Source organism: Psychrobacter sp. DAB_AL32B (genome assembly GCF_002224105.1).
Lineage (GTDB): Bacteria > Pseudomonadota > Gammaproteobacteria > Pseudomonadales > Moraxellaceae > Psychrobacter.
This window is the reverse complement of record NZ_NEXU01000083.1, coordinates 1-57671: the sequence shown is the minus strand read 5'-3', so window position 1 is coordinate 57671 and position 57671 is coordinate 1. Positions and strand designations below refer to the sequence as shown.

At 42.6% G+C, this 57671-nt stretch carries 45 protein-coding genes and 1 other RNA gene (1 of these 46 running past the window's edge); 16 read left to right on the top strand and 30 right to left on the bottom strand.

Going from position 1 to position 57671, the window contains the following annotated elements; translation table 11 throughout:
• Window positions 1-931 carry the 3' portion of an aminotransferase class I/II-fold pyridoxal phosphate-dependent enzyme gene (locus tag CAN34_RS10260; protein WP_089555577.1) on the top strand. It extends 707 nt beyond the left edge of the window, so 931 of the gene's 1638 nt are visible here — the last part of the coding sequence; the start codon falls outside the window, past its left edge; it ends in the stop codon at window positions 929-931.
• A gap of 120 nt (window positions 932-1051) precedes the next feature.
• On the opposite strand, the gene CAN34_RS10255 is transcribed toward CAN34_RS10260, so the two are convergent.
• Both CAN34_RS10255 and CAN34_RS10245 read right to left on the bottom strand, forming a co-directional pair.
• Window positions 1052-2659 (bottom strand): inorganic phosphate transporter, encoded by a 1608-nt coding sequence (locus CAN34_RS10255; protein ID WP_089555576.1) that lies wholly within the window; start codon window positions 2657-2659, stop codon window positions 1052-1054.
• A gap of 665 nt (window positions 2660-3324) precedes the next feature.
• On the bottom strand, window positions 3325-5004 hold the full coding sequence (locus CAN34_RS10245) for an ATPase (protein WP_089555574.1): 1680 nt from the start codon (window positions 5002-5004) through the stop codon (window positions 3325-3327).
• A gap of 307 nt (window positions 5005-5311) precedes the next feature.
• Here CAN34_RS10245 and CAN34_RS10240 point away from each other — a divergent pair, with 307 nt between their 5' ends.
• The 5 genes from CAN34_RS10240 (at window position 5312) to CAN34_RS10220 (ending at window position 11552) form a co-directional block, all read left to right on the top strand.
• Window positions 5312-6022, top strand: coding sequence for a hypothetical protein (locus tag CAN34_RS10240; protein WP_089555573.1), 711 nt, complete (start codon window positions 5312-5314; stop codon window positions 6020-6022).
• A 91-nt stretch (window positions 6023-6113) separates the two neighbouring features.
• A complete protein-coding gene (ubiE, locus tag CAN34_RS10235; protein ID WP_089555572.1) occupies window positions 6114-7241 on the top strand; it encodes a bifunctional demethylmenaquinone methyltransferase/2-methoxy-6-polyprenyl-1,4-benzoquinol methylase UbiE in 1128 nt (375 codons plus the stop codon).
• 156 nt (window positions 7242-7397) lie between these two features.
• A complete protein-coding gene (locus CAN34_RS10230; protein ID WP_089555571.1) occupies window positions 7398-8105 on the top strand; it encodes an SCP2 domain-containing protein in 708 nt (235 codons plus the stop codon).
• 165 nt (window positions 8106-8270) lie between these two features.
• A complete protein-coding gene (locus CAN34_RS10225; RefSeq protein ID WP_089555570.1) occupies window positions 8271-9932 on the top strand; it encodes an AarF/ABC1/UbiB kinase family protein in 1662 nt (553 codons plus the stop codon).
• A 189-nt stretch (window positions 9933-10121) separates the two neighbouring features.
• Window positions 10122-11552: an FAD-binding oxidoreductase gene (locus CAN34_RS10220; protein ID WP_089555569.1), complete on the top strand. Its 1431-nt coding sequence runs from the start codon at window positions 10122-10124 to the stop codon at window positions 11550-11552.
• A gap of 100 nt (window positions 11553-11652) precedes the next feature.
• Here the strand turns inward: CAN34_RS10220 and ruvB are convergent, their stop codons facing one another.
• The 5 genes from ruvB to CAN34_RS10195 all read right to left on the bottom strand — a co-directional run bounded on the left by ruvB (window position 11653) and on the right by CAN34_RS10195 (window position 16855).
• Entirely contained in the window at window positions 11653-12633 is a 981-nt protein-coding gene (gene ruvB / locus CAN34_RS10215; protein WP_079693028.1) for a Holliday junction branch migration DNA helicase RuvB, read from the bottom strand.
• 174 nt (window positions 12634-12807) lie between these two features.
• Window positions 12808-13431 carry a Holliday junction branch migration protein RuvA gene (ruvA, locus tag CAN34_RS10210; protein ID WP_089555568.1) on the bottom strand — a complete coding sequence of 208 codons (624 nt, stop codon included), beginning with the start codon at window positions 13429-13431 and terminating at the stop codon, window positions 12808-12810.
• Window positions 13432-13516: 85 nt separating this feature from the next.
• Entirely contained in the window at window positions 13517-14554 is a 1038-nt protein-coding gene (gene fba / locus CAN34_RS10205) for a class II fructose-bisphosphate aldolase (RefSeq protein WP_089555567.1), read from the bottom strand.
• 440 nt (window positions 14555-14994) lie between these two features.
• Window positions 14995-15381 carry a hypothetical protein gene (locus tag CAN34_RS10200; protein WP_079691163.1) on the bottom strand — a complete coding sequence of 129 codons (387 nt, stop codon included), beginning with the start codon at window positions 15379-15381 and terminating at the stop codon, window positions 14995-14997.
• 259 nt (window positions 15382-15640) lie between these two features.
• Window positions 15641-16855 (bottom strand): phosphoglycerate kinase, encoded by a 1215-nt coding sequence (locus tag CAN34_RS10195; protein WP_089555566.1) that lies wholly within the window; start codon window positions 16853-16855, stop codon window positions 15641-15643.
• 340 nt (window positions 16856-17195) lie between these two features.
• Between CAN34_RS10195 and CAN34_RS10190 the strand changes: the two genes are divergently transcribed.
• The gene (locus tag CAN34_RS10190; protein WP_079691161.1) at window positions 17196-17525 is read left to right on the top strand and encodes a TraR/DksA C4-type zinc finger protein; all 330 of its coding nucleotides are present in this window, start codon (window positions 17196-17198) and stop codon (window positions 17523-17525) included.
• A 45-nt stretch (window positions 17526-17570) separates the two neighbouring features.
• On the opposite strand, the gene CAN34_RS10185 is transcribed toward CAN34_RS10190, so the two are convergent.
• Window positions 17571-18254, bottom strand: a complete 684-nt coding sequence (locus CAN34_RS10185; RefSeq protein ID WP_089555565.1) for a thiamine phosphate synthase — start codon at window positions 18252-18254, stop codon at window positions 17571-17573.
• Window positions 18255-18335: 81 nt separating this feature from the next.
• The gene (locus CAN34_RS10180; protein ID WP_089555564.1) at window positions 18336-19421 is read right to left on the bottom strand and encodes a serine hydrolase; all 1086 of its coding nucleotides are present in this window, start codon (window positions 19419-19421) and stop codon (window positions 18336-18338) included.
• A 419-nt stretch (window positions 19422-19840) separates the two neighbouring features.
• On the opposite strand from CAN34_RS10180, the gene CAN34_RS10175 reads away from it, so the two are divergent.
• The 3 genes from CAN34_RS10175 (at window position 19841) to CAN34_RS14625 (ending at window position 24279) form a co-directional block, all read left to right on the top strand.
• Window positions 19841-20476, top strand: a complete 636-nt coding sequence (locus CAN34_RS10175; protein WP_089555563.1) for a response regulator — start codon at window positions 19841-19843, stop codon at window positions 20474-20476.
• 42 nt (window positions 20477-20518) lie between these two features.
• Window positions 20519-22297: a PAS domain-containing sensor histidine kinase gene (locus CAN34_RS10170; RefSeq protein ID WP_089555562.1), complete on the top strand. Its 1779-nt coding sequence runs from the start codon at window positions 20519-20521 to the stop codon at window positions 22295-22297.
• 191 nt (window positions 22298-22488) lie between these two features.
• Window positions 22489-24279, top strand: a complete 1791-nt coding sequence (locus tag CAN34_RS14625) for a sigma 54-interacting transcriptional regulator (protein WP_089555561.1) — start codon at window positions 22489-22491, stop codon at window positions 24277-24279.
• Window positions 24280-24301: 22 nt separating this feature from the next.
• On the opposite strand, the gene CAN34_RS10160 is transcribed toward CAN34_RS14625, so the two are convergent.
• Window positions 24302-25849, bottom strand: a complete 1548-nt coding sequence (locus tag CAN34_RS10160) for a S41 family peptidase (protein ID WP_089555560.1) — start codon at window positions 25847-25849, stop codon at window positions 24302-24304.
• A 340-nt stretch (window positions 25850-26189) separates the two neighbouring features.
• Window positions 26190-27848 (bottom strand): 2,3-bisphosphoglycerate-independent phosphoglycerate mutase, encoded by a 1659-nt coding sequence (gpmI, locus tag CAN34_RS10155; RefSeq protein ID WP_089555559.1) that lies wholly within the window; start codon window positions 27846-27848, stop codon window positions 26190-26192.
• A 260-nt stretch (window positions 27849-28108) separates the two neighbouring features.
• Here gpmI and ssrS point away from each other — a divergent pair.
• Window positions 28109-28304: non-coding RNA, 6S RNA (gene ssrS / locus CAN34_RS10150), on the top strand.
• 140 nt (window positions 28305-28444) lie between these two features.
• Here ssrS and CAN34_RS10145 read toward each other — a convergent pair.
• A complete protein-coding gene (locus CAN34_RS10145; protein ID WP_089555558.1) occupies window positions 28445-29074 on the bottom strand; it encodes an FxsA family protein in 630 nt (209 codons plus the stop codon).
• A 153-nt stretch (window positions 29075-29227) separates the two neighbouring features.
• Here CAN34_RS10145 and ruvC point away from each other — a divergent pair, with 153 nt between their 5' ends.
• Window positions 29228-29812, top strand: a complete 585-nt coding sequence (ruvC, locus tag CAN34_RS10140; protein ID WP_079691154.1) for a crossover junction endodeoxyribonuclease RuvC — start codon at window positions 29228-29230, stop codon at window positions 29810-29812.
• Between the two features lie 114 nt (window positions 29813-29926).
• Here the strand turns inward: ruvC and CAN34_RS10135 are convergent, their stop codons facing one another.
• The 5 genes from CAN34_RS10135 to CAN34_RS10115 form a co-directional block, all read right to left on the bottom strand.
• On the bottom strand, window positions 29927-30901 hold the full coding sequence (locus tag CAN34_RS10135; RefSeq protein ID WP_254423161.1) for an META domain-containing protein: 975 nt from the start codon (window positions 30899-30901) through the stop codon (window positions 29927-29929).
• A gap of 312 nt (window positions 30902-31213) precedes the next feature.
• On the bottom strand, window positions 31214-31876 hold the full coding sequence (locus CAN34_RS10130) for a glutathione S-transferase family protein (RefSeq protein WP_089555557.1): 663 nt from the start codon (window positions 31874-31876) through the stop codon (window positions 31214-31216).
• Window positions 31877-32124: 248 nt separating this feature from the next.
• Window positions 32125-32763, bottom strand: coding sequence for a peroxiredoxin (locus tag CAN34_RS10125; protein ID WP_079691152.1), 639 nt, complete (start codon window positions 32761-32763; stop codon window positions 32125-32127).
• A 301-nt stretch (window positions 32764-33064) separates the two neighbouring features.
• Window positions 33065-34330 (bottom strand): TerD family protein, encoded by a 1266-nt coding sequence (locus CAN34_RS10120; protein WP_089555556.1) that lies wholly within the window; start codon window positions 34328-34330, stop codon window positions 33065-33067.
• Window positions 34331-34545: 215 nt separating this feature from the next.
• On the bottom strand, window positions 34546-36285 hold the full coding sequence (locus CAN34_RS10115) for a glutamine--tRNA ligase/YqeY domain fusion protein (RefSeq protein WP_089555555.1): 1740 nt from the start codon (window positions 36283-36285) through the stop codon (window positions 34546-34548).
• A 386-nt stretch (window positions 36286-36671) separates the two neighbouring features.
• Between CAN34_RS10115 and CAN34_RS10105 the strand changes: the two genes are divergently transcribed.
• Both CAN34_RS10105 and CAN34_RS10100 read left to right on the top strand, forming a co-directional pair.
• Window positions 36672-37187, top strand: a complete 516-nt coding sequence (locus tag CAN34_RS10105) for a peptidylprolyl isomerase (protein WP_089555553.1) — start codon at window positions 36672-36674, stop codon at window positions 37185-37187.
• A 35-nt stretch (window positions 37188-37222) separates the two neighbouring features.
• Window positions 37223-38071 (top strand): UDP-2,3-diacylglucosamine diphosphatase, encoded by an 849-nt coding sequence (locus tag CAN34_RS10100; RefSeq protein WP_089555552.1) that lies wholly within the window; start codon window positions 37223-37225, stop codon window positions 38069-38071.
• 129 nt (window positions 38072-38200) lie between these two features.
• Here the strand turns inward: CAN34_RS10100 and CAN34_RS10095 are convergent, their stop codons facing one another.
• The 3 genes from CAN34_RS10095 to surE all read right to left on the bottom strand — a co-directional run bounded on the left by CAN34_RS10095 (window position 38201) and on the right by surE (window position 41441).
• On the bottom strand, window positions 38201-39505 hold the full coding sequence (locus tag CAN34_RS10095) for a lytic murein transglycosylase (protein ID WP_089555551.1): 1305 nt from the start codon (window positions 39503-39505) through the stop codon (window positions 38201-38203).
• A 123-nt stretch (window positions 39506-39628) separates the two neighbouring features.
• Window positions 39629-40441, bottom strand: a complete 813-nt coding sequence (locus tag CAN34_RS10090; RefSeq protein WP_089555550.1) for a peptidoglycan DD-metalloendopeptidase family protein — start codon at window positions 40439-40441, stop codon at window positions 39629-39631.
• 187 nt (window positions 40442-40628) lie between these two features.
• Window positions 40629-41441 carry a 5'/3'-nucleotidase SurE gene (gene surE / locus CAN34_RS10085; protein WP_089555549.1) on the bottom strand — a complete coding sequence of 271 codons (813 nt, stop codon included), beginning with the start codon at window positions 41439-41441 and terminating at the stop codon, window positions 40629-40631.
• A gap of 515 nt (window positions 41442-41956) precedes the next feature.
• Here surE and CAN34_RS10080 point away from each other — a divergent pair.
• Window positions 41957-42391, top strand: a complete 435-nt coding sequence (locus tag CAN34_RS10080) for an MCR_0457 family protein (protein WP_079691145.1) — start codon at window positions 41957-41959, stop codon at window positions 42389-42391.
• Between the two features lie 613 nt (window positions 42392-43004).
• Window positions 43005-44171 carry a D-alanyl-D-alanine carboxypeptidase family protein gene (locus tag CAN34_RS10075; protein WP_079691144.1) on the top strand — a complete coding sequence of 389 codons (1167 nt, stop codon included), beginning with the start codon at window positions 43005-43007 and terminating at the stop codon, window positions 44169-44171.
• 130 nt (window positions 44172-44301) lie between these two features.
• Here the strand turns inward: CAN34_RS10075 and CAN34_RS10070 are convergent, their stop codons facing one another.
• From CAN34_RS10070 to ndk, 10 genes are all read right to left on the bottom strand, one after another.
• A complete protein-coding gene (locus CAN34_RS10070; protein ID WP_089555548.1) occupies window positions 44302-46254 on the bottom strand; it encodes a HAMP domain-containing sensor histidine kinase in 1953 nt (650 codons plus the stop codon).
• A 207-nt stretch (window positions 46255-46461) separates the two neighbouring features.
• A complete protein-coding gene (der, locus tag CAN34_RS10065) occupies window positions 46462-47883 on the bottom strand; it encodes a ribosome biogenesis GTPase Der (RefSeq protein WP_079691142.1) in 1422 nt (473 codons plus the stop codon).
• Window positions 47884-48273: 390 nt separating this feature from the next.
• A complete protein-coding gene (gene bamB / locus CAN34_RS10060; protein ID WP_254423160.1) occupies window positions 48274-49422 on the bottom strand; it encodes an outer membrane protein assembly factor BamB in 1149 nt (382 codons plus the stop codon).
• Window positions 49423-49666: 244 nt separating this feature from the next.
• The gene (locus tag CAN34_RS10055) at window positions 49667-50461 is read right to left on the bottom strand and encodes a tetratricopeptide repeat protein (RefSeq protein WP_079691140.1); all 795 of its coding nucleotides are present in this window, start codon (window positions 50459-50461) and stop codon (window positions 49667-49669) included.
• A gap of 159 nt (window positions 50462-50620) precedes the next feature.
• A complete protein-coding gene (gene hisS, locus CAN34_RS10050) occupies window positions 50621-51934 on the bottom strand; it encodes a histidine--tRNA ligase (protein ID WP_089555547.1) in 1314 nt (437 codons plus the stop codon).
• A 126-nt stretch (window positions 51935-52060) separates the two neighbouring features.
• A complete protein-coding gene (gene ispG / locus CAN34_RS10045) occupies window positions 52061-53176 on the bottom strand; it encodes a flavodoxin-dependent (E)-4-hydroxy-3-methylbut-2-enyl-diphosphate synthase (RefSeq protein ID WP_079691138.1) in 1116 nt (371 codons plus the stop codon).
• A gap of 185 nt (window positions 53177-53361) precedes the next feature.
• On the bottom strand, window positions 53362-54180 hold the full coding sequence (locus tag CAN34_RS10040; RefSeq protein ID WP_089555546.1) for a helix-turn-helix domain-containing protein: 819 nt from the start codon (window positions 54178-54180) through the stop codon (window positions 53362-53364).
• Complete coding sequence (gene pilW, locus CAN34_RS10035) at window positions 54177-55112, bottom strand: type IV pilus biogenesis/stability protein PilW (protein WP_254423159.1); 936 nt, start codon at window positions 55110-55112, stop codon at window positions 54177-54179. Before pilW ends, CAN34_RS10040 begins: the two co-directional genes overlap by 4 nt.
• Window positions 55113-55335: 223 nt before the next feature.
• On the bottom strand, window positions 55336-56565 hold the full coding sequence (gene rlmN, locus CAN34_RS10030) for a 23S rRNA (adenine(2503)-C(2))-methyltransferase RlmN (RefSeq protein WP_174668363.1): 1230 nt from the start codon (window positions 56563-56565) through the stop codon (window positions 55336-55338).
• 325 nt (window positions 56566-56890) lie between these two features.
• Window positions 56891-57322, bottom strand: a complete 432-nt coding sequence (ndk, locus tag CAN34_RS10025; RefSeq protein ID WP_089555544.1) for a nucleoside-diphosphate kinase — start codon at window positions 57320-57322, stop codon at window positions 56891-56893.
• Window positions 57323-57671: the final 349 nt, after the last annotated feature.

The window sequence follows — 57671 nt, the reverse complement described above, 5'->3', positions numbered from 1 at the left end:
AGGTAACGGGGTTTCTGAGCTCATTGTCATGACCATGCAGGCGCTGATGAACGATGGCGATGAAGTGCTGGTCCCAATGCCAGATTATCCACTTTGGACGGCAGCTGCCAATCTAGCAGGCGGTACAGCGGTACATTATCGCTGTAATGAAGAAGACAACTGGCATCCTGATATTGAAGACATCAAATCCAAAATCACTAGCAAAACTAAAGGCATTGTGGTTATTAACCCCAATAATCCAACCGGCTCACTTTATAGTGATGAAGTGCTACTGCAAATCATCGAGGTCGCAAAAGAGCATAATTTAATTATTATGGCCGATGAGATTTATGACCGTATTCTTTATGATGATATGGAACATACGCCGATGAGCACCTTGACCGATGAAGTGCTGGTCTTGTCATATAATGGTCTGTCAAAGTCACATCGCATCGCAGGCTTTCGTGCAGGTTGGATGATGGTTTCAGGTCGCAAAGAACATGCCACTGATTTTATCGAAGGTTTGGATATGCTCGCCTCTATGCGTCTGTGCTCCAACGTCCAAGGGCAATATGCGATTCAGACAGCCATGGGCGGCTATCAAAGCATGAAGGACTTAACCTCTACAAAAGGTCGTTTATATAAGCAGCGCGAGTTGGCAGTTACCCGCCTTAATGCGATTAAAGGTATTTCTTGCACCATGCCACAAGGGGCGTTTTACTGCTTTCCAAAGATGGATCCTGAGATTTACCCTATCGAAAATGACATGCAGTTTATGATGGATTTATTGTTGGAAGAAAACGTATTGATGGTACAAGGAACAGGGTTTAACTGGGACAAACATGACCATTTCCGCTTGGTGTTTTTACCCAACTTACACGACTTAGAAGACGCCATGGATCGCTTAGACCGCTTCTTTGCTAAAAAGCGTAAGCAATTTGGTACCGATTGATTTAATTTTTACATACATTACTGTCTATAAAAAAACGCTTACCGATATGATATCGATAAGCGTTTTTTATATCTGACGTTTTATAAGCAACTGAAACTTAAATTATTATAAGTTTAAGTTTTAAAAGATATTTATCAACACCATATAACTGATTGCTGACATCGCAGCTGCCGCAGGAAGGGTAATAATCCATGCTAAACCGATAGGCTTCATCAGCGCCCAGTTGGTATCTCTATTCACAATACCAATGCCAAGTACTGCTCCTACTAACGTATGCGTACTCGATACTGGCAGACCCATAGTTGAAGCGCCCATGACCACAGCAGCAGCAGCCAATTCAGCTGAGAAACCAGAAGCTGGATGCATTTTTGCTAAGTTCGTACCCACTGTTTGAATCACTTCTTTACCGATGAACCAAAGACCAACGATAAGAGCAACACCAAAAGTTAGCATCACTGCTGGAGGTACTGCGGCTTCTGTGGCAATGCTATTGGTACGGATAACATCCATGATTGCTGCAAAAGGACCGACAGCGTTAGCAATATCGTTTGAGCCATGACTAAAGGCAAAAGCTGACGCGGTAAATACTTGCATCCAGCTAAACATAATAAACGTGGCTTTGGTCAAGTCTTCTTTATGCTTGCCACGGATACTTTTGGTATAAATAAAGGTCGCAAGCCACACTAGCGCCGATATCATCCCCATGATTAAAAAGCCTTGCAGCGTCGTCATACCATTATTGACGTTCTTCAGACCTTTAAAAATGACCAAAGAGGCCATGACCGCACCGCCTGCAGCCGCAATAATAGGTACCCATTTTTTAAGTGCTTTTAAGGTATCAAGGTTGCTGCGCTCGTTCTCAATCTCATAAAGCTCTTTGTAATAATCGGTCTCTAAATCTTCAACGACGCAATCATCATCTTTATAAATTTCTTGATCACGTAACATCGCTGAAGTATAAGCCAGTTGTTCTGATTCTGTCAGACCGTCCAAATACTCTTTATGATTGTGTTTTAGCGTCTTTTTATTATCTTTAAGAGTCGCAATATGCGCCTCTGTTTTATCATTATACTCAATGATGTTTTTCTTAATCTGTCCATATAAAAGATAAGAAAATATGCCGCCTAGTAGCGGTGATATCACCCAAGAGATAGCGATAGTGCCAATCGTGCCCCAATTCACTGTAGATAACGCCATTTCAGTACCACCTAAGGTGATACCTAATACAATGGAGCTACCAACCACGCCGCCGATAATGGCATGAGTGGTCGAAACCGGCAGGCCTTTTTTAGTGGCAAACAACAGCCAAAATGCGGCAGCAATCAAAGCTGAAAGCATGACATAAATGAACTGGTTGGGTGTTACCGATAGACCATCTAAATCGACAATGCCGCTGCGAATGGTGTCAGTCACTTCACCGCCTGCCAGCACGGCGCCCGACACTTCAAATATCGCTGCTATACCGAGCGCTTGAGGGATCGTTAACGTCCCTGCACCCACTGAGGTACCAAAGGAATTGGCGACATCATTACCACCAATATTGAATGCCATAAAGACACCAAAAGCAGTGGCGACAATAAATAGCGTCGTCTGCTGATGCATGGTGTAATCTAGACCCCACCACAAAAAGTAGCCGGTCATCGCAATAAGTAAAACACCAAAAAATAGATTAATTCTCATAGAACCGACTGCTTTAGTTGATCCTGTAGAGCTGCTGCTAATACCCATACGTCGATACGTCCTGCGTAAGCTGATTGAAATTACATGCGATTGATGACATTGCGATGCTATTAATGGATGATGAAATTTTTTTTACCATCCAAAATTATGATAGCGTGCGCGCAACGTGGTTCTTTACTATACGGTTTTGAATTGCTTTTTTTAAATACGCTATTAATACATTACCTTGGCGATTTTATAGGTTACTTAAAATACACCTTGGTTTGACCATGCTTTGGTTTGAACACGACAAAAACATAAGATAAAAACCCATCGTGCAAAATACTATAAAGCCGCAAGGGATATTGCCAAATCGTCCGATTAAAGCATCTTGCGGCTTAGGTATTTATAGTGATAGTGTTGTTGTGGTAAATTTGATTGTCATGAAAAAAACATTGATATTAAAAGATAAATTGATATTAAAGAATAAACAGTCAAGCGACCAAGCTATTTTAATAGATAGCAGCGCTCATTACGCGCCTATTATATTAAATATAGACGCATAATGCATGATGATATTACAAGATTTGTAACTGTACATCTGTGGCTCGAAAAATCTGCTCATTTAGTCAAAGAGCGTTGTTATATTTTAATCATTAATCAGCCTCGATATCCGCTTTATAACTAGTCCATAACTACTATGAGCATGTGCGAGCGCAGTAAATATCAGAGCCTTAGCGAGTAGAGAGTACCGCTGAGAGCTGCTCAATCGCATGGTCTAAAACGTCCAGACGCGCTTGACGCTTGTCGTTAGTCGCAATAACACACCAAGGCGCACTTTTGGTATCGGTACGTGCCAGCATATCAGCAGCAGATTGTACGTAGTCTGACCAGTTCTCACGATTACGCCAATCATCTTCCGTTAATTTAAACTGTTTATGCGGTGTCTCTTCACGCGCTTCAAAACGTTTGAGTTGTTCTTGTTTATCGATAGCCAGCCAGTATTTGATGACCAAGGTACCTGACGCTGCCAAGTCTGCCTCAAAACGATTGATTTCATCGTAAGCGCGCTGCCACTCCTCATCAGTGGCAAAGCCCTCAATACGTTCAACCAATACACGTCCATACCACGTACGATCAAAGATAGCGATACGACTGATACGGTCTGTTTGCTCGTTTGGGAGTTTGGTCCAAAAGCGCCATAAATAAGGATGCTGTAGCTCATACAACATGGGCGCGCTAATATTATAAATTTGATATTCACGTGGATCGAGCGGTGCCACCAGCCTTTTAATAGCGCCGCCCTTGCCAGCGGCATCCATACCCTCAAAAGCAAACACCACATGACGGCCCTTACGCGCGCGTAGTAATTCAGCGAGCTTTACTTGCTTGGCTTCAAGTTGTTGATGATAGTCTGATTTATCTATATCTGAATCGGCTATGTCCGTCAATAATTTAGGTGGCTTTACATTCTCAAACTTAACAGGCTCAAACTTTGGTTTATCACTATGATTTTTCTCTACTCCACTGCTTTCTGCTTCACTGCTCGCCAATGCCATTTGCATAGCATGTAAGACTTCATGACAAAAATGCATGGCGGCTTTTGATTTATCAGCACCATCAATAATGATCCAATCACCTTGCTGGCGTAATAAGGTAGCGGCTACCTCATTAAACTGCGTCACTACTGCCGCGCTATGCCAATCTATCTGATACAAAAAACGTGGGTCTGTCTCATCATCGTTTAGCCTTGCCTGCAAGGTTTCGATATCTACATGAAACCAGCACTTCAGCAACTTAGTATGATTCGCAGCAAGATCTTGCTCAAAGGCTTGCAGCTCAATCAGCTGTTGCTGCAAATAATCTTGCCACTTACCAATGGGCAACGCCTTAGTATTTATATCCGTATCAGCATCTGCACACTTTTTACTTTTTATCAATTTCTCATTATTTTTGCTATCTGAATGTGCCATACGCATCACGTTATATAGCAAATCGGCATACCAGTTGCCAAAATAAACCATCACATCACCGTAGCGCGGCATGGCTTTAGTATGCGCTTGCCAAATCGGCTGATGATCTAATGGGCAATCACCGATGATCGCCTCAACCTTGAGTAGACGCGGATCTACCCACTGCCGTAGCTGTGTGACGGCTGTTCCCTTGCCTGCCTGCTCCATACCGTTGACCAGCACCAATAGCCCCATTGGTTTATTGGTGGTTGGCGGTGTTTGTTGACGCGTCGCTCGTAGGGCGAACTGGGCGGTGACCAATGCCAGTCGAAGCGCATCCTTATCCATAAAAAACTGACTTAAAGGATTGGGTGTTAAGCGCTGCTCGACGATTTCCTTGTTAAATGGGGTGCTCACTGCTTGTGGCGCACCTGCTTCAGTCGTATCATTTTTTTTGCTCATATCTGTGCTCGCTATAGCGTTATTAAATAATGAGGTTAAAATAACGAAGTCACTTAATCATAGCACTGAGTCCATTCAGTAAATAACGCGGCTATGTAACAGAGCAAGGTAACAGGACGAGGTAACAGAACTAGATAAGAGCGCTATGTAACAGTTTGGCATTTGTATTCTGCTTTATTTTCTTTTAAGGTGAACAAAATCTTGCGAGCATGTTTTAATAGCTACCCATAAGCATAAAAACTCAAAACCACTTAACTTATTTATTATCAATTTGATTAATATTTCTACTTTTATAGGATTACCTGCCATGTCTGCTTTAGCCAATCTACAACAGCACTTGAACCGTTTTTGGGCGCTGCCACATCATAACGATGCCGCATTAAACACCAAGCTCAAAGAGGTGCAATCATGGCAACAAGCACGTATCAAGCAGACGCATAGTGCGCTATTTGAACAACCAAAAAACAAACCAATGGCAGATTACTTTTTGACCCAGCTCTACGGTGGTGATGAATTCAAAATATTAGCAGAACAGTTGGGTCGTATTCTTCCTAAGGCCAAAAAACTTGAACGCCTTGCCAAAGAGTCGGCTTTAGAAGCAGGAAGCATGGGTATTCAAGCCTCTATATTGGCGATTGAGCTCGATTTGCATTTGGCTCAGTGGTTACTTGCTCAAGACCTAGCGGTCAATGAAGAAAACATGCTCACCGCTTACCGTGCTGTCGATGAAGCCAATGAGCGCCGAGTCCAAATTAACAACCTTAAAGAAGTCTGTTATCGCACCGATAAGCATCTCAACTCATTTATGCTAAAAAAAGCCTTTGCAATAGCAAAAGGTGCGGCTTATCGTCATGGTTATCAACCGCTTTACGACTTTATTGATGCTGGCTTTAAAGCGATGAAACCACTTAGTAGTGTGAGCAGCTTTATCGAACCGTTTTGTGAGCGTGAGCTACAAATTATTGATGAAGTTCATGCCACGGATAATGGCGGTAAGCCAGCAACGTTTGGTGTATGATAGGATTTATCGTATAAGTGGCTAACGGCACACTTTATATGAATAAACATGGCCAAAAAACAAGCATAAAAACCAATAATAGGACAATGCAATGACTGATCAAAAACCTAATGCTAATGTCAATACTACTACCAACGGTCACTTACAGGATAAATTGGTCAGTGATAGCATTACCGATAATCAAGATATCACCGCTCAAGTAAAAGCACGTCAAAATACTGGTACAAATCCATTGCTACAAGCCAATGCACAAAACAGCAGTGACAATGTTAACAATAATGACTTCACGCAAGTTCAAGATTTACCAACAGGAACGCCACAAGGCCAACAAACGACTATGCAAAATACCAGTACAGCAAATGCCAATCTAAATAACGCTTCGAACGCCTCAGCAAAAACTGACGCACAACCAGCAAAACAAACTGTCTTTAATCAGCGTGATGATATCAATAACCCACATACAGCTGATACTGATGGTAATGAAGAAACGCATTTTGGTTATAAGACTGTCAATAAAGCAGAAAAACAGGCACGTGTCGCTGATGTTTTTACCTCAGTCGCCAAAAAATACGACATCATGAATGACTTAATGTCATTTGGTATCCATCGTCTATGGAAACGTTATGCAATTAGCTTATCGGGCGTTCGTGCCGGTCAGCATGTGCTTGATATCGCTGGCGGTACGGGTGATTTGGCGAAAGTCTTTAGCCGTGAAGTGGGCAAAAACGGTCACGTTGTATTATCAGACATCAATGCTGCCATGCTAGAAGTCGGTCGTGAGCGCCTCATCAATGCCGGCTGTAACAATGTCGATTTCGTATTGGCCAACGCTGAAACTTTAGCGCCCTTTGACGATGAAAGCTTTGATTTGGTCACCATTAGTTTTGGTTTGCGTAATGTCACGGACAAAGATGCTGCTTTAAAAGCCATGTATCGTGTGCTTAAGCCAGGCGGTCGTCTATTGATTTTGGAATTCTCAAAACCAATATTTGAGCCATTATCTAAAGCCTATGACTTATATTCATTTACTGCCTTGCCGATTATGGGCAAGCTGATTGCCAATGATTCTGAGAGCTATAAGTATTTGGCTGAGTCGATTCGTATGCACCCTGATCAGCAGACGCTAAAACAAATGATGCAACAAGCGGGCTTTGAAAATTGTGATTATCATAACCTGACTGCTGGTATCGTCGCCGTACATCGCGGTTTTAAAGCATAGCGATAAAAAGTCGTAGCAATAAAAAAGCTTAACGATGAAAATTTTCATGATAAAAATCGTGACGATAAAAATTGCTAATACTCATCAGTCGTAACAACTGACCCTGATAAACGATGCGCTTTTTTTAAGGCGCTCAACTAAATATGTGAGAGCCTTATGCTGACTGTCTTACTTTTGGCTGGTGCCGAAAAGCTGATTAATATCGCTATTGCTAGCGATGAAATTACCAAAGCTGGTCTTGCACCGCTTGCGGGCAAAGTATTACGACTAAATATGGGTGCACCGGATATAAGTTTGGATGTGCTATTTACTGATGAGCGTTTGCGTTTTGAGCCGGTAACGACCGAAAGCGTTTTTGAAAGCAATTTTAAAGCCAATGTTCATACTGATCAGCGTCAAAAAGCCAATATGGATAAAGCGCGGATTGGGCATAGTCGCCCAGACTGTGTCATCACCGTTGATAATCCAGCCCAACTGCTCAACCTAATGCGCGGCACTGACGGTAACCTGCCTATCGCTGGTGATTACAAAGTACTGATGCAGCTTAAACAACTGGTAGCAGGTTTTGATCCCGATGTGGCTGGACAACTTGAACCATTTATTGGTAAGCCGATGGCCAGTCAATTGCATCTGCTCATATCACAGCTCAAAAGCGGCTGGCGGCATAGTGCCAAACGCGCTTTTAACGATGTCAGCGACTGGGCCAATGATGTAGCGGGTAATGTTGACTCTGATCCTATGCAGACAGCAGAGATGAATGACCTTAAGCAGCAGCTATTAAAGCTACGTGCGGATGTCGAACGTGAAGAAGCCAGACTGGCAGCTATCAAAGACGAGCAGGCGCGTTTAATCAACCATAGATAAAAGTGTTATTAATCACACATTATCTATAGTGGCCTAATCTATAACGACTTACTTTAAAAGTAAAACAGTGCTGCTGTGATGGTTTTTTTGCAGCATACATAATCGCAGTATAAACAATCACAGCGCCTACCCTATTTTCGACTTTATCTAGAGTACTTATACCTCATGCTATTATCTCATCGCGCCCGTTTACTTGAGCTTTGGCGTATTGCCGCCACGTATCGTATTGACACGCACCTGTCTGTTGAAGAGGCACCGCAGCTACAACCTTTAGCGCGTTTAATCCGTATGCATCCAGCAGCTTGGGGTAAAAAGCACCAGCCCAATGCGATTAAATATGCCCTTGAAGATATGGGTACACTTTTTTTAAAGCTTGGGCAATTACTCTCTACGCGTCGTGACTTAGTACTGCCTGAGATTATTGAGCAGTTGGTTCAGCTGCAAGATAAAGTTAAATCTTTTGACTCTGATATCGCCATTGCTCAAATCCAAGACCCTAAACACGGTCTCGGTCAATCTATTGGTACTTTATTTGCGCGCTTTGATGTAAAACCTTTAGCAGCAGCTTCTATCGCCCAAGTGCATACCGCCGCCCTGCATGACGGGCGTGAAGTAGTTGTCAAAGTGGTTCGTCCTGACATTCGGACTACCATTATTGCAGACTTTGAGCTACTGCGTGAATTGGCTGATTGGGCATCGGCTCGTATTGAAGCGGCGCGTGCCATACATATCATCGATATTGTCGAAGACTATCGGCAAGTGATGCTCAATGAGTTAGATTTGACCCTTGAAGCAGACAATACCACCCAAATGCGCAACAACTTCTTAGGTTCTACATTGATGTATGTACCTGAAGTTTATGACGCTGCTAAAAACGTTATGGTCATGGAGCGTATTCAAGGCGTCCCTATCTCGCAAGTTGAAGTATTTGATCAGCTGGGTTATGACCGAGCCGCACTAGCAGAAAAAGGCTTAACCATATTTTTCACCCAAGTATTTCGTGATAACTTCTTTCATGCTGACATGCATCCGGGTAACGTCTTCGTAGAGACACCACCCGTTAAAACTATCCATGCAAATATGCCTGCGATTGATTTGGGTCATGAGCCACGCTATATCGGTCTTGATTGTGCCATCATGGGCACCTTATCAAAGGACGATCAGCTTATCGTAGCGCGGATGCTATTGGCGGTGATGAATAACAACTTTACGGCGATGGTTGATATCGTCAGCCGAGCTGGCTGGATACCGCCAAGTGCCGATAAGCATGCGTTGATGCGTGACATGAGCCGCACTGTCGGTCCGATGTTGCAAAAGTCCATTAACGATATCGATTTTGCTGGCGTTTTGATGCAAATTTTGGATATCGCCCGCCGCCATCATATGAGTATCCCACCGCAATTAATGCTACTGCTTAAAACCTTGGTACATGTCGAAGGACTCGGTCGCGACTTATATCCTGATCTCGATATTTGGTCACTTGCTAAGCCAATTTTAAGCAGCTGGATTAAAGAGCAATTAGATCCGATGCGTAATTTACAACAGCTACGCCAGCAATTGCCAGAGATATTACTGTCGACGACTGATATCCCTAAACTGCTAGATCAAGGACTGCAAAGTCTCGCCTCACAAGGGTCACGCCAAGACAGTCAACTGCGTGAAATACAGCAGATTCGTGCCGATATGCTCAACGACCGTCGCCGCGATTGGTTGGCGCTGTCGGGTTTCGCTATTTTCATTGCGATTGCGACACAAGTTATCGGTTGGTTGTCACCTATCTTTTATTTATTGGCTATTTTAGTCGTCGTTTGGCGTATCTTAGCCTAGACCGCTGAATGCTAAATGCTAAATGCTAAATGCTAAATGCTATTAATAATCATCAATTCAAACGTTCGTTAAACAAGCGCTCACTAACTTTAATTATCCTTTGAAAAAATATAAAGGTAGCTGGCGCTTAGCTTTATTTTATGTCTCGTCCATTCAGTTTAGAACCCGCTTTATATGTAGGAATCGACCATGTCATCTTTACCCGCTTCTCACCTTGAAAACACTGTTAAACCAGATCATAGTGCTGCTATTGCGGTCCTGCAAACTCGCTTCGGTAAACAGCTCAGTACCAATGCTACGGTACGCGAGCAGCATGGTCATACGATGACTTGGTTAGCCAATCAGCCGCCTGATGCGGTACTAACCGTACAGGATAAACACGAGGTAGCAGCGGCCGTAGAGATCTGCAATCAATATCAGATGCCGGTGATTGCCTTTGGTATTGGCTCTTCTTTAGAAGGTCAATTAAATGCTCCTTATGGCGGACTGTGTATCGATATGCATGCAATGGATGCAATATTGCAGGTCAATAATGAAGACCTGACGGTTACGGTACAACCTGGCGTCACGCGTGAGCAATTGAACCATTATTTACGTAATACGGGGTTATTTTTTCCGATAGATCCTGGTGCCAATGCCAGTATCGGTGGCATGGTTGCTACTCGCGCTTCAGGGACTAACGCAGTACGTTATGGCACTATGAAAGATGTGGTGCTCGCACTTGAAGTCGTCACAGCAAGTGGAGAGATTGTTCGAACAGGCACACGTGCCAAAAAATCCGCCGCCGGTTATGATTTAACGCGGCTAATGATAGGCTCAGAGGGTACGCTCGGTATCGTTACCGAAGTCACGCTTAAATTATTTGGTATTAGCGAATGTATTGGCAGCGGCCTTTGTCATTTCCCAACCATTGAGGATGCTTGTCAGGCAGTCATGCTGACCATTCAAATGTGCTTGCCTATTGCGCGTATTGAGCTACTGGATGCGATGCAAATCAAAGCTTGTAATCAATATGCCAATCTCGATTTAACAGAGACGCCGACATTGTTTGTAGAATTTCATGGCACAGAAGCTGGCGTTCGCGAACAAGCTCAGATGTTTACCGATATCATTGAAGAGTTTGGTGGCACCGATTTTGTTTGGGATACCAATGAAGCCGAGCGTAAACGTCTCTGGCAAGCGCGTCATAATGCTTATCACGCCAGCTCCGCCCTACGCCCTGAAGCAAGTGCCTTATCGACTGATGCCTGTGTACCCATTTCACGCTTAGCGGAATGCGTCAGTGCGACGGCAAAAGATATCGAAGCGTCCGGTATGATTGGACCTATCGTCGGTCATGTTGGTGATGGCAATTTTCATGTTTTATTATTGGTTAATACTGATGATCCAGTAGAGGTGGCTACTGCGGACGGTATTATCGATCGTCTTGCTATGCGCGCGATTGCGATGGATGGCACCTGTACCGGCGAGCATGGAATCGGGCAAGGTAAGCAAAAATATATGGATCAAGAACATGGCAATGCCATCGCGATGATGCAGGCTATTAAGTCAGCACTTGACCCTAAAAATATCCTCAATCCCGGTAAAATATGGCCTCAGCCTTTACCTATAAAATCGTAGCCATATAATAATTAACAAAAAAAAGTGCACCTGCGTTTAATTAGAAAATTAAATGTAGGTGCACTTTTGGGCTTATGATTTGATATTTCTGATTTTAATACTATACCATCTGATCGATCGCCATCTGTGTCAATACACGACCGCGTGCGGTCCGTAGTACATAGCCTTGCTGGATAAGATAAGGCTCAATGACGTCTTCTAACGTTCCACGATCCTCAGCCATCGCCGCTGCCACTGCTTCAACCCCAGCAGGACCACCGTCAAAACGCTCGTGTAATATCTCGATATAGCGCCTATCTAAATGATCAAGGCCGCGTCTATCAACTGCTAGCATGTCCAGCGCACTGCCCGCAATCGCACCATTGATACTACCATCGCCTCTGACTTGAGCATAATCGCGCACACGGCGTAGTAAACGGTTGGCAATTCGTGGCGTACCACGAGCACGGCGAGCAATCTCAACCGCACCGTCCTCACTCATCGGCACCCGCATCAGCCGAGCGGCGCGACTGACAATCGTCGTCAAGTCAGCAATGTTATAAAACTCAAGCCGCTGCACGATACCAAAGCGATCGCGCAAAGGTGACGTTAATAATCCTGCTCGCGTGGTTGCTGCAACTAGCGTAAATGGTGGCAAATCAAGCTTAATAGAGCGTGCTGCAGGACCTTCACCAATCATGATATCGAGCTGAAAATCCTCCATCGCTGGATAAAGAATTTCTTCAATAACAGGACTTAAACGGTGAATCTCATCGATAAATAACACATCACCAGCTTCTAGATTGGTTAGCATGGCCGCTAAGTCACCGGCACGTTCTAGTACAGGTCCAGAAGTTGAGCGTAGATTGCCACCCATCTCACGAGCGATAATATTGGCAAGGGTGGTTTTGCCCAAGCCTGGCGGACCAAAGATTAGCGTATGATCCAACGCTTCATCACGCGCACGTGCCGCGGCAATAAAAACTTCCATCTGCTCACGTACCACTGGCTGACCGATATATTCAGCCAATAATGCTGGTCGAATATTGGCATCAGGAGCATCAGCTGCTCCTTCTAGCGGATTAATCAAACGATCTTGCATCATAGGTTTTATCATTATATTTAAATCATTATTTTTAAAAGACTAGGTAATAAATAGCATAACTAAACGCTACGCATAAGTCATGCAAAACATCATAAAGTACCCGCCAAAACGAAAATAAGCGACACCTAATGTCGCTTATTTTTAATAATCCTTATTCACGTAATAGCACCGCTATTTAAAACTCTGGAACTGCTGCAATGTGGCTTTTAATAAGCTTTGCGTATCTGCAAACGTCTCGCCATTACCTTTAGCCGCCTTAATAGCTTGCTGAGCTTCTTTTTCTTTGTAGCCCAAGCTCACCAGAGCGCCTTCCACCTCAGCGATAATACTGCCCTCGTGAGAAACTGGCGCTGATTGAGTGATAAACTCTAAATTACTGTCATCAACTTCGATATTTTTAAGCTTATCTTTTAGCTCAATTAATAAACGCTGAGCCGTCTTTTTACCAATACCAGGAATGCGCATGAGTGCCGTTTCTGAATCTTGCTCAACGTGCATTTTTAACTCAGCGGCTGACATTGCAGACAGCATTGCCAATGCCATTTTGGCACCAACACCATTAATTTTAATCAATTGCCGAAAAACATCACGCTCTTTACGATCGATGAAACCAAACAGCAGCTGCGCATCTTCACGCACATGAAAGTGCGTCCAGATACTTGCTTGCTGATTCAGTTGCAACTGGCAAAATGATGGCAGTGGCAGCTCAATATCATAGCCGACGCCAGATGTGGTCATGACACAGGCAGTTGGTGCCATTAAATACTGCACCTGTCCAGTAATCAATCCAATCATAATCCACTACCTCTCATAAGCGCTATTATAAAAAATGAAATGAGCTGCCATCTCGTTATTGAGTGCTGTCTTTTATCAGTCAAGCTTACTGATAAAAATCGACCATACCTTCGAGGCTAATAGGGCGAATCTTATGCGCTTGACCAGCAGAGCCAAAAGCTTCAAAACGATTGGTACAGATATCTGACATTGCTACCATAGACGCTTTGAAATATTTGCGTGGATCAAACTCGCTAGGATTTTCTGCAAGGAATTTACGGATAGCGCCTGTTGATGCCAAACGTAAATCAGTATCGATATTTACTTTACGGACGCCATGCTTAATCGCTTCAACGATTTGCTCAACGGGCACACCATAAGTCTCACCGATATTACCACCATTTTCATTAATGACTTTTAACCACTCTTGCGGCACTGATGATGAGCCATGCATGACCAGATGCGTATTAGGAATACGGGCATGAATCTCTTTTACACGCTCAATCGATAAAATATCGCCTGTCGGTGGACGGGTAAATTTATAAGCACCGTGACTGGTACCGATAGCAATAGCTAGTGCATCGACGTTGGTGTCTTTAACGAACTGCTCGGCTTCGTCAGCACTGGTTAATAGTTGCTCGTGGTCAAGTACGCCTTCTGCGCCAGAACCATCCTCTTCGCCTGCCATACCAGTCTCAAGACTGCCCAAGCAACCAATCTCGCCTTCTACTGAAACACCGCAAGCATGAGCCATTTTGACCACTTCACGCGTGACGCTGGCGTTGTAATCATAATCCATTGGCGTTTTGCCGTCTTCACCAAGCGAGCCGTCCATCATCACTGATGAAAAGCCAAGCTGAATTGAGCGCTGACAAATAGCGGGTGACATACCGTGATCTTGATGCATCACGACTGGAATATGTGGCCACTCTTCAATAGCAGCAATAATCAAGTGACGCAAAAATGCCGAGCCTGCATAACTACGCGCGCCGGCGCTGGCTTGTACAATGACAGGAGAATCACAGGCGTCAGCCGCTATCATGATGGCACGCATCTGCTCTAAATTATTGACATTATAAGCAGGAACACCATAGCCGTGTTCAGCAGCATGATCCAAAAGTTGACGTAACGATATTAAGGCCATAAAACGCTCTCTGGTTATGTTTTAAAAATAGTATTTTGAAGATGATATTAAGAAATCATTTTTAACAATACGACGCTGCAATACTTACCCTGCAACCCAGCTTTGTAATAGATATTCCATTATAAGCCAGCAAAAAGTACTGTTTTTTGCTCGTCATTATTACGCCGTGATTATAGCAAAAATTACCGCCGCTTCGTAGCGCTTAGCCGACTATTTGTTTGCCTGCTTAGTTTTTCTAGCTTGTTTGCATAATTAGGCCATCGATCTCGTTTGCTACCAGCAATAACTTACTTTTTATAAAGGCTGCCGATTATTTTTATCAATAAAAAAAGCCTTGGCAATCACCAAAGCTTTTTCCATTTTTTTAGGGCTTGTAAAGCAACTAATAAGCTAATGATTTACCCATTAATTCTATATTAATAGAGTTAGCTTTATTTTTCTTAGTATTGTTGCTCTGCTTCTACTGCGTTTTCACTGGCTTTATCCGCGACAGCCGTTGCGCCATCGGCAACCACTTCAGCAGTATTAGCAACGGCTTCATTTGCGCCTACCACAACCGCTTCACCAGTATTTTCTAGCGCGTTTGCAGCATTAGCACCAGCGGTTTCAGCGTTGTCTGCAGCATTAGCACCCGCTTCTTGAGCAGCAACTTCCGCTTCAGCAGCAGCAGCTTCAGTTTTCGCAGCGGCTTCTTCCGTGTTGGCAGCAGCATCTTCACCAGCAGAGTCGGCTGCAGCTGCAGTTTTATCTTGTGTTTCTTGGCTACATGCAGTGATTGCAAAAGTACCAGCAAGAACGCTAGCAAGTAATAAATGACGTTTTAACATAGTAAATCCCTCATAAATAAAGCATGTCAAACACATGGTTTGCGCTATTTTATAGAGTGCAAATTAGACATGCAATAACAATTTTCAGTATAGAAACAAATAATTACCACTTAACAATAATCAATAACCATTCATGCTTATCGTACTTAAAACAGTAAGATAAGAATAGTAGCCAAAATATTATCGCTACAGCTTACCTTAGATGTTGAGGCTGAGTTGTACGCCTAATGTTACTCATATGCTTACTATTGTTAAAGCATTAGTCATTGATTTGTAGAGCAGCAACCGCCGGTAATACTTTACCTTCTACAAACTCTAAGAATGCGCCGCCGCCTGTGGACATATAGCTAACCCCATCAGCCACCTGATATTTATCAATCGCAGCAAGCGTATCGCCGCCACCAGCAATCGAGAAACCTTGGCTATTTTTGACAGCATTTGCGATTATTTGAGTACCTTGACCAAAAGCATCGACTTCAAAAACACCTACAGGACCATTCCACAAGATGGTTTTTGCATTGATAATGGCGTTAGCCAGTTTTTCAGCACTTGCTGGGGCGATATCTAATATCATGTCATCATCGCCGATTGCATCGACAGATTTGATAGTGGCCGTTGCCTTTTGTAATGAGCCCGTAAAATCGGCAAAATCAATGTCGTTTTTATTGGCAACGACGACATATTCAGGCAATAAGATCTCGGTTTTCCCCATGATTTCACGAGCCGTATCCACTAAGTCTGCTTCGTATAATGAGGCACCAACGCTATGACCTTGTGCCGCCAAAAAAGTATTGGCAATCCCGCCACCCACGATAATCTGCGAGCAGAGCTCAGCCAAACTATGCAAAACTTCTAGTTTGGTAGAGACTTTTGAGCCACCGACAATAGCCAGCATCGGCTGCGCTGGTGTTTCAAGCGCTAAACTTAATGCATCAAGTTCAGCTGCCAATAAAGGTCCAGCACAGGCAGTTTTTCCAGCTTGTTGCATAGCTTGGGTAATGCCTTCAGTTGACGCTTGCGCCCGATGAGCAGTACCAAAAGCATCCATCACAAATATATCGCACAAATCCGCATATTTTTGCGCTAAAGCCGCATCATTTTTCTTTTCACCTTCATTAAAGCGCACGTTTTCTAGCAGTACGACTTCGCCCGCTTTGATGGAGACACCTTGAGTCAGGTAATCACAATTGAGAGTCACTGGTTTTGATAGTTGCGCTGCCAATTTATCACTTAAATAATCAGCGACGGGCGCTAGCGAATATATTGCCTCAGGAATCCCCTCCGCTGGGCGACCTAGGTGCGAGCAAACAATCACCGCGGCCCCTTTCTCAAGCGCCATTTTAATCGTTGGTAAGCTTGCTTGTAAGCGAGCGTCACTGGTGATTTTACCTTCTTTAATAGGCACATTGAGATCTTCACGAATCAACACCAATTTATCGGTCAAACTCAGCTCGCTCATACGCAAAAAATTCATTACCTGCTCCTATGCATCATCTATTGTTAATCTATAATGTGGCTGTTTGTTAAATGTTACTGAATGGTTTTTATTAAACTTATTTAGTCGATTCATCTTGCTGGTTATTTTTATAAAACTGACCCAGCAAGAATTTAAGGCGGTGTATTCTAGCAGCTTTCTAACTGGCGCTCATAAAGAACCTGCTATAAATTTTGCTCACCGGAAAAGAATATACTTAGACGTAACAAAACGAGCATTAACATTTCGTGGTGGTACTCAAAGATTCTGCCGTTTATGATAGAGAGGCTGTTTATAATCAATAAATCCAACAATAAAAATAACCTACTAGGAGAATATAATGAGTATCGACTTCAAAGCGGCCAAACAAGAATTATTAAAACTAAAAGAAGAGTATGAGACTCGAATTGATAAAATCGAAGACCATATCCAAAACCCGCAAGACGACCTCAATGAACACTGGGAAGACCAAGCGATTGCTTATCGTCAAAATGACATGCGCAAAAACTTAATGGTAGAGGCACGCCAAAGCTTAATTTACGTCGAAAATGCGTTAAACCGCATCGAAACTGGTCATTATGGTGAATGTGAGGTATGCGGCGAGGCAATCGAAGCACAACGCTTGCAAGCATTGCCCTATGCTACTTTATGTATGGAACATGCAGAATAGTCCATCATTACTATCTTTAAGCTAGCTCTCGTTTTGACATAACCTTTATAAAGCAGGCGCATTCCATGTATTATTAAGCGCCTGCTGCCATTGCTGACAACGCGCAGCAATTTGATGCACGGGTAAATCCATAATATCACCAACTACCGCCACATAAGTAATGGGCAAACCTGCCAGCTCGGTAATATTTTCTGCCGTTAACCCTCCTATCACGCATATATCGATCCCTTGCTGACAACCTTCCATGAGCTGCTGACGTGAGATGACATTTGCATTAGGTTTGGTAGCCGAAGCAAATACCGCACCCATGGCTGCGTAACTTACCCCATCATTTTTTGCTTCTTTAACCAGCTCTATATCGCCATGGCAAGTGCGACCGATCATCTGATTCGGTGCTAAATACTGTTTGACATCACTAATATCGCCATCTTGCTGCCCTAGATGCACACCAACATCAAGCTTTGCCGCCAAACTGATATCATCATTTATAACGACTGCTACCTTGTATACTTTGGCTAAATTCACTATTTTTAGCGCTTCTGCGTATAGAGTCGACTTACCATCAGGCAATGCCAATATATGCTTGCGACGTATTTGTAATAGCGCAATCAGCCCTGTTGCTAATGCAGCTTCTAATTTACGATATAAAACCGTAAATTCATCGTCATTAGTGAGTAGATATAACTTAGGTAAGGCATGAGAAACGGTAGAAACTGGTGGCTGAATCATTTAACGGTCCTTAAATTCAACACAATAAAAAAGCTGTTATATCGCATAACAGCCTTTTTTATCAATGCTAAATGAGTAGTCTTATACGCTACGGCGAGTCGCCAAACTGTTTAGAATATTTTTGGCATCGCCCCAACGTGTTGCTGAGCTGTTGGCACCCAAAATAACGATAATCGCTGGGCGGTTATTCACACGCGTTTCCATCACCACACAACGACCTGCTTCATTGATAAAGCCTGTTTTTGAGATACCAATCGGATAGCTGCCATCGCGGACTAGACTGCTAGTGTTATTGGCTTTATAAGTACGGTTGCCACTTGAGTAGTTAGAGACATAAAAATCATAGCTTTTGGTAGTCGAAAAACGACGAATCACGTCATAGTTACCAGCCGCACGAACCATTTTAACCAAGTCATTTGATGAAGCAACATTACGCTTATCAAGACCAGTAGCATCACCGAAGAACGCCGTGCTCATACCCAATTCTTGTGCTTTACGGTTCATGGCACGCATAAAGGCCTTATCGCCACCTGGATAGTTGCGAGAAAGACTTTTTGCTGCTGGGTTTTCTGACTTCATTAATGCCATCAATAACATCTCAGCACGATTTAGACGATCACCCGACTTAAGGTTTGAGCTGGCACGTTTAGGACCAACGAAATCTTCTGGATCAAGCGTGATTTCTTCACGCATATCTAAACCCGCATCCAACACTACCATAGCCGTCATGACTTTGGTGATACTGGCCATAGGACGGGCTATATCGGCATCTTTTTCATAGATAGATTCGCCAGTTTCTGCATCGATTACCGCCACACTGCGCGAATCGGTGCTGATCGGAATCATGTTGCTGCTGCCAAAACTCCCGCGATAAGTGGTGTTATAGCTATTGGTATTATTATAACTGTTATTACTGCTACCAAAGCTATTGGTAATGTTGGTCGTGCCATTGCCATTATCTACTTTTTTAATCGTAGAGCTATTACTAGACTTGGACATGATACTACGCGCTTCGGACAAGCTGTCGGCACCGCCCCAACTCATACGAGCACTAGACTCAGAGGTAGAGCTACCATTAATTGTAAGTGCGGCTTGTGCAACACTGCCCAAACTCAATGAAATCATAGCAGCGATTAATTGCTGTTTGGTTAATGGTAGTTGCTTCATTATGCCTCCTGCCGCCGCGATGCTGTTAGTCAGTAAATGAGTTACATACTGACTAACGGCAACAACGTACGTAGCGTTTATGGATGTGTTTGTAGATACTCACATAGAGTTTTTGTATTTTTAGTGTATCATGGTTTGCATTTAAGTTTAATCTACTAAATCAATTAGATGAGATTTTCTAGCCACATTCAAACTTTACTACATTTACTTTATATTACAGCAATACTAATTAACATTAGCGCAATATAGCATTACATTTAAGCTGTAAACTTCTTAATTACGTATTCAATATTAAAATATAACGCTTAATATTGGTGTTTTTGTGAATGTATAAACTTATGCTAATTATTTAGACTGGTTTAGGTGGCTTAGGTTTAATAGTGCACCCTTTATTCTGACAGATAAAAAAGAGTATAACGATGATTCGAGTATTAGTAGTAGATGACCATGATTTGGTGCGGATGGGTATCAGCCGTATGTTGGCCGACAGTGCCGATATCGAAGTCGTCGGCGAAGCAGACAGCGGCGATATGGCGATAAGACTGGCCAAACAGCTGCGTCCTGATGTGATATTACTGGATGTTAATATGCCTAATATCGGTGGTCTTGAAGCAACCAAACGCTTGATTCAGCTTGATATGGGCATCAAAATCCTGGCGGTCAGTAGTATGTCAGCTCAGCCTTATCCGTCGATGCTCATCAAAGCGGGCGTCAATGGTTATATTACTAAAGGTACACCGCTTGATGAGATGATACGAGCCGTCAAAAAAATCTATCAAGGTGGGCGTTATTTTAGCCAAGATGTGGCTGAACAGTTGGCTGATGTTCTATTGTCTGATAATGCCAACTCACCTTTTGACTTATTAAGCGATCGTGAAAAGCAGGTAGCGATGATGGTGGTCAACTGTCAAAGTCCCCAACAAATTGCCGATCAGTTATTTGTGAGCGTGAAAACCATCAATACCTATCGTTACCGTATTTATGAAAAAGTGAATGTCGATAGTGATGTGAAGTTGACCCATTTGGCGATTCGCCATGGCCTCATCCAACCCTAATTATCAAGAATCCCTTTTATCAAGAACATTAGTTATCAACCCATGAATCCTGTCAAATCTGCCTCGAATCTTATCACTGTTATTACTGACTATATAGAGCAAGATGATATCCTGCCTGTGCCGCAGCTACGTAAACTGGGGCTCATTTATAGCAGTTATCGCTTTATCGTCAGCTTATTTTTTATGCTGATGGTGTATATTACAGTTCGCGCTGATGGCAGCCCATCATTGCCAAGTTTTTTGCAGCAAACCGTGCTCAGTTTTTACGTTTTACTGAGCTTAATCTTGCTGGGATTATTTTATACCGTTGGCAAACATATGCGCCGACAGTTGGCTTTTGGATTGGCGCTAGATGTCATTATTTTAAGTTTATTGCTTTATACCGCTGGCGCGCCTGATTTGCAGTTGACCATGCTATACATGGTTGTGGTAGCCGCAAGCTTCATGTTATTACATGGTTCGCAAGCGCTGATTATTACCTTACTTGCTATTATCTTCGTTATTTACCAGCAGTTTTTTTATGCCATCGCTAATAGTATGAGTTTGGCAAATTTAGGGAACGCCTTACTCATGTCAGCTAGCTTTTTGGCAGTCGGAGGCTTAAGTTGGTCAATCTCGCAGCGCTTGGTACAGCTTGAAAAAGTAGCCGCTACCCATGTCAAAGAAGTCGAACGACTGAACGTGATTAACCAAGAAGTGATTACTCAAATGGCTAATGGTGTCATCGTAATTGATAGCCAACACGTTGTATTAGCAAACCTTGCTGCCTATCAATTACTTAGTATTCCAAACCATTCATCGCTAGCATCAACAGACACCGCTATTAACGCAAGCAATATACACAAAAACTCCCTAAACACAAAAAACAATAAGCCATTATCCGACTTTCAGCAGCAACTTAACGAACAACACCTGCAACTATTTGACGCCTGCTTATCCATAGCCGCAGGACAATCACGTACTTTCGTTTATGAACTGCCAGCCGTCGCCAATGCTTCTGTCATCGGCAAGCTACGTGTCGAAATTATCCATCTAAAAGATGACAGTAAGTTGATCATATTAGAGGATTTACGCCGCGAACAAGCCAGCGCTCAACAATTAAAACTGGCTTCGCTTGGACAACTGACCGCCAGTATCGCCCATGAAATAAGAAATCCTTTAGCGGCGATTTCCCAAGCAAGCCAATTATTAATAGAAGATGTCGTCGAAAGTGAGACGCGAGCTGGTGCCACACTAGCCCATATAAATAGCGACCCTTTAAATAGTGAAACAGCTAATAACCATGAACTTTATAAAATGATATTTTCGCAAACCAAACGCGTTAATCGCATTATTGAGGACGTTTTAAAACTGTCTCGCCAGCAGACTGCCAATCAGCAAAGCATTGTACTTGCTGATTGGATGCCAATATTTTTGCACAATTACTTTCAAGGCCATGATGTTTTTTTACACATCAATACGCAGCCTACTATCTCATTTGACACCCATCAATTAGAGCAAGTATTAATTAACTTGATTAATAACGGCTTACGTTACAGTAGCTACGCCCACCCTCATGCCTTTGTGGAAATCGAAATTTATTGTGCGGATAACGATGTTATAATTGATGTCTTAGATGAGGGTATGGGCGTTGGTGCTGATGATTTAACCCATTTGTTTAATCCATTTTTTACCACGGATAAGGCCGGTACCGGTTTGGGATTGTATTTATCCCAAGCATTTTGTGAGGCCAATCATGCACGGTTACTTTACGTTCCTGACTATAAAAAGACCTGCTTTCGTCTGATTGCCCCCGCCATTTATAATGAGACTGCTGGCTAAGCACTTGTGGTAATAAATGAGCGCTCATTCCCAATAAAAAAGCCTTTGGTTAAAAGCGGATAGATTAGAACTATTTATATTTGACACCCAAAACCATATGCCTGCGATAAACGCCATTATTTACCCTCTATAAATCGTTATAGGATTATTTTTTAATACTTTTGTAGTACTTGAACACAATGAGATAATGTATGACAACCACCGCGCTAGTCGTTGATGATGAAGTAGATTTATGCCGATTGATGCAAATTACGCTGACTAAGATGGGTATCAAAAGTGATGTCGCCTATACTTTGTCACAGGCAAAATCATACTGGCAGGAAAATGACTATGATTTTTGCTTAACTGATTTAAAATTACCTGATGGCTCAGGGTTAGAGTTGGTCAAACATATCAGTGCCAGCTCTAGTAAGCCTATCGCTGTCATCACCGCACATGGCAGTATGGATTTAGCGATTGAAGCGCTAAAACTTGGTGCTTTTGATTTCGTGAATAAACCCCTTGAGCTACCACGTTTACGTCAGTTGGTTGAAAACGCTCTAAAGGTTATCCAGCAAGACAATACCGCAAAATCTACGCCTCAGCGCTCACCTGAACAGCAGATGTTAGATGATCGTCTGATTGGTAATTCAGCCGTGATGCATCCTTTAAAAAACACTATTTTAAAATTGGCTCGCTCACAAGCGCCGGTATTTTTATCTGGTGCTTCAGGTACCGGTAAAGAAGTCGTTGCTAGATTGATTCATGACTTAAGCCCGCGTCGAGATGGCAGTTTTGTGCCTGTTAACTGCGGAGCGATACCTTCAGAGCTGATGGAATCAGAGTTTTTTGGTCACAAAAAAGGCAGTTTCACCGGTGCTGTTGCTGACAAGCAAGGATTATTTCAGCAGGCTAATGGCGGTACTTTATTTTTAGATGAAGTAGCAGACTTGCCTTTAGCGATGCAAGTTAAATTACTGCGTGCCATTCAAGAGAAGACGGTTCGCGCGATTGGTGATACCAAAGAACTGCCAGTCGATATTCGCATCTTATCGGCAACGCATAAAGATTTGAATCAACTCGTACAGGCAGGGATGTTTCGACAGGATTTATATTACCGCATCAATGTGATTGAGCTTAAACTACCGACACTTAACGCGCGGCGTGATGACATACCAGTATTAGCCAAGCATTTTTTGGCACTGATTGCTGAAGAATGGCAATTAGAATCGCCACCATTGCTAACAGCAGATGCTTGCAAGCGCTTACAACAGCATAATTTCGCTGGTAATGTTCGTGAGCTGCGCAATGTACTTGAACGTGCCGTGACATTGGCTGAAACATCAACGATTGATGCCAGCCACCTCGGTCTATCTGATTTTGATGTGCATCAAGAAGTCGAGATACATCAAAATAACATAGCACCACAAAGCCAAAATATAAGCGCGAATCATGCCACTATCTCTCGCGGCTCAAATCAAAATATCGATGAGAGAAACCCAGCCGAATCGTTGAAGGAAAATACAGAAGAAAACACTGATCACCAATCTCAGTCTACAGCAGAGAAAAGTGCTCAGCAAACAACGTCTCTGCAGGCAACGACTAATCTACACCCCTACCGTACGATTACCCAGCATTATTCTTCAATGACGCCTTCAGCAATCCCTTCAACGTCCTCTTCAATCAATCAACCCTCAGCGGTAAACACCGTAGGATCGACCGATAACTTAATAGGTCAACAGACACAAGAGTCATTAAGCAAGCAGCATGATGACGGCGAAGGATTCAATCAATCCACAGATACAAAAGGTATAGCCGACGGCCAATTACCAGCGCAGGGATTAGAGCACTATCTTCAAGAGCAAGAAAAACAGCTGATTATCACAGCGCTTAAGCAAACAGGCTGGAATAAAACCCAAGCAGCTGAATTGTTAGGGACGACTTTTCGATCTCTGCGCTATCGTATGACCAAACTAGATATTGCTGAAGATCAATCTGAATAGCGCTCCATGTTTTAAGGTTAAATTAAGGTTTATCTTTAGGTGTCGGTTTTTCAATAACATTATTTATGACGCTGTTTTTAATGGTACTGTTCTTGTTGACACTGCTTTGGATACTACTGTTTTGAAGGTTGTTGTTTTTCTCAGAGCGGTCTTCTACCGCTCCCTTACGCACAAACCGAATACCTGAAGCAAGCGCCTTCTTTCGTAGTAGATCAAGGGCTTGCTGCTCCCACGTACTCTCACTACCCGATAATGCCACATCAGGCTCTACCCCAATGCCCTCTATTTTCTTACCTGAGGCAGTCATATAGTGGGCAACCGTTAACTTGACTGCCTGATCATTATTAAGTGGTATCACTGACTGTACCGATCCTTTGCCATAACTGACTTCACCCAAGATAGTGGCGCGCTTTTGCATCTGTAAGCTACTTGCTAATACCTCTGCTGCTGAGGCTGAATAGCGATTTTGTAAAACCACCATAGGCAATGGTTCGAGTAACGCTACGCCTTGAGTCGATAAAGTACGTGAATCACCTTGACGACCTTTTACTTGCACCACATCAGTCTCACTCATAAACAGGCTGGCGACGCTCACAGCGGATGCCAAGACTCCACCCGGATTATCACGCATATCCAACAAAATACCTGATACTGGCGCCTCTAAATCGATTAAGCTTTGTAGCAATTTTTCGCGGCTATTGTTTTGAAACGCCGGTAATCTAATAATGGCAATACCATCAACGAGACGAGTCTCAACAATTTGAGGATGATTGTTATTACGCTGTAAAGTCGTGGTATGTTTACGGCGCCCTGCTTTTGAAGTCACAATATCCACTTGTGTGCCTGCAATCCCTGTCAAGAGTTGATTGATATCATTAGTTTCTTCATCTTCGCCAAGCTTAAATTCATCCACTTGATGTAAATAATCGCCAACCGCAATGCCTTTTTTATCGGCAGGTGAGTCATCGATTACCTCGGTAATGACCCAATAGCCTGATTGCGATTGATACTCTACCTTAATGCCAATATCTCCGACATCGCCTTCGGTAAAAGCGCGCAGATTTTCATAGGCTTCAGCATCTAGAAATTCAGCATGACTATCAAGCTTGGTCAACATGCCGCTCATCGCATTGTTAAATAACTCTTCGTCATTAACAGTGTCAACGTATTCACGGCGGACCAAATCGACCAACGCCACAAAAGTTTTCAGCGTCTCCGGGGAGATAGCATTTAACGAAACCTGAGCCACTTCAGCGGGAATGTCAGTATTGAAAGTACCTGATTCATTATTTAACGCACTTTCATCGGCAATACTATCTATTGAATCATCAACTTGATCAGCAGACTCCAACATATCAGCGATGTCTGATAAATCATCGGCACCGTTGTTTAGTGGCACGTCATCCGTATTTAAACGGATTAATTGTAAACTTGCCGTAGGGCCAGCGGTAGGTCGAGCAATAGTATCGTTGAGCGCTGCTTGTGCCTGTATATTAACAACACTTAGCCCCAGCAGACCAACGATAAGTGTCGGCTTTAATACATGTGAGCGAATAGATAATGTCATCATTGGATTCTCTAATCTTTTAGACATCAATGAAAGTATAAGGCTGATAGAACGCATAAAATGAGTCACCTAAAAAATTCGTCCGAAATATTTACGACATTATTGTTATGTTATATGGTTATTAATGGTTATTAATGGATAATAGCTTATAAGATAGCATCAAGCGACCCTCTAAAAGTAGGATAGTATTGCAAGTAACTTAGGTGATAAGTTACAAGTGAAATGTTAGACAAAATTTAGCGTCAAAAAAGGGAGAGATAATAAATATCCCTCCCTTACTTGTTCATCATTCGTCACTATATTTTACTAAGCTGTCATAGCAACGAATACTGACATGGCAGCGCTAAGGTGCTGCGACTAGTAAACTTTCGCCTGTCATTTCAGGGGGTGCTTCGATATTCATCAATGCCAAAATAGTTGGTGCGACATCGCTCAGCTTACCGCCGCTACGTACTTTTAGTTTTTTCTCACCAACGTAAATCAATGGAACGTGCTCAGTGGTGTGCTGAGTATGTACTTGACCGCTTTCATAGTCTTGCATCTGCTCACAGTTGCCATGATCTGCCGTGATAAGCATATCGCCACCAGCCGCACGTACTGCTGCCTCTACGCGACCAACGCAGACATCTAGCGCCTCTACCGCTTTGACAGCAGCGTCAAAGATACCGGTATGTCCAACCATGTCGCCATTGGCATAATTGACAACCACTACATCATATTTGCCAGACTCAATAGCCGCCACTAATTTATCTGTTACTTCAGGGGCGCTCATTTCTGGCTGCAAATCATAAGTAGCGACATCGGGAGAAGGCACTAAGATACGTGTCTCACCTTTATACTCTTCTTCACGGCCACCACTAAAGAAAAAAGTCACGTGGGCATATTTTTCGGTTTCAGCGATACGCAGCTGGGTTTTACCTTTGTCTTGCAAATATTCGCCAAGTGTATTGGTTAATGAGGTTGGATAGTAAGCAATGCTGGTTTTAGGATTATCCGCCAAGACATCAGAATATTTAGTCAGCATCACAAACGCCGCAAGCTTTGGCTGTTTATGACGGGCAAATCCAGAGAACTCATGGTCTGGCAATACAAAGGCTTGTGCAAGCTCACGGGCACGGTCAGCGCGGAAGTTCATAAAAATGAGGGCGTCATTATCATCAACGGTATATGGCACCTCGTCACGTCCAATTACCACAGTAGGATTAATAAACTCATCGGTTTCACGCGCTTTGTATGCCGCTTGTACCGCGCCATCAGCTCGGGTTGCTAAACGATCCGCTTTACCCTCAGTGATAAGCTCATAGGCTTTTTGTACTCGATCCCAACGATTGTCACGATCCATCGCATAGTAGCGGCCGATAATACTGGCAATCTGTACGCGACCACTTTCATAATGCGCATTCAGCTTAATGATATGGTCGCGTAGACGATTAATATATTTATCAGCAGACTTAGGCGGGGTGTCACGCCCATCTAAGAAGCAATGCACAAAGACGTTCTTAGCGCCATGTACCAATGCTGAATGGCACATCGCTTCGATATGGTCTTGATGCGAATGTACGCCGCCATCCGAAAGCAATCCCATAATATGAACATTACCGCCAAGCTTATTGGCGGCTTTTACCGCATTCACTAAGGCTTCGTTTTTATAAAAATCACGATTAGCCACCTCACTTGAGATACGGGTAGAATCTTGATAAAGAACGCGACCAGCGCCCAAGTTCATATGCCCGACTTCCGAATTACCAAACTGACCATCTGGCAAACCAACATCTTCTCCTGATGCGGATATCAAACCATGTGGATATTTTTGATAAATCTTATCCATATTTGGCATATTAGCGGCAGCAATCGCATTATCCTTATCATCTTCACGATGCCCAAAACCATCTAATATCATTAAAACATGCGGCACTTTTTTATTTTGATCGCTATTTTGTTGATTATTGCGCTGAGCCTGATTATCGTCGATAAATTCTGATTGTTGCTGGATATTGGTCATGGATTACCGCTCCTCAAGTGAATGAACGCCTATAATGCTGTATTAGGATGTTTAAAGCCCTCTATCTTAACACACATCTCAAAATAGCTGAAAAATCGACTTTTCAGGCTACCAATTAGGTATTTTTTATGCCTTTATCTGACTAAAAATTTAGTGAAGTTCTGATCTTAATGATGCTCTTTCTTAAAGCACGTATCAATAAGACACGTATCAATCTGTAAATCGCACTTGCAATCACTCAAACCATTGGTTAAGATAAATGTATTCTGAAGTGTTGGCTAGTAGATGTTTATTCCCTGAGCCGATAATGCTTTACCAGGATGTGGTACCTATTGCCTCATTGTGTATGCCTGCACCGCTTGCGGTGTCTCAGGAAACCTGCCGAGGTAATGACGCATCCGCCCTGAACTTCACGGTTCATGGGTCACCATCTTACGGCGGCACTTCGGTTGTTATATTCGGTTATTAACTATTTTATTTATAGCCAATAGGTTAATAGGAAATTAGTGATAGCCACTAAAAAGCCCCTTTTGTCATTGACGAAAGGGGCTTTTTTTATGTTAAAATTTCTTCATACCTAATTTATAATCAATCTACTACTCGTCATTGGCTGGCTTGGTAATTTTCTTCACATCCTTAGGAATGTTTTTGGCAGTGCCATCCACCGTTGTATGCTGTTTAAACCCATCACCGAACGGATTTTGTTGCTGACCAAATGGATTTTGGTTATTCATACCACCTGCTCCGCCAAATGGGTTTTGTCCACCCATGCCACCAGCACCGCCAAACGGATTTTGACCAGCACCCATTTGCCCACCCATCTGCTTGGCCATCATTTCCATCATTTTTTGCTGGTTGTTCATGACGTAGTTATTAGCAAAGTCTTTGAGTTTCTTTTGCACCGGTGGTAAGACCACCAGTAACGCCAGCAAATCACTGAGCACGCCTGGAATAAGAAGCAAAATACCCGCTGCTGCCATTGCCACACTTTTGATCATAGTCGATTCTTGCGGACGCATCGCGGGGTTCATCATACCGCCAGCTTTCATCTGCTGAGCCATTGGGTTGAGAGCCGCCATACCTTTACGCATGAGTGAGATACCGATAACAGCAGCAACAATAAACCACATAAATATCCACCAGCCACTCATAAATTGAGCAAGCAAATACCACAGTAGCATCTCGATAATAAACCATACAATGGCAATACCAACTATCTGGCCCATAAAGCGTCGTCCTATAAAATAAAAATCAATAAATTGAGCGCCATGCAAATTAAAATGGCTAACATATGATGTATATGGGGATTGATTGCTATACTATCAAACTTACGGCTAATTTTTAAGCCATAAAATAAAATGTGAGCAAAACGAAATACTATGGCAATTATAATTGGGATTGATCCGGGTTCGCGCATGACCGGTTATGGTATCGTGCAGCAAACAGGCGATAAACTGACCTATATCGATGCAGGTACTATTCGCACAGATACCAAAGAGATGCCTGAACGCCTTAAGCGTATTTTTAATGGCTTGACGCGTATCACCCAGCATCATTTAAAATATGCGGACGAGCCCATTTATACCGCGATTGAACAAGTATTTATGGCAGAGAATCCTGACTCAGCGCTTAAGCTTGGGCAAGCACGCGGGGCCGCCATTGCAGCGATGGTGGCATTGGACTTGGAAGTATCAGAATATACCGCACGCCAAATTAAACAAGCCGTTTGCGGTTATGGTGCTGCAGCCAAAGAGCAAGTACAGGAAATGGTCTGTCGCATATTGTCTTTAGACGTCGTGCCACAACAAGATGCGGCAGACGGTCTTGCCTGCGCCATTTGTCATGCGCACTCAAGCCATTCGATGAACAAACTACTACTCAATAGCTCAATGCGCGGGCGCGGTGCCTCGAAGAAAAAAGGACGCTGGCGTTTGACTGAAGAAGACTTAGGTAATTTGCGTTAAAATACATGGTCATAAAAACCAGCCCCAAAAAAAACACGCGTCTCATGGCGCGTGTTTTTTTGGCTATAGCTGTGTTTAGATATGCCGCCTATTTAATAAAAATTATTGATAGCGCTATTTGACAACCGAGCTTTCGATAACCGCATCTAATACATAGGCATACTCTTCATCTGATTCATTTAAAGCGCCTATAGTATTGTCTTCTACCGTTTCGCTGTTATTTAACTGATAGCGCTGTAATCTTAGCACTTCGTCATGTTTGCCATCATGTTGATAGCCATCTATTTCACCTTTAAATGCCGCCCACTCACCTTCGCTGGTTTTAATACCTTGGTCATCATAAGTAATAGGTTTTACTTGCAGACACATCTGTGAGCTACTGTCTTCGCACGGTACCATCTTAGAGTTCACCGCCCAAAATACAGTCTCACCTTTACTGTTATACTTAGCTTGCGACGTCAGTCTACCCTTCCAGATTAAAGTCTCAGCATCACTTGTTACTTGCGTCAACATTGGATTATCGCCCATAGAGCCCTCATCTTTAGACTGATCATCTGTTACTAAGGTTAATTGGCTGTCACCTTGCATCAGCTCACTTAAACTGTTTTCAGCTTTATCAAGACTCCCACAAGACATTTTGGTACTCATGCTGTCTTTGATAGTTAAGGTAGATTCTTGCAGCTGATATGTCGCACTTATAGTATTACAGCCAACGCTATAGATTAAAGTATTTTGACCTTGATATTGGTTAAATGACAAGCGTACTTGATCTTTAATTTTCATCAGCCTATTTAATGGCTGAGCACCTTTATCTGTTACAGATACCAGTGTCCAACGATAACTTGAAAGGTTGGCAATCATCTGTTCTTCAGCACTCATCTCGCCCGCCTTATCTAACGTGACACTATCATTCTCTATATCAACATTTGCGGCACTAGCATTGGCATCAGCTACCTTGATATTTTCATCAGTTGAAACAGAAGTATCTTGGCAAGCACCTAATGCTAAACTTATTGCTAGCATACTTGGCAACAAGGCAAATCTAAAAGGCAATTTTTTAAAAGAGGGCGTCATAAAAAATGGTGTCATAACAGTCATACCTTGTGGCTAAACCTTTTCACAATCCAAGAGTAGCTATATCTATCCAGAGAGTGATTATATCTATTTTCATAGAGCTTAATAATTTTTCATATAGCTTAATAGTTTGACCACTATAACGCTCGTGTCTGTTATGGGTGTAACGAAGTGTTTAATTTTATAAATTGATAGTAATTAACAGTAACTGCTATGATTGTTTTTTGATCAAATAAATGTATTAAAAAAATCTTGAGTAGCTAAGCATCATACCCGCTACTCAAGATTTTTTATTATCTATAATGCCTAGCTCTTTAAAAAATTACGTTATTCGCCCTCATGAGCAGGTTTGGCTTTCGCCATATTTTTGATACTGAAATGCTCATTCATCATCTGATAAAAACGAGCAAGATTCTCGCCCTGCTCATTAGGATTGACCTTGAGTATTTTGCCAAAATCCAAGCCAAGATAAAGCACAATATCAGCAAAACTTAATTGATCGCCAACTAAGTAATTATGACCTTTTAAGGCGTTTTCAAAATAAGGCAATGCTTTAACAGCGCGTGCAATAGACGGCGCGACGAACTCTGGTACTTGTTCGACTCGCTGAGCTTTTGATGGATGGCTATGCTGAAAGGCGAGCATAAAATTATATAATACCTCAAACTCAGCGATGCGGCGCATAGAACACACCTGTGCACGCTGTACCACATCATTGCCCATCACCGAGCGCTCACCATAAACTCGATCGAGATATTCACAAACTGCCTGCGAATCATTAAGTACCGTACCATCATCTAATGTCAAAACCGGCACGGTTTGCATGGGGTTAATTTTGGTAAATGCCTCTGACATTTGCTCATTGACAGCAAAATCAATATCTACTACATCGAGGTCATCTATATCGTCCACATCAATGCCTTTTGATGCTAGTAAAATAAGGGCTTTACGTGGATTGGGTGCCGTACGGGTGACATATAATTTTTTCATAACAAACTCCTTGTAATATGAATTAAAAAGCGGCTCAGCGCTGATACACTTTATTATGGTTGTTGCACTATCGAGTACAGAAGATAACTATCGATACTCTATATAAGTTATAGCTTACTCTACTCATCATAGCAAAGCCTTATTCAGCTTGCCGCTCTGATACTAAACTAAATAGCAAAAAGCCCCACAGCGTGATGTTATGGGGCTTTCTTAATCATATTTTAATCAAATACATACACTCAGGCTCATTATTTATTAGGTGCAGGGGTCGTACGTAGATACGGCTTGATTTCTGTATGACCTTTAGGATAATTTGCAGCGATATCTTCATTTTTGACACTTGGTGGAATGATCACGTCATCACCATCTTTCCAATCTACTGGCGTTGCGATGTTGTACTCATCAGACAGTTGAATAGCGTCAATCACGCGGATGATTTCATCGAAGTTACGACCACAGCTGGCTGGATACGTCAGAATTAAGCGCACTTTCTTCTTAGGGTCAATAATAAAGACACTTCTAACCGTCGCAGTGGTGCTTGCATTAGGGTGTAGCATGTCATAAAGATTCGCCACCTCTTTATTAGGGTCAGCGATGATTGGGAAGTTCAGCTCAGTACCTTGAGTTTCACCGATGTCTTTTGCCCACGCATGGTGATCATCGATACCATCAACAGAGATACAAATTGGCTTCACGCCACGCTTTTGAAACTCGCCATTTAGTGCAGCAGCACGACCAAGCTCAGTGGTACATACTGGGGTAAAGTCTGCTGGATGTGAGAAGAAAACCACCCAATTGTCACCTGCCCATTCGTAGAAATTGATATCACCATCGGTGGTGGTTGCATCGAAGTTTGGTGCGGTATCGCCTAAACGTAAATGTGCCATGCTTGATTCCTTATTTATGGTTGTGATGAGCGCTATTATTAAGTACTACCGACGCGCTCTATTATTATCAAAGACATGCTCAGTGATCAAAATTCTTACCAAGCATATCAGTAAAAAACTCACTTTATCTTAACAAACTGGTTATGAATGTCTTGTGACGGATTGTAATGCAGTTATTCCATTTTGGCTTAAGAAGACTAAGTACAATAATTAAGTAAGAAGTAATTAAGTAGCTTATGTTATGACTATATTAACAGTCTACAGCATGGATCAATAAATACACTGTAATCAGCAATTTATATTAGCTCAGCTTAAACATGGCTGCACCATCAATTTTTAACCCCACTTTATCCCCTTTCCATGTGAGCTTAGGTGTCGCTTCACTACCACGTTTGCTGGTCTCTCCTGAATGCTGCAAGGTTATACCATCCTCATCGATAATTGCGATACCGATCACATAGGTATAAACAAAACTGCTTTTCGCTTTGGGAGATGCCTTAATATTAAAAACACATTCTATCACTTGATCCTGATACTTCATGCGCATTTTAGGCTGTAGTGAGGCAATAGAAACGGCGCCGTTTGATACCGCAGAATAGACTGAGAATACCAATGCGACTTTGCCGCCGTAGTATTTAGCGATATCAGGATTGACCAAAACCGTCTCTTTGCCCGGCTCATTGATACTGGCAACCTTGATATCACCTTGATGTTGTATATAAGGCATAGCCGTTAAACTGCCAATCTGCTCTGGCGCATGAATATAGCTCATATCCTTGCTGTTGTGCGCGAGTATGCCAACGCGCAAATCCAAATCATCATTATTAGCACTGGCATCGCCATTATCTATCCATATGGCTTCTACCACTAAGTGATCGTTGCCACCTTTGGTAAGATTGATTCGATGTTCGCTACCAGGTTTATCAAGCGTTACTTTTTTTAGATTAAAAGGTTGAGATTGTGATGGGCTATTTAGATTTTTGGCAGAATCACTCTGAGTTTGAGTGATTTTATTCTCTTCTAACTGCTTGTCTACTACTTCATCGTCAGCCACTTCACCACCAAAATGAGTGACCAAAGCACTCAGACCACCATTAAAACCTTGTCCAATGGCATTAATACGCCAAATATCGTTTTTACGATAAACTTGTAACAGCATAATGGCGCGCTCATTATCAAATGCACTGCCATCAAACGTATAGTTTGCAAGTATCTGCCCTGCTTGCTCCAACATGACATGACTAGTGCCAAGTTCTCGCATCGTCGATTGCCCGTCGATTGTTGCCGTCAATACCAAATAATCTACGGAATCTGGTAATTTACTGAGATCAATATCAAAGCGCTGCTGACTCGCGGTTGATTGCCAACTGATAGCGCCACAAGGCGTTTTGGGCTGATTATAAAAAGTCATATAATCATCGCTTACAAGTTTTTGCTGTCCATCTAGCCCAAAGCACGCCACATCTATCACGGTAGCGCCTGCTGTTAGCTCTGCAATCAAGGTAAACTGCTGCGTAATGCCAATCTCAGTAAATTTGGCTTTTTGCCCCGCGATCATATTTAACATTATTATTATCCTAATGATGATTTTATATAAAACTGCTTTTTATTCAAAAACTTAACCTAAGATATCCATAGGCTGCTATTTTTAATCTAACATAAGAACACCATCTAATTTACCACAAAAAAGCCCATCCCTAGCGTACTAGAAATGGGCAAGCTTGCAAACCACTATTGTTCAGTAATAGCTTAAATAAACATTAGCGCCGACAATATTATTAATTAAGCGGGTTTATAGCTGTCACGTAAGCTAACGATTTGGTTAAAGACTGGCTTATCACTGCTGTGATCTTCACTATCAGAGATAAAATAGCCTTCACGCTCAAACTGAAAACGCGTGCCAGCTTCAGCATTAGCAAGCGAAGGCTCAACCACAGCATTCAGCTCAGTCAATGAGTTGGGATTTAGCGCTTGATGGACGTCAGCGACGCTACTTGGGTCTTCAGTGCTAAATAACTGCTCATACATGCGTACCGTCGCTGGCACGCCTTGGCTGGCTGATACCCAATGAATGACGCCTTTAACTTTACGACCTTCAGGATTGTTGCCTAGTGTCGCAGAATCAATCGTCGCTTTTAGCTCAACCACATTGCCAGCGTCATCTAAAACATGCTCAGTCACTGCCAATACATAGGTATTACGCAGGCGAATCTCATTTTTTTCTGGTGATAAACGCTTATAACCTGCTGGCGGCTCAATCTCATAATCGCCTTGGTCGATATACAAGGTTTGAGTGAAAGGAATCTCACGCTCACCCATATCGACGTTAGGATGGTTTGGTTGCGTTAACCATAAGGTTTGCGTGGCATCGTCAAAACGCGCATTGACGCTATCCGCCTTTTCAGTTTCCCAACTGCTAACTGCTTCGGCAAAGTTGGTAATCGTTACTTTTAATGGCTTGAGTACGGCCATACCACGCGCCGTCGTCGTCTCTAATGACTGACGAATACTAAATTCTAATAAACGAAAGTCAACGACGCTATCTACTTTGGTCACACCTACGCGCTCACAAAAATCGCGTAAGCCTTCTGGCGTATAACCACGGCGACGCATGCCAGCAATCGTTGGCATACGTGGATCATCCCAACCGCTGACGATGTTTTCATCAACCAGTTGCTTTAATTTGCGCTTACTGGTCATAGTATGGTCAACATTTAGACGCGAGAACTCATACTGATGCGGCGGTTGTTCAAAGCCAACTTTTTCTACTGCCCAATCATAAAATGGGCGATGGTCTTCAAACTCTAACGTACATAGCGAATGGGTAATACCTTCGAGCGCATCAGAGAGCGGATGGGCAAAATCATACATAGGATAAATGCACCATTTATCACCCGTTTGATGATGCGCTTGATGCATGACGCGGTAGATAACTGGGTCGCGCATATTCATGTTTGGGCTTGCCATATCAATCTTGGCGCGCAATATCGCTTTACCCTCAGCGTATTTACCATTTTTCATATCATCAAAAAGTTGTAGGTTTTCTTCAACACTGGCATCACGATGTGGTGACGCTGTGCCTGCTTCATTGAATGAACCACGACTTTCTTTGATTTGCTCAGGCGACTGCAAATCTACGTAAGCATCGCCTTGTTTGATAAGCTGAATCGCCCAAGCATGCAGTTGGTCGAAATACCCTGACGCATGGTACGCTTCTCCTGCCCACTCAAAGCCCAACCATTTCACATCATTTTTGATATTATCAATATAGTCTTGCTTTTCTGCCGTTGGGTTGGTGTCATCAAAACGCAAGTTACAGATACCATCAAACTCTTCAGCCACACCAAAGTTTAAGCAGATAGATTTTACGTGACCCAAATGCAAGTAGCCGTTTGGCTCAGGTGGGAAACGCGTGACAATTTGCTGGTATTTTTGCGCGCTAACATCTTCACGAATCATATTACGAATAAAGTCATTCTTTTGCTCGTCTTTTTGTACAGGGTTGTTTGAGTGCTCACTCATCGGGCATTGCTCCTAACGCAAATGGTCAATTCATGCGACGTGCCATCACGCCTCATGGAAAATTCAAAATATTTAGTAAAGTAAAACGATATCGCAAAGCCAACCTTAGCTATTAAATTTAAGCTGGCTTACAAAAACTTGGGTTATAAAATTTGAGCCATAAAAACAGTGGCTTATAAACGCCAAGCGATAATGACTTTTTGTCAAAATCGTTTATATATGGGTAAAGTTGCGTTATTCTATCAGCTTTTGCAAAGGCATTAACAGCCTGATACATGACACAGGATAAAAAAGCCGTTAGACTAGCCATAACTTTTTATCCACCAACTTTTTATCCACCACTTAACAGCGTCATTTTAGGCGCTGCAATAAAGAAGGAATATCCCATGGTAGACATGCCACCAGTAGTAGAACTTGACACCTGTATGGGTGCAATCACCATCGAACTCAACGAAGAAAAAGCACCAAAAACCGTTGAAAACTTTTTAAACTATGTAAAATCTGGTCATTATGACAGCACAATTTTCCATCGCATCATTGACGGCTTTATGATTCAAGGCGGCGGAATGGACGCTGACATGAATGAAAAAGCAACCAATAAGCCAGTAGAAAACGAAGCAGACAACGGTCTGAAAAATGATGCTGGTACGATTGCGATGGCACGTACGCAAGACCCACATTCAGCGACTAGCCAGTTCTTTGTAAACGTAAAAGACAACGACTTCTTAAACCATTCTGGCAAAAATATGCAAGGTTGGGGCTATACTGTATTTGGTAAAGTGACAAGCGGTATGGACGTGATCGAAAAAATGAAAGGCGTTCCAACCGGTCGTTTTGGTATGCATGCAGATGTACCAACAGAGCCAGTTATTATCAAATCAGCGACTATTATTTCTGAATAATCGTTACTCACTGTAAGTGATGAGGATAAAGATAAATGCAAAGTTTTAATCATTTAATAACGACCCGCCCTCATGAGGTACGGCAAGTTTTGATTAGCGATTTGCATTTATCGCCTGAAGAGCCTGCCTTAGTGCAGGCTTTTTTGGCGCTGCTCGATGATTGCCTTGCCTTGCCTGCGCTCAAGCGTCTATTTATCTTAGGCGACTGGTTTGAAGTCTGGCTTGGTGACGATGTTTATCTATCACTATCAGAAGATGAGCGGAAGAAACATTGGCTCACACCGCTTATTGTTAAGTTGAAAAAACTACGTGTTGCTGGCTGCGAGATTTTAGTCATGCATGGCAATCGTGATTTTTTGTTGGGTCAACCGTTTTGCAATCTATTCGGTGGCGAGCTTATTTATGAGCCGTACACTTTGCCTGTTGGACAGCTGACTTATCGCTTAGAACATGGTGATGCCTTATGTACTGATGATAAAAAATATCAGTTTTTTCGTAAAATCATGCGTCATCGTATAACGCAGTGGTATTTGCTCAATAAGTCGTTAGAAAAACGCTTGGCTATCGCCGATAACATGCGGCAAAAAAGTCAGCAGAATAACGCCAATAAAGCGGCACATATCATGGATGTTAATGAATCAGCAGTGAACAAAGCTATTTATCACTTTGACGCCCTGCTACATGGTCACACCCATCGTCCTGAAATCCACCAAAGTAATGAGGGTAAAACTCGCTATGTCCTTGGTGATTGGCGATTACTCGATAACGAAACACGCCAACCCAAAGCGAGCGCTGTTATTGGTGCGATTACAGCAAACGTAGATGAAGATATTGTTGCTGATAGTGCAGAGTTTGAATTGTTTGAATTTAACATCACTGTTTAAACTGCTACCGTCATTCTCATATAATAAAAAACTCCGTTATAGAACGGAGTTTTTTTATGCATTAGTATCGTTATTTTTAAACAACCACCGCAAATAGCGATTGTCCAAAAATAGTGACTTTACTCTATCTCACCATGACGCCAGCGAAGACGCACTACGCTGGGTGATAAAGCCATCTGGCGTCTGACCGTTGTCTGCTTGCCAGCGCTGGAAAGCCTTACGAGTATTGGTACCAACGATACCGTCTGTGCCCTTTGTATCATAGCCTGAACTGGTCAAACGCTGCTGTAAATTGCGTACTTGAGACGTCGATAATGGACGCTCATAGCGCGGCCATGACTTTTGCAAGCCACCTTGTCCGACAAGCGCTTTACCTAATAAGCTGACCCCAAGCGCGTAGCTTGATGAATTATTATAAACTTTGATAACATCAAAGTTTGGACTTAATAGTAATACTGGACCGTCTTTACCAGCTGGCAGCCATAGCTCCATTTGAGTATTACCATCTAAGGACACATCGGCTATGGTATCGACACCCATCGCCGCCCATCTAGCAGCAGTTTGCTTGGTACCAACGGTCGAATAATCAAATGACGATGGAATAGTTGCTTCATAGAAAGGAGCCAAACCACGTACCCAACCTGAATTGCTCAGATAGTTGGCGGTAGACGCTAAAGCGTCGCCCGTTGCCCATGGGTTACGATGTCCATTACCATCGCCATCAACCCCATGCTTAAGCCATGTATCAGGGATAAACTGAGTCTGCCCCATGCCACCTGCCCAAGAGCCATCAAGCTGTGACCAAGACACATCACCACGCTGCAATAGCGTCGCTAATGATAATAACTGAGTTTCAGCAAACTCTTGGCGGCGACCATCATAAGCAAGGCTCGCAAGTGAGCTTGGTATACTGCTATTGCCAGTCACCACGCCATATGACGATTCCATGCCCCAAATCGCAGCGATTATTTCTGCATTGACACCATACTGTGATTCTAACTGCGATAGAAATGACCGTTGCTCAGCAAATTTACGCTTACCAGTACTTACGCGCCCATCTGATACGGCAGAATCCACATATTCCCATGGCATTTTAGAAAACTCTGGCTGTCCTGAGTCAAGCGAGATGACTTGCTGATTTAAATAAGCAGAATCGAGCAGACGGCGAACCGTCGAAGCATCATGACCTGATGAAATAGCCCGCATAGAGAAGTCAGATTTCCAATCAGAAAAGCTATTATAGCTTGGCTTTGCGACTGGCTGCGGTTTGATAACTGGCACTGGGGTTGGCTTCACTTGAATGATTTGGGTTTGAGTAATTTGAACATTACCTTGACGAACAGGCTTGTTAGGCTGCTGCATCGCCTGCTGACTCGTACACCCGACCATGACCAAGGCTGGAAAAAGGGTAAGGTATTGTTTTTTTAATTGCATAAGAAGTCTCAAGTATCAATAAGTAAGGTGGCTTAGATAAATCCATTTAATAACAGTAGCTTAAGTAACATAATTTCATTAAAGCCACTCAATAGCCAAGCAACGAAATAAATTGCAGCAAATTTAACGCCCTAGTACCGCACGAGGATCGATAGGATTGCCATTTAAGCGCACTTGAAATTCTAAGCCCACTTGATTGGTTTGACCACTGCTACCCATATTTGCAATACGCTGACCGCGTTGAACACTATCGCCTTCTTTGACGAGCAACTGGCTGTTATGAGCGTAGGCAGTGATATAGTTATCGCTATGACGAATCATAATGAGCTCGCCGTATTCTGGTAGACCATTACCGGAGTAAAGCACCGTACCTGATTGACTGGCAAGTACCGGATCGCCCGCTGTGCCAGCGAACCACATACCCATCGTGCCAGCTGCCGCATCAAAGTTACGGGTTATTTGGTTGCGAGTTGGATATTCATAACCAGAGGTTGCATTAGCGGTTACTTCATAGACGGGGTTCTGTGAATAATTGGGTGCGCTCGTCACTGGCGGCGTGTAGGTTGGTTGTGCAGGCGCAGAGGTATTGCTCGAAGCATTGTAGCGATTGTTATTGGTAGCACGTACCGGCTCACCTTGCCATAACTTGAGCCATTGACCACTATAAATCGTATATTTACTATCTAAACCATTGAGCGCCCCGATTTGACGGTAACTGATACGATAGCGCTCGGCGATTTGACTGACTGTATCGCCGCGCTGTACGCGATGATAGTTAGGGACACCTTGGCCATTGGTAATAATTTTAGGTCCAGCTTGGTTAGCCGATTGGTAAGTAGGCTTCGTTGCACAGCCCACCATCGTTAATGTGGCTACCGTTATAGTGCCAACCAATGCCACCGTTACAAAACGCGATCCAGCAATAAGCTTATTCATATAAGATTTCCTATTCTTTATGTTACTCACAAACTCCTTGTGTTACTCACAAGCATTTTGCTAACTTTTATACCATTTAGTTTTTGGCAAATACCATCATAACTAACTCGATAGTAACTATTTTCTCTCATCTTTTGCGACTAATAATTCAAACTATCTTTTAGGCATGACCTGCATACAAGATGGCTTATGAAATTAGCGCGGAGAGGCTATCCAGTGTGTCTGTTGGCGTATGGTGTAGTCGTACTGGTGATAGACTAATATAACCTGCGGCAACCGCTTGCTCATCTGTCAAGTTTATTGGAGATGATTGAACGTCTTCATTTTCTGCTGCTAGCTCATTCTGACGCTTGCGTAGAGATAACCAGTATGCATCTCGTCCGCGTGGGTCGACCATATTGTGGACAGGACGTGCAATCTGACTGTGAGCCAAAGCCGTTATTTTGCGACCTTTGATATCATCAACACTACCAACATCAGGAATATTAACGTTTAATACGTGATAGGGCAAATTTTTGCAAGCATCTAATATGGGTGTGTCTACCAATAATTTAACAATCTCATCTGCTGCCATCTGATAATGACTGGCACGCTCTCGCCCTTCACCTTTTACCCCGCCGCCTACTAAGGACGTCGCGATAGCTGGTATGCCAAAAAGCTGCGCAGTCAATGCCGCGCCAAAGGTACCAGAAAATAAAACATCCTGACCGAGATTGGCACCTGAATTAATACCAGTAATCACACAATCGAAGCGTGTATGGCTATATAACTCATGTAACGCTAGATAAATACAATCAGCAGGCGTGCCATTAACGGCAATAAAACCAGAGTTTAATTGATGAGCATATAAAGGCGTTGTGATACTCAATGCGCTCGCGCAGCCACTTTGCTCGTTATTTGGCGCAACCACCATGACCTCACCAATACTGGATAATGCCTGATATAGTGCCAACAATCCTGGAGCATGAACCCCATCATCATTACTAATTAAAAATTTCATTTTTGCTCAATATACTTATAAATGACCGTCTGTCTGCTTATCTACTTTATTATCGTAAAATTGCTATAATCAACGACTCTATTGGCTTTTTATGTTGGCTGGTTTTTTATACTTTTGCTTAAGCCTAGCAACCATACTTGTTTAAACTTTTGCTTAAATATCTAATAGGCATGGCTATATTTTGGGCGATTATACCCTATTAGTCCATAGACACGAACCCAGTCTTTATGCAGAATTTGCTTGATAGTCGATTTTATTGCTGACTTTATCACTAAAAATATCGTCATTTTTTAGCGTAAAAACCTCTGATGAGGTTACAGTAGGCAACAACCCACAACAATATCAACTTATACTTTTATGTTGACGTAACTTACCCATTTATACTACTGATATGTTGCTGTAGACCCTGTTTGGCTCACAATATATCTACACATAAAGCAATATTTTATGTGACTTTTGTTTTTTTACCCATTAACATAGCATCATTAAATAAAGATAAGCGAGTGTAATACTGAATGAATAATCAATCGATATTATCTATAGTTTCTGTAATAGCAAAGACTGCCTCAAAAGTTGGGCTCGCTGGACTGATAACGTCTGTTGCTATGCTGTCTCAAGCGACCAATGCCGCCACTAATACTGCGACAACCATACCTCTAGATCTATCTGGCATTAATATCACTAAGCACGAAATTGCGGTGATGCAAGTACTATCAGAGATATGCCCATCGATGCTAAATGGTAAACAAAAACAGCGCTTTTATAAATCTTATAACGTGCAGCTCCACGAGTTGATGCCATCGTTAGAAGATCCAAAAGCTGCTATTCAATACCTGTCTACACAGCAGGATTACCGCCAGATACTACAAGGTATCCGCAGCTGGACGATGGGGTTCTCTAAGCAAGAAAATAAAGCCTTATGCGAAGATTTAGCAGATGCTGAATATTAGTAGTAACACCTTATGAATAAGCTACTTTAACTAACTGATGCTAAATAGATAAAAACCGTCATAATTAACGACAATAACTCAGCGGCACTATCTATTCATAACCCCTATGTTGAAATACTGAATCAGCCTTGTGGAAAAGTATCTTTGTAAGCTTAGCCATTGAGGTCACTTGCTAAAAAAGCTTGCTGCCATCCCGTTAACATAACGGGATGGCAGCAAGCTTTTTTGTGGTGAGCAAAAAAATATTCGTTAATATTAATATATAAGCGCTTTAAGTATATAGGTGCTTTAAACATATAGGTGCTTTAAACATATAGGTGCTTTAAAAAGACAGGTATTTTATAAGCTCATTTTCTTATCAGCCCATATTTTATAAACATAAATTCTCTATTTTTAATCGCGCCCTATTTTATTATATTTATCGTTTCCCCATCGGTCGGCATTTTGCTAAGATAAGGCGTTAATTTTATGTCCGTTGCTTAGTCTCCTCTGCTCTCAAAAAAATCCATGGTTTAACTTGAGATTTAACATAGTCTGCCAAAGATTGTGTAAAGATATGGTGTTAGGTATAAGCGACAGATACATTTGGTTTTATGATGCGGTGTAACAATCTATGACAGTAAAGCATGTGAAAAAACAGCTAGTGCAGCTGGTAATGGGTGTCAGTATTTCTATGAGTGCAATGATGGCGAACGCAGCCATACAACCACCAGAAATGGAAAATACGGCCTATGTACTAATGGATTATAATACTGGTGAAATATTGGCACAAAAAAACGCCAATCAAGCACTTCCGCCAGCGTCCTTGACTAAAATGATGACCAGTTACATCATTGAGCAGCGCTTAGCATCAGGCGACCTCAAAGAAGATGAACAAGTACTGATGAGTCCAAATGCTTGGTGCCGCGGTAGTAGCAGCCAATCTTGCATGTATGTACCGGTCAATAAAACCGCTAGTGTCATCGATATGCTGCGCGGTATTATCATTCAATCAGGCAACGATGCATCAAAAGCGATGGCTGAACATATCGCAGGTAGCGAAGCTTCATTTGCTATCTTGATGAATGAGCAAGCGCAAAAGCTTGGTATGGAAAATACCCATTTTGTTAACGCGACCGGTATGCCCGATGAAGGTCACCAAGCCTCGGCTTTAGATTTGGCAAAACTGTCACGCGCTATTATCAAAAACAGCGGCGATTACTATGGTCTTTATGCCGAAAAAGAGTTTACCTACAATGGTATCACTCAAGGTAATCGTAATGCCCTACTCGCGACCGACCCTACGGTTGATGGTCTAAAGACAGGACATACCGATGCTGCTGGCTATTGCTTGGCGGCTTCTAGTAATCGTGATGGTATGCGCCTCATTTCTGTCATCATGGGTACAGACAGTCAGCAGGCACGTGCTGATCAGTCACGTGAATTACTTAATTGGGGTTTTGGTCATTTCACAACCGTTACCAAAGCGCCTGCTGGACAGTTTGTCAGCAAAGTACCGGTATGGTTTGGGGAGTCAGATGAAATAGAGGTTGCCACTGGTGATAACTTGCAAATTCTGACCAGTAAAACGCAAAAGAACAAAATCACTACTGTGGTCGATATTCCTGAAAGCTTAGAAGCCCCTATCAAGAAAGGTCAAGAAATTGGCAAAATGATGGCGGTCATTGATGGCAAAGCAGTTGCATCAGTGCCTATTATTGCCACTAGCGATATTGAGCAATCAGGTTTTATGAGCCGTATATGGCAACGTTTTACTCGCTGGGCGCAAAACTTGTTTTAACCCTTCATTTAAAATATAGCCTCTAAACAATATCGCTTATATCAGTAATTTTAATATTAAAAAAGACGCCTTTATATTGGGCGTCTTTTTTATGTCTACTTTTATATCCGTTTTTATATCTATTTTATGATCATGCCAGCCAGCTTTTTAATAAATCACTCAGTGCTTTATCTTTATAAGTGGCAATCTCACAATAATCTATACCCGCTGCTTTTAATCCAAACTCAAAACTGTCCAAATATCGTGCCTGCTGCTGTGGATACCAAAACACCAATAACGCACGATAATCGGTCTCAGACGCACGGACACGCCTGGCTAATGACTCTGCTGTTCTTGGGAATACATCTTCTGCAAACATGAGCATGTCGACTTTTTTTGTCATCATCTCATCAATAACAAGCTGCTCATGGTGATAGCAGATGACAGACGCACCCAAACGTTCTAATTCATCCGCTAGTGACCCTTTCTCATGATAATAGTAATATACCACTGTCAATCCACTTAGCAGGTGCGGCTGTAGAGATTGGCGTTTGGACATGGGAATGGTAAGCGTAAAGTCCGTACCCACACCTAGCGCACTGTCAACTTCAATACTGGCACTCATTAGCTGAGCCAGCTGTTTAACCACTGGCAGACCAATGCCCGACCCTTCATACTGACGAGTTTGCGACGAATCTACCTGAAAGAATGGATTAAAAATATCCTCTATAAAATTACTATCAATACCAATACCGCTATCTTTGACATTAATCTGCCAGCGATTACTGTTATCAAAGTGGGTCAATTGCGACGTAATAGCCACTTGTCCTATAGGAGTAAACTTAATCGCATTGTTGACGAGTATCGCTAATATCTGCTGTATTTTTTCGACATCGCCCTCAAGGGTATAATCTATATGATGAATATGGCTGATTAATTCTAAGCCTTTTTGTTTGGCAGCAGGCTCAAAATCCGCCAAAAGGTCAGCGATGAGTTGCAGCGGGTTAAATTCACGCGACTGCAGACTGATTTGACCTTTTTGTATCTGATTCAACTGAATAATTTGATCCAGTGTCAAGACCAATTTGTCACTACCACTTCGAATGATATCGACCGCGTCTTTTTGCTCATGGCTTAAGTGCTCATCATCCAATAGCTGCAAACCACCGACAATTGCATTCAGTGAGGTTTTTAGCTCATGGGTAATCATACTTTGAAAATTGTGCAGCTGCACATCAAGCGATAAGTCTTTGTGATGCAATTGTTGCTCAAAAACGGCAAGCGCCTGATAGTCTTTCTTTGCTACTTGTAAACGATTAAACAGAGTAATAAAAGCCTGCTTAATCTGCACCAATTCTTGAAAGCCGAAACGCTGATGAATCATGGGCAATTGCTCAAGCTCTGGATTTTTTATCACGATATCGCACACTTCAGTGAGAGCCGTAATGTCTTTGGATGGCCAGTTAAGCTTGCGCAGAATAAACAACGCCCAAATAATAGCCAATGCTGTGGTCATGAGCCAAAGCAATAGATTGTTTTTAATCCAATTTGCACGCAGTGTCGCTACATCTAAGGTAATATTAATATGGCCAATCAAGGCACTGTCAGTCGTTGACTCATCAGAAGCGTTAGAGACAAGCGTATTGTGCGGCAAGCTTATAGCGGGTCGCTCACTGATACTTGTTTGATTGGTATTGGTATTATCAATATCTATAGATGATGCAACCTTAATGGTATGATCACCGACTACTGGATAATTGAAGCTGACAGTATTGGCAAATAAAGCATTTTTCCAATCATTTCTTAATTGATTGTCATCAACAATAGGCTGAGAGGTGGTATAAAATAAGATACTTTTAACACCGAGCTCACCTTGCAACAAAAAACGTACTTGCTCATTAACCACGTCGTTCGAATTTGCCGTCGAAGCACTAATGCTCAGTAAGGTAGCGAGCTGCTGAATATGCTGACGCGTCTCTTTATAATGCTGCACGAAGCCATATACAAAAGATAATAACAGACCTGCCAATACAGCCAAAACCATGGTCTGCATGATAGACTGCCAAATGAGCATAGGAAGCGTTTGAGACGGCCGGTTGTTCATATCACTCTACTGAGTTAAGACAACTTTCGATTATATTACCGCTATTTTAAAAGCGTGATAAGTGAAACATGAGATTTTCATACAAATTTTTGATACGAGGTGTTAATACGGCTTTGTCATGACAACTAAGACAGTCATCATAACAAAGCCGTATAGAACGTACTTTATCTGCTAGAAGAGTATAAAGACGATGGTAGTTTGGTAAAATTAACGCGGCTTTTTATCTTTAGTGGTAAATTTCTGCGCCCGATTGCGTTCACGTTGACGTAGCTGCTGTGCTTTAGCTTTGGTTGGCGTGTCGCTTTTATTAGCGTATGGATTGTCATTTTGTTTAAAGATAACGTTCAGCGGCGTACCTTCAAGCTTAAACACCTGACGGAATTGGTTTTCAAGGTAGCGCTGATAGCTCTTCGGTAATGATGCGGTTTGGTTACCATGAATGACAATGACTGGTGGATTATGACCACCAATATGCGCATAGCGTAGCTTGATACGGCGACCGGCAACCGTTGGTGGTGGGTTGGCTGTGACTGCATCTTGTAAAATCTGTGTCAAGCGATTGGTTGAGACCTCAAACATTGACGATTGATAAGCGCGTAAAATAGAAGGATATAAATTACCCACATTCGTACCGTGTAAAGCCGATATCTGATGCACTTTTACATACGGGATAAAGTTAAAACGGCGATCCATTTCTATCTTAATATAGTTTTTTTGATCAGCAGTTAGACCATCCCACTTGTTAATCGCCACGACTAAAGCGCGACCCGCATCAAGCGCATAGCCAATCATATGCAGATCTTGATCGACGATACCTTCTTGCGCATCAATAACAATGACCGTTACGTTTGAGTCTTCAATCGCTTGCAGCGTTTTGATAACAGAAAACTTTTCTACCTTGTCATCAATCTTGCCACGGCGACGTACACCAGCCGTATCAATTAATACATAATCTTTGCCATCGCGTTTATAAGGGATATAAATACTGTCACGGGTAGTGCCAGGCATATCAAAAACTACTACGCGGTCTTCACCCAATAAACGGTTAACGAGGGTCGATTTACCAACGTTTGGACGACCGATAATAGCAAGCTTTAAACCTCTCGGCTCCACCATGTTTTCTTGATCAGGCATATCAGCTGTCAGAATCTCTAACAGGTTGCCTACACCGCGACCGTGACTGGCTGCCATCGGATATGGTTCGCCCAAACCCAATGCATAAAATTCAGCAGGCGCCGAATCATGCACGCCATCGACTTTATTAGCAACCACATAGACAGGCTTACCAAGGGTATGCAGAAATTTACCAATCTCGGCATCAGCACCAATCATACCTGCGCGTGCATCAACCACAAAAACAATAATATCGGCTTCATGAATGGCCGTATACGACTGCTCAGACATATAATCATCGATATCGCCTCTGCCATCGTCCGCTTCACCGATACCACCGGTGTCTACGACGATAAATGCTTTACCTTCATATTCGGCATCACCATATTGACGGTCACGAGTCAGCCCTGATAAATCGGCAACTAATGCTTGACGACTTTTAGTGAACTGGTTAAATAAGGTGGATTTACCGACGTTTGGACGACCAATTAAGGCGACCACAGGCTTGATACTCATGGGTTACTCTCAGTGAAGGGCACAATGACGGACCGTACGGTTATTCTTATAAAATAGTAGCGAATAGCTGCACGTGACCGCAAATTTAAATGAATTAAAAAAAATAAAATGATAGCAAAAAACAATAATTGGTTATTTTACGATTACTAGATACGCTAGTTAAATCATATCTAGGTATTATTTATAAGGATTGTGTATAGCTATTATATATAGATAACGCCGATAATGCACCGGTCGCATAGAGTACGCGAAAGCCCCTATTTAAACAAGCCATTTCACAAGGCACGAAACGCTGACAAAGCAGCGTTTTTTCTTAACCTTATTATCGGCCTGTCTATTGAATGAGTGGTATGAAAAACACTCATTCAATAAAACAGAAACTCATAAAAATTAGCGTGCCAACTGCCAAATAGCCACTTGCCCTGAAGTACTTTGGGTCATCAAGCGGCTACCTTGTACTTGCAAATTGGTCAATGCCCCTTTGGTCTGTACACGGCTGACGATCTTGCCACTGGCTGGGTCAAATAAATGCACCACCCCATCAAAATCACCTACTGCGATATAGTTGCCAATCATCACAGGATTGGTCAAATGGCGATATGCCAACTCTTCGCTTTCCCACAAAACCTCACCGTTACTGCGGTTGTAAGCGACAACTTTACCATCTAAGCTAGTGGCAATAACTTGCTGGTTGTTTACTGCAAGCGCTTTTAAGCTGGCAAGCTCATTGACGAACATGACTTGTCGTGAGGCTAAATCGATGCCTAATAACTGACCACTATAACTGATGGCAAATAATTGATTGTTATCTACCGTCGGCGTTCCATCGACATCGCTCATGCGCTCAACTTCACTGCTGCCTGTACCAACACCAACGCGTCTTGACCATAATGGCAAACCATTATCCGCCGTAACCGCATGTAAACGACCATCAGCCGTAGCCAACAATGCAGTCTTAGCATCTAATAAAGTCGGCGCTGCACTACCGCGCACACTAATAGCAGGCACTTGAGTAGCAAACTGCCAGACTGACTGACCAGTCTGTAGCGATAAGCCATGTAAAAAGCCATCATTAGCCGATAAGATAACGCGGTTATTGGTAATGAGCGCTGCCGTCAACACTGAACCGGTTAACTGTTGCTGCCAGCGTTTTGCGCCAGTTGCACTGTCAAATGCCATTATTTGACCGCCACGGGTACTAATAATAGCGGTTTGGCTCAATGCATCTAGTGCGACACCGCCTGTGATTTGGTCGCCGACATCTACTGACCATAAACGCTGACCCGCCTGATCAAAACCTATCAAGTCACCACCACGTGATGCCGTGACGATTTGCGAGTTAGCATAGCCAACTTGTAAATCAAGCGGATCTTTTTTGCTGACTTTTTTATTGCCGACGTCCGTACTAAAAACAGGCTGCAACACACTAATCGGTTGCGCAATTTGTACCAATTTTACGGGGTCATTAACGACTGGCTTAATACCTCGGTTACAGCCAACGACCGCAGTTGCCATCACTGCAATTACTGCTACGTGCATGACCGTCGACCTCATGGTCTTGGCTTTTATAGTTTTGTTAGAGCGAATAGCTAGGGTCATTATAAGGTCTCACTACAAATAAATTAATCATTAATAAATTAGCGATCAGCAAGCACGTGGTGAATAACAACGTACTTTGGATGAGTACTGGTTATTCATATTATTCTACTGGCTTACTGCGCTACTTCGTTTGTAGAACAGTTTGAAGTATTGCTATATTGGTTAACAGATTCGAGCTGAGCGATTATGCGCCAGCACCTGCAGCATCCTCTGTCGAGTCTTCAATCACTAATGGTTGCGTTGTTGCAGTAGACTCTTGGATAAGACCGGTTTGTTCTTCGATAGGCTCAGGTACGATACCTAGACTTTCCATTTTCAACGCTAATACTGCACGTGTTTCTTTACGATTACGTAACAATTCCCAAGCATTATTGTAAGATTTGATCGCTGAGTCTTTATTGTCTTGTGCCAAGTAAATATCACCTAGCAATTCTTGTTGGCTGGCTTCAAACGAGCTTGGCATATCATTATTGGCTTCGGTTAATGCTGCCTTTGCATCCCCTGCTGCCAACAGTGTTGTCGCATAGCGCAGACGAGTGATTGCTTCTAAGCCTGGATCACCTAAATCAATGGCTAGGGCTTTTTTAAAGGTTTCACTAGCAGCAGCAAAATCATCACTATCGACTTGCTGACGTGCTTTAATCATCAGTGCCTGCCAAGCATAGACAGATTGACCATGTGTGTTCACCAAAGCATCAATATCTTTATTTAGCTGGGTACGGCTCTCAGCCAATGACGCTTGTGCTTCAGCTTCTAGATCTGGGTTTTGCGCTGCTAAGCTGACTTCTTCATTCAAACGCTGAATATCAGCATAACGATCCGCTGCAACCGTATCTACTCGCGCATGATTGTTCTGCCAATAAGTCCAGCCAAAATAGGCGGCTAATGCTAGCAAAATTGCAGTGACGATATAGCTGCCATATTGCTTTAACGCTTGCATTGAGTTGTCTGCATTCGGCGAATTAGGGGTCAGAGCCATATACTTTTACCTGATAAAATTTATATTAAATTGCTAAAGCTAAGCGCATTGGCATATAAGAACAATGTCATTAAGAACAATGTCATTAAGAACGATACCATTAACAACAATGCCATGTTAACTCAAATAATTGGCTAACCAGTTTAATGCGAGCAAAGATTAATGGCGAGCAAAATTCTCTTTATTCGACAACCACTCTTGCGCGGCCGTGCGTTGTTCACCGGTCTGCATATCTTTGATGCTAATCGTTTTATCATCAAGCTCTTGTTGGGCGATAATAACGGTCAATGCAGCGCCTGATTTATCGGCTTTTTTCATTTGTGCTTTCAGGCTGGTAGCACTTGCCATTTTTACTCGCAAATCTGGACGGCTATAACGCAAGTCTTGAGCATAACCAATACCGGCACTATAAACCTCCGGATGGGCAACCACAAAGATATCGCAAGCTGGCAGATCAGCTATTGGGGCGACGGCTTCAATCAGCAACAATAAACGCTCAAGCCCCATTGCAAAACCAACCGCTGGTTCAGATTTTACCGGCTTGCTATTCTCTTTATTATTCTCTTTGCTATCACGCGTATCCATAGACTTTAGCTGTCCGACCAGGCCATCATAGCGACCACCGGCACATACGGTCGCTTGACTACCAAGCTTGTCAGTTACCCACTCAAACACCGTTTTATTATAATAATCAAGACCGCGCACTAAGTGCGGATTGATCTCAAAATTGATACCAAGCTCAGTCAAATAGCTTTGAACTTGCTCAAAATGCGCCACGCTTTCCGCACCCAAGAAATCAGCAAGCTTTGGTGCATCTACCAATAGCGCTTGGGTAGTGGCTTCTTTGCTATCTAAAATACGTAGCGGATTGGTCGTCAAACGACGTTTGCTATCGTCATCGAGCTGCTCTTGCTTATCAGTCAAATAAGTCACCAGTGCTTCGCGATAAGCGTGACGCTCATCAATCTCTCCCAAGCTATTTAACTGTAAACGCATCTCGTCTTTTAGACCCAATGCTTGCCACATCAGATGCGTCATCGCAATCAGTTCTGCATCTGCATCCGGTAATGCACTACCAAAGCTCTCAACACCCAGTTGATGAAACTGACGATAACGGCCTTTTTGCGGACGCTCATAGCGGAACATCGGACCAATATACCAAAGCTTAGGTGTATCACCGCGTAGGAGATTGTGCTCGATGACTGCTCGTACCGCCCCAGCTGTCCCTTCAGGACGTAACGCTAATGGCGTCGGCGGATCAGATTTATCAGTAAAGCTATACATCTCTTTTTCGACGATATCAGTTGCGCCGCCAATCGCACGGGCAAATAAATCGGTTTGCTCAACGATAGGCAAGCGAATATGCTCATAACCGTACCTGCCCAGCACGTCAGCCAATATCGACTCTAAGTGCAGCCATTTTGCAGACTGTTCAGGCAAAATATCATTAAACCCTTTAATAGCTTTAATCATGGTACGGTCGTGTCCTTAAATTTTTAACAGGGATTACTATTATTATAGTCTTTGCGCTTCATTGAGCGTCATCTCAGTAGCTAATTTGCGCTTAAATGACATACGCTTACAAACTAACATTATCAATTATCTTACGCGAATGATTTCATTTTCACGTTTTTTTGCCAAGTCTTCTGCATGGGCACGTACCATGCTTTCTATCTCATCGACTAAATTATCAGTATCAATCAGATGGCTTTTTTCGCCCATACGGTATACCAGCGACTTTGGTGCCGCACCAACGATACCGATATCGGCTTCTTTGGCTTCACCCGGACCGTTCACTTTACAGCCAATCACTGACAAATTCATTGGCTCACGAATGTCTTCTAAACGTGATTCTAACGCCGTCATTACTCTAATCACATCAAACTCTTGGCGTGAGCAGCTTGGGCAAGCAATAAAGTTAACGCCATTAGAGCGAATATTCAGCGACTTTAAAATATCAAAGCCGATTTTAATTTCTTCTTCTGGCTCTGCGGCCAATGAGATACGAATAGTATCACCGATACCGTCTAATAATAAACCACCAAGAGCGATGGCAGATTTGACTGCACCGGTACGATAGACACCGGCTTCGGTCACGCCTAAATGTAGCGGGTTATCAATCTGTGCAGATATAAGGCGATAAGCATCCAAGGTCAAAAATACATTACTGGCTTTGACGGACACTTTATATTGATCAAAATTGAGACGCTCTAATATATCGATATGACGCATCGCTGACTCAAGCATCGCCGCGCCGGTTGGCTCAGTATATTTGCGCTGAATGTCTTTTTCTAGAGAGCCTGCATTGACGCCAATACGAATGGGGATATTATAATGCTTAGCACAGGCAACCACTTCGCGTACTTTGGCATCGCTACCAATGTTACCAGGGTTAATACGTAAGCAATCGGCACCGGCTTCAGCAACCGCTAAAGCAATTTTATGGTCAAAATGCACATCGGCAATCAATGGCACGCTGACCAACTTACGAATTTCACCAAACGCTCTTACCGTATCCATCGTCGGGGTCGAAACCCGCATTAAATCCGCCCCTGCTTCTACGCAGCGCTCAATCTGTGCAACGGTTGCTGCCACATCACAAGTGTCGGTATTGGTCATGCTTTGCACACTAATCGGTGCATCGCCACCGATCGCAACATCACCGACATATATTTTCTTGGTAAGACGACGGTTAATAGGCGCTGACGTTGACATAAACAAACCCTTTCATTGGAACGAGGAGAACGGAAAATAAACGTAATTATAATCGTTTTAAAACAGCCATTCTGAGATAGTTGCTTTTAAACAGTTGCTTTTAAAATTCACAGTAACTTAAAAATTGGTCATTTAAAAACTGGTCACTTAAGAACTCATCACTTAAACACTAACCGCTTAATACCTTAAGGGGCTAACCCAAAGCTGGCTTGGCTACCATTCGCATAACTATTCAAAGCGACCGATTTTTGATTAAGCATCAAGCTGACATTATTGATATTATCAATCTGCACATTAAATGGTGGCATACCTGATAGTTGATAATCACCGGCGCTCTGAGAGCCGCTTATCAAACTAACACCAGAAGCATCTGTGATACTCACAACAGCGGCATCCGTCAGCTTAACGTCTAAAGTGGCAGGCGCTGTACTTACATCGCCACCTAGATTTAGCGCCGAACCCGAAGCTCCAACGCCTGTGGCATCCGTATTAATGGCCGCCCCTTGCGCTTGTTCTACCGCTGATATATCCTCGCCCGTCGATACCGGCTGTTCAGTGTTTTCTTTGCTCGCATTACTCACCATACGAAATAAAAAAACCGCTAAAATAATGACCCCGATGACCGCGATGATAAGTAACGGATTAAAACGAATACGGTTATGCGTATCACGTTGCAAAGTACCCATAGGACGCAGTGGCGACTGAATATTACTAGGCGAACGCGACTTTAGCTCATTAGGGTAAGCGGCATCAAAGCTACTCGCTATTCTGACTGGGTCTAGACCCAAAAACTTGGCATAGTTAATCGCAAAACCACGGGCAAATGCTGCTTGTGGTAGCACAGCAAAATCTTCATTTTCTAATGCTTGCAAATGACGTTTTAAAATAAATAACTCAGCGGCCGCGTCCTCTAAACTTACTTGCTTAGTTTTACGGGCTTGCTGCAACATGGCACCAAATGATCCCTGAGCGTTAGATTGAGTGTTTGATGATGGGTTGGTCATTTCCATGGTGCCTCTGGATTATTAAGCCAAGTCTTAAGTTGTTTTGCTTCATCGCTTAGCGGATAAGCGGATAAAAGTTGCTGTGCCAATTGCTGGCGCGTTGCTATGTTGTTTTGCGCAGCGGCAAGTTTGATACCTTGTAAGAGTAGACGCGGACTAATAACATCCCCCTTAACCAATATCAATGTTTCATCATAAAGCCTTTGTGCTTGCTGCACACGCTGCTGCTCGAGTAATAAATCAACCAACTCAATGTGAGCAATAATACTATTACGATTACCTTCTAAGGCACGCAAAAAAGCTTTGGCCGCGGCTGGGTGATCGTTTAGCTGAAGGTAAGTACGACCTAAATTTTCTAACGCACCAATACGACCTTCATAGCCTAGCGCGGCGCCTGCAATCTCAAGCTGTGCTGCCGCCTCTTTGTAGCGCTTCATCTGCGACAAATAAACGCCATAATTATTATTTGCTTGATAAAATTCTTTATCAAACGCAATGGCTTTTTTAAAATACTGATCGGCTTTTTCAAGATTAAGGCGGCTGCCCTCTTGCTGCATCAAAACGCCCATCATATCATAGGCTGGCGCATAACGGCTATCGGCAGCCAAGGCTTTTTCGAGTTGACGCTGTGCTGCATCAAGCTCGTTTTTGCGAATATATTGTGCAGCAAGTGTCGTTCGAACGCGAGCAATTTCTTGCTGATCTAAATTACGATCATCATTCGGTCGCGTTGAAGTTTGATAAGGGGTGCCATTTAATAAATCATTGGTCGGTGTGCTTTGGCAGCCGGACAGCAGCAGAGCACTCAGCGCACCTGCAAGCAAGACACACTGCCTATTATTAGCATGAAAGACTGTAGAGCCTAAGCGCTTTATCGCAGGAGAAAAAGAAGGTTGATATTTAAACTGATAAGAATTCTTAGAAGTCATCATGGCTACCATCATAAAACTGTGATTCAATGCGTTCGATCATCGAGGCATCAGTTTAATAGATTTAACCCACTTAAGTACAATTTAGTTGCTAATTAGTGGTTATTAATCACTATGGCTACATTTCTGTTACTATTAAGACGGAAAAATGACAGTTAAAGCGTGCTAAAAACGGTCAGCAAGCTTCTTTAAATTGTGCTTGAGCCCTTAGACTTAAATCTGTGCGTTAAATATTTTCACGGTCTTTAATGCTTTGCTGCCAAGCAGCTGAACGACGTGTTCTGTCTGCTACTTGCCCAACTAATTGCCCACAAGCGGCATCAATATCATCACCGCGGGTTTGACGAATGGTACAGACAAAACCTGCGTCACTTAGTATATTGCTAAAGGCATGAATGCGATTATTGCTCGACTTGTCATAATTGGCATGCGGAAAAGGATTGAACGGTATTAAGTTAATCTTACTTGGTAAATCACCTAATAAGGTGACCAGTTGCTCAGCGTGCTCATTACTGTCGTTGACACCATCTAACATCACATATTCAATAGTGACGTGCTTTTTATGGCGTGGATTTACGTCAAAAACGTAATTTCTCGCGGCCGCCATCAACTGCTCTAGCGGATATTTTTTATTTATCGGTACCAGTTCATTACGCAGCTCATCATTTGGTGCGTGTAATGAAATCGCTAAAGCAACATCAAGCTCTTGTGCCAGCTCATACATCTTAGGAACCACACCTGACGTTGATAGTGTTACACGGCGCTTTGACAAACCATACGCATGATCGCTCAGCATCAGCTCCATTGAGCTGACAACAGGACGATAATTTAATAATGGCTCACCCATGCCCATCATGACCACGTTAGTAACATTATTTTCCCATAAGCTATGATCGACGCTCTCTAAGCTGTCGTTTTTATCAGTCATATAAGAAGCATTAGCAACCCACAATTGACCGAGAATTTCGGCTGCCGTTAAGTCACGCTCAAAGCCCTGCTTACCAGTACTACAAAAGCTACAATCAAGCGCACAGCCCACTTGCGATGAGATACACAAAGTCTTACGGCCATTCAGTTTGCTATCATCTGCTGGAATCAATACCGTCTCAACCAATGAGCCACCAGTGACTTCAAATACCCACTTACGCGTGCCATCATCGCTATATTGACGATGGATGACTTTTGGCGGGATGACGCAGGCATTGGCTGACAGTTTATCGCGCAATGACTTGCTTAGATTGGTCATTTGCTCAAAGTCAGTCACCCCTTGCTGATAAATCCATCTGATAACTTGCGTCGAGCGAAACGGTTTTTCGCCAATACTTTTAAAGTAATCCGCCAATTGCGCTTGGGTCATACCTAGTAGATTGGTTTTCGCCTGCGCCTCATCTACCAATTTGATGCTGTTAGCAGTCTTGGCTGGGACATGTTGGACAGGAATTTGAACAGTCGACATAATAAGTAACCTTTTTTCATTTGCTGATATAAGCGATGCAATTGTTGAGATGGGTGTTGCTAAACATACCCAATATATGAATGCATGAGCAATCCGTTATGAGCGCATTTTTTATCACAAACTGATAACAACATACTGATAAAGGATTGATAACGCTAAGTAAAACCAATAATGAGGGAGAATAATTAAAATTTCAATACATAGTCAGACTATTATAATAGCTAAAACGGCTTATACCAAAAGATATAAGCCGTTTCGCTACACTAATTATTAATCAGCGCTATTGTTTATTGTTTATAATAGCGGCTGTTAATAAAAACTGCTATTAACGTGTACGTGCACAAACTTCATCTTCATTGAAGAAGTAGCTGATTTCACGTGCAGCTGACTCAGCTGAATCAGAACCATGAACCGCGTTTTCATCGATGCTGCTAGCGAAATCAGCACGGATAGTGCCTTTGTCAGCATCTTTTGGGTTAGTAGCGCCCATGATTTCGCGATGCTTAGCGATAGCATTTTCGCCTTCTAATACTGATACCAATACTGGACCTGACATCATAAAAGATTTTAAGTCATTGTAAAATGGACGTTCAGCATGCTCAGCGTAAAAACCGCCTGCTTTTTCGTCATCTAATTGTTGCATTTTAGCAGCAACGATTTTTAGACCGGCTTGTTCAAAACGCTCATAAATAGCGCCGATATGGTTGCCGCCAACAGCGTCAGGTTTGATGATAGATAAAGTGCGTTCGATAGCCATGATGAGCTCCTAATAAATGATAAGTTAGATAATAAATACGTTATTTTATCTTTGATCGCCGTGCTGATGTCTCTCATTTACGTATACCAATGCGGAATACATAATACTCAGCGCGTGATTGTTGCCTATTATAATGATTGAGGCTATAAATGATAGGATTAATTTATGACCGTAGCTTGCATAACGGTAAATTTAGTACTTATTAATCGTTGATACGCTTCTATTTATAGACTACAACCTTTTCCATGTACGGGCATAAAACTTAGCAAAAATTGTTTATGAGCCTTATTAGAAAAAAACCCCTAATATATGAACTGACCCCCGAAACTTGGACGGTTAATTAAAGATA

Coding starts and splice junctions, on each gene's coding strand:
- gpmI (WP_089555559.1), bottom strand. CDS start 27,848: ATGACCAATATCCAGCAACAATCAGAATTTATCGACGATAATCAGGCT.
- surE (WP_089555549.1), bottom strand. CDS start 41,441: ATGAAATTTTTAATTAGTAATGATGATGGGGTTCATGCTCCAGGATTG.
- CAN34_RS10125 (WP_079691152.1), bottom strand. CDS start 32,763: ATGGCACATTTACGTTTAGGCGATACCGCACCAAACTTCGATGCAACC.
- CAN34_RS10070 (WP_089555548.1), bottom strand. CDS start 46,254: ATGAACAACCGGCCGTCTCAAACGCTTCCTATGCTCATTTGGCAGTCT.
- CAN34_RS14625 (WP_089555561.1), top strand. CDS start 22,489: ATGACAACCACCGCGCTAGTCGTTGATGATGAAGTAGATTTATGCCGA.
- CAN34_RS10040 (WP_089555546.1), bottom strand. CDS start 54,180: ATGACCAACCCATCATCAAACACTCAATCTAACGCTCAGGGATCATTT.
- CAN34_RS10255 (WP_089555576.1), bottom strand. CDS start 2,659: ATGGGTATTAGCAGCAGCTCTACAGGATCAACTAAAGCAGTCGGTTCT.
- CAN34_RS10095 (WP_089555551.1), bottom strand. CDS start 39,505: ATGCAATTAAAAAAACAATACCTTACCCTTTTTCCAGCCTTGGTCATG.
- pilW (WP_254423159.1), bottom strand. CDS start 55,112: ATGATGACTTCTAAGAATTCTTATCAGTTTAAATATCAACCTTCTTTT.
- CAN34_RS10240 (WP_089555573.1), top strand. CDS start 5,312: ATGTCTGCTTTAGCCAATCTACAACAGCACTTGAACCGTTTTTGGGCG.
- CAN34_RS10120 (WP_089555556.1), bottom strand. CDS start 34,330: ATGTTAAATATGATCGCGGGGCAAAAAGCCAAATTTACTGAGATTGGC.
- CAN34_RS10230 (WP_089555571.1), top strand. CDS start 7,398: ATGCTGACTGTCTTACTTTTGGCTGGTGCCGAAAAGCTGATTAATATC.
- ruvB (WP_079693028.1), bottom strand. CDS start 12,633: ATGCAAGATCGTTTGATTAATCCGCTAGAAGGAGCAGCTGATGCTCCT.
- CAN34_RS10135 (WP_254423161.1), bottom strand. CDS start 30,901: ATGACACCATTTTTTATGACGCCCTCTTTTAAAAAATTGCCTTTTAGA.
- CAN34_RS10105 (WP_089555553.1), top strand. CDS start 36,672: ATGGTAGACATGCCACCAGTAGTAGAACTTGACACCTGTATGGGTGCA.
- hisS (WP_089555547.1), bottom strand. CDS start 51,934: ATGATTAAAGCTATTAAAGGGTTTAATGATATTTTGCCTGAACAGTCT.
- fba (WP_089555567.1), bottom strand. CDS start 14,554: ATGGCCTTAATATCGTTACGTCAACTTTTGGATCATGCTGCTGAACAC.
- CAN34_RS10200 (WP_079691163.1), bottom strand. CDS start 15,381: ATGTTAAAACGTCATTTATTACTTGCTAGCGTTCTTGCTGGTACTTTT.
- CAN34_RS10195 (WP_089555566.1), bottom strand. CDS start 16,855: ATGAATTTTTTGCGTATGAGCGAGCTGAGTTTGACCGATAAATTGGTG.
- CAN34_RS10245 (WP_089555574.1), bottom strand. CDS start 5,004: ATGAGCAAAAAAAATGATACGACTGAAGCAGGTGCGCCACAAGCAGTG.
- rlmN (WP_174668363.1), bottom strand. CDS start 56,565: ATGTCGACTGTTCAAATTCCTGTCCAACATGTCCCAGCCAAGACTGCT.
- CAN34_RS10225 (WP_089555570.1), top strand. CDS start 8,271: ATGCTATTATCTCATCGCGCCCGTTTACTTGAGCTTTGGCGTATTGCC.
- CAN34_RS10100 (WP_089555552.1), top strand. CDS start 37,223: ATGCAAAGTTTTAATCATTTAATAACGACCCGCCCTCATGAGGTACGG.
- ruvA (WP_089555568.1), bottom strand. CDS start 13,431: ATGATTGGATTGATTACTGGACAGGTGCAGTATTTAATGGCACCAACT.
- CAN34_RS10055 (WP_079691140.1), bottom strand. CDS start 50,461: ATGGCTCTGACCCCTAATTCGCCGAATGCAGACAACTCAATGCAAGCG.
- CAN34_RS10220 (WP_089555569.1), top strand. CDS start 10,122: ATGTCATCTTTACCCGCTTCTCACCTTGAAAACACTGTTAAACCAGAT.
- CAN34_RS10175 (WP_089555563.1), top strand. CDS start 19,841: ATGATTCGAGTATTAGTAGTAGATGACCATGATTTGGTGCGGATGGGT.
- CAN34_RS10115 (WP_089555555.1), bottom strand. CDS start 36,285: ATGAGTGAGCACTCAAACAACCCTGTACAAAAAGACGAGCAAAAGAAT.
- CAN34_RS10145 (WP_089555558.1), bottom strand. CDS start 29,074: ATGGGCCAGATAGTTGGTATTGCCATTGTATGGTTTATTATCGAGATG.
- CAN34_RS10180 (WP_089555564.1), bottom strand. CDS start 19,421: ATGAAGCAACTACCATTAACCAAACAGCAATTAATCGCTGCTATGATT.
- ispG (WP_079691138.1), bottom strand. CDS start 53,176: ATGTCAACGTCAGCGCCTATTAACCGTCGTCTTACCAAGAAAATATAT.
- CAN34_RS10080 (WP_079691145.1), top strand. CDS start 41,957: ATGAATAATCAATCGATATTATCTATAGTTTCTGTAATAGCAAAGACT.
- CAN34_RS10160 (WP_089555560.1), bottom strand. CDS start 25,849: ATGATGACATTATCTATTCGCTCACATGTATTAAAGCCGACACTTATC.
- ubiE (WP_089555572.1), top strand. CDS start 6,114: ATGACTGATCAAAAACCTAATGCTAATGTCAATACTACTACCAACGGT.
- CAN34_RS10190 (WP_079691161.1), top strand. CDS start 17,196: ATGAGTATCGACTTCAAAGCGGCCAAACAAGAATTATTAAAACTAAAA.
- ndk (WP_089555544.1), bottom strand. CDS start 57,322: ATGGCTATCGAACGCACTTTATCTATCATCAAACCTGACGCTGTTGGC.
- CAN34_RS10185 (WP_089555565.1), bottom strand. CDS start 18,254: ATGATTCAGCCACCAGTTTCTACCGTTTCTCATGCCTTACCTAAGTTA.
- CAN34_RS10170 (WP_089555562.1), top strand. CDS start 20,519: ATGAATCCTGTCAAATCTGCCTCGAATCTTATCACTGTTATTACTGAC.
- ruvC (WP_079691154.1), top strand. CDS start 29,228: ATGGCAATTATAATTGGGATTGATCCGGGTTCGCGCATGACCGGTTAT.
- der (WP_079691142.1), bottom strand. CDS start 47,883: ATGAGTATCAAGCCTGTGGTCGCCTTAATTGGTCGTCCAAACGTCGGT.
- CAN34_RS10130 (WP_089555557.1), bottom strand. CDS start 31,876: ATGAAAAAATTATATGTCACCCGTACGGCACCCAATCCACGTAAAGCC.
- CAN34_RS10075 (WP_079691144.1), top strand. CDS start 43,005: ATGACAGTAAAGCATGTGAAAAAACAGCTAGTGCAGCTGGTAATGGGT.
- CAN34_RS10090 (WP_089555550.1), bottom strand. CDS start 40,441: ATGAATAAGCTTATTGCTGGATCGCGTTTTGTAACGGTGGCATTGGTT.
- bamB (WP_254423160.1), bottom strand. CDS start 49,422: ATGCACGTAGCAGTAATTGCAGTGATGGCAACTGCGGTCGTTGGCTGT.